At 46.3% G+C, this 57,671-nt stretch carries 51 protein-coding genes and 1 pseudogene; 25 read left to right on the plus strand and 27 right to left on the minus strand.

Annotated features, from left to right (window positions below; translation table 11 throughout):
- Positions 1–15: 15 nt before the first annotated feature.
- The 5 genes from D9A03_RS02980 (at position 16) to D9A03_RS03000 (ending at position 8,392) form a co-directional block, all read left to right on the plus strand.
- Complete coding sequence (locus tag D9A03_RS02980; protein WP_120495762.1) at positions 16–2,952, plus strand: 2-oxoglutarate dehydrogenase E1 component; 2,937 nt, start codon at positions 16–18, stop codon at positions 2,950–2,952.
- 110 nt (positions 2,953–3,062) lie between these two features.
- A complete protein-coding gene (gene odhB / locus D9A03_RS02985) occupies positions 3,063–4,724 on the plus strand; it encodes a 2-oxoglutarate dehydrogenase complex dihydrolipoyllysine-residue succinyltransferase (RefSeq protein ID WP_120495763.1) in 1,662 nt (553 codons plus the stop codon).
- A 155-nt stretch (positions 4,725–4,879) separates the two neighbouring features.
- Positions 4,880–5,233, plus strand: a complete 354-nt coding sequence (locus tag D9A03_RS02990; RefSeq protein WP_162937952.1) for a hypothetical protein — start codon at positions 4,880–4,882, stop codon at positions 5,231–5,233.
- 343 nt (positions 5,234–5,576) lie between these two features.
- The gene (gene lpdA, locus D9A03_RS02995) at positions 5,577–6,977 is read left to right on the plus strand and encodes a dihydrolipoyl dehydrogenase (protein ID WP_120495765.1); all 1,401 of its coding nucleotides are present in this window, start codon (positions 5,577–5,579) and stop codon (positions 6,975–6,977) included.
- A 170-nt stretch (positions 6,978–7,147) separates the two neighbouring features.
- On the plus strand, positions 7,148–8,392 hold the full coding sequence (locus D9A03_RS03000; RefSeq protein ID WP_120495766.1) for an MFS transporter: 1,245 nt from the start codon (positions 7,148–7,150) through the stop codon (positions 8,390–8,392).
- Here the strand turns inward: D9A03_RS03000 and D9A03_RS03005 are convergent.
- Genes D9A03_RS03005 through fsa form a run of 4 tightly spaced genes read right to left on the minus strand, consistent with a single transcriptional unit; the run spans position 8,389 to position 11,148 of the window.
- Positions 8,389–8,706, minus strand: a complete 318-nt coding sequence (locus D9A03_RS03005) for a hypothetical protein (RefSeq protein WP_120495767.1) — start codon at positions 8,704–8,706, stop codon at positions 8,389–8,391. The two genes, D9A03_RS03000 and D9A03_RS03005, sit on opposite strands and share 4 nt — an antisense overlap.
- 41 nt (positions 8,707–8,747) lie before the next feature.
- The gene (locus D9A03_RS03010; RefSeq protein ID WP_120495768.1) at positions 8,748–9,722 is read right to left on the minus strand and encodes a tyrosine recombinase XerC; all 975 of its coding nucleotides are present in this window, start codon (positions 9,720–9,722) and stop codon (positions 8,748–8,750) included.
- Between the two features lie 22 nt (positions 9,723–9,744).
- Positions 9,745–10,470 carry a DUF484 family protein gene (locus D9A03_RS03015; protein WP_120495769.1) on the minus strand — a complete coding sequence of 242 codons (726 nt, stop codon included), beginning with the start codon at positions 10,468–10,470 and terminating at the stop codon, positions 9,745–9,747.
- A 21-nt stretch (positions 10,471–10,491) separates the two neighbouring features.
- Positions 10,492–11,148 carry a fructose-6-phosphate aldolase gene (gene fsa / locus D9A03_RS03020; RefSeq protein ID WP_120495770.1) on the minus strand — a complete coding sequence of 219 codons (657 nt, stop codon included), beginning with the start codon at positions 11,146–11,148 and terminating at the stop codon, positions 10,492–10,494.
- Positions 11,149–11,510: 362 nt separating this feature from the next.
- Here fsa and D9A03_RS03025 point away from each other — a divergent pair, with 362 nt between their 5' ends.
- The 7 genes from D9A03_RS03025 (at position 11,511) to D9A03_RS03055 (ending at position 19,992) form a co-directional block, all read left to right on the plus strand.
- Positions 11,511–13,736, plus strand: coding sequence for a primosomal protein N' (locus D9A03_RS03025; protein ID WP_120495820.1), 2,226 nt, complete (start codon positions 11,511–11,513; stop codon positions 13,734–13,736).
- A gap of 421 nt (positions 13,737–14,157) precedes the next feature.
- Positions 14,158–14,718 carry a F0F1 ATP synthase subunit delta gene (locus D9A03_RS03030; RefSeq protein ID WP_120495821.1) on the plus strand — a complete coding sequence of 187 codons (561 nt, stop codon included), beginning with the start codon at positions 14,158–14,160 and terminating at the stop codon, positions 14,716–14,718.
- Positions 14,718–16,250: a F0F1 ATP synthase subunit alpha gene (gene atpA, locus D9A03_RS03035; protein WP_120495771.1), complete on the plus strand. Its 1,533-nt coding sequence runs from the start codon at positions 14,718–14,720 to the stop codon at positions 16,248–16,250. Before D9A03_RS03030 ends, atpA begins: the two co-directional genes overlap by 1 nt.
- A gap of 46 nt (positions 16,251–16,296) precedes the next feature.
- Positions 16,297–17,181, plus strand: a complete 885-nt coding sequence (locus tag D9A03_RS03040) for a F0F1 ATP synthase subunit gamma (RefSeq protein ID WP_120495772.1) — start codon at positions 16,297–16,299, stop codon at positions 17,179–17,181.
- Between the two features lie 45 nt (positions 17,182–17,226).
- Positions 17,227–18,648, plus strand: a complete 1,422-nt coding sequence (gene atpD, locus D9A03_RS03045) for a F0F1 ATP synthase subunit beta (protein ID WP_120495773.1) — start codon at positions 17,227–17,229, stop codon at positions 18,646–18,648.
- A gap of 47 nt (positions 18,649–18,695) precedes the next feature.
- Positions 18,696–19,100 carry a F0F1 ATP synthase subunit epsilon gene (locus D9A03_RS03050; RefSeq protein WP_046509714.1) on the plus strand — a complete coding sequence of 135 codons (405 nt, stop codon included), beginning with the start codon at positions 18,696–18,698 and terminating at the stop codon, positions 19,098–19,100.
- Positions 19,101–19,254: 154 nt separating this feature from the next.
- Positions 19,255–19,992, plus strand: coding sequence for a TerC family protein (locus D9A03_RS03055; RefSeq protein ID WP_120495774.1), 738 nt, complete (start codon positions 19,255–19,257; stop codon positions 19,990–19,992).
- Positions 19,993–20,075: 83 nt separating this feature from the next.
- Here the strand turns inward: D9A03_RS03055 and D9A03_RS03060 are convergent, their stop codons facing one another.
- Positions 20,076–20,657: an alkylphosphonate utilization protein gene (locus D9A03_RS03060; protein WP_120495775.1), complete on the minus strand. Its 582-nt coding sequence runs from the start codon at positions 20,655–20,657 to the stop codon at positions 20,076–20,078.
- Positions 20,658–20,919: 262 nt separating this feature from the next.
- Between D9A03_RS03060 and D9A03_RS03070 the strand changes: the two genes are divergently transcribed.
- Together D9A03_RS03070 and D9A03_RS03075 are read left to right on the plus strand one after the other, a co-directional pair.
- Positions 20,920–21,423 (plus strand): GNAT family N-acetyltransferase, encoded by a 504-nt coding sequence (locus D9A03_RS03070; RefSeq protein ID WP_120495777.1) that lies wholly within the window; start codon positions 20,920–20,922, stop codon positions 21,421–21,423.
- 91 nt (positions 21,424–21,514) lie between these two features.
- Positions 21,515–21,844, plus strand: a complete 330-nt coding sequence (locus D9A03_RS03075) for a 5-carboxymethyl-2-hydroxymuconate Delta-isomerase (RefSeq protein WP_120495778.1) — start codon at positions 21,515–21,517, stop codon at positions 21,842–21,844.
- Here the strand turns inward: D9A03_RS03075 and D9A03_RS03080 are convergent, their stop codons facing one another.
- From D9A03_RS03080 to rplU, 13 genes and pseudogenes are all read right to left on the minus strand, one after another.
- A complete protein-coding gene (locus tag D9A03_RS03080; protein WP_174233625.1) occupies positions 21,845–22,339 on the minus strand; it encodes an RNA pyrophosphohydrolase in 495 nt (164 codons plus the stop codon).
- A gap of 17 nt (positions 22,340–22,356) precedes the next feature.
- On the minus strand, positions 22,357–23,799 hold the full coding sequence (locus D9A03_RS03085; protein ID WP_120495779.1) for a divergent polysaccharide deacetylase family protein: 1,443 nt from the start codon (positions 23,797–23,799) through the stop codon (positions 22,357–22,359).
- 35 nt (positions 23,800–23,834) lie between these two features.
- Positions 23,835–25,130, minus strand: a complete 1,296-nt coding sequence (locus D9A03_RS03090; protein WP_120495780.1) for a S41 family peptidase — start codon at positions 25,128–25,130, stop codon at positions 23,835–23,837.
- Positions 25,130–26,479: a murein hydrolase activator EnvC gene (locus tag D9A03_RS03095; protein ID WP_162937953.1), complete on the minus strand. Its 1,350-nt coding sequence runs from the start codon at positions 26,477–26,479 to the stop codon at positions 25,130–25,132. The genes D9A03_RS03090 and D9A03_RS03095 overlap by 1 nt, the downstream gene beginning before the upstream one ends.
- A 33-nt stretch (positions 26,480–26,512) precedes the next feature.
- Positions 26,513–28,057, minus strand: coding sequence for a 2,3-bisphosphoglycerate-independent phosphoglycerate mutase (gpmI, locus tag D9A03_RS03100; RefSeq protein ID WP_120495782.1), 1,545 nt, complete (start codon positions 28,055–28,057; stop codon positions 26,513–26,515).
- A gap of 276 nt (positions 28,058–28,333) precedes the next feature.
- On the minus strand, positions 28,334–28,807 hold the full coding sequence (gene rlmH / locus D9A03_RS03105; RefSeq protein WP_120495783.1) for a 23S rRNA (pseudouridine(1915)-N(3))-methyltransferase RlmH: 474 nt from the start codon (positions 28,805–28,807) through the stop codon (positions 28,334–28,336).
- 41 nt (positions 28,808–28,848) lie between these two features.
- Positions 28,849–29,307 carry a ribosome silencing factor gene (rsfS, locus tag D9A03_RS03110; protein ID WP_371682937.1) on the minus strand — a complete coding sequence of 153 codons (459 nt, stop codon included), beginning with the start codon at positions 29,305–29,307 and terminating at the stop codon, positions 28,849–28,851.
- A gap of 180 nt (positions 29,308–29,487) precedes the next feature.
- Entirely contained in the window at positions 29,488–30,153 is a 666-nt protein-coding gene (locus tag D9A03_RS03115) for a nicotinate-nucleotide adenylyltransferase (RefSeq protein WP_120495784.1), read from the minus strand.
- A gap of 24 nt (positions 30,154–30,177) precedes the next feature.
- Entirely contained in the window at positions 30,178–31,437 is a 1,260-nt protein-coding gene (locus tag D9A03_RS03120; RefSeq protein ID WP_120495785.1) for a glutamate-5-semialdehyde dehydrogenase, read from the minus strand.
- 81 nt (positions 31,438–31,518) lie between these two features.
- A complete protein-coding gene (gene proB, locus D9A03_RS03125) occupies positions 31,519–32,667 on the minus strand; it encodes a glutamate 5-kinase (protein WP_120495786.1) in 1,149 nt (382 codons plus the stop codon).
- A gap of 15 nt (positions 32,668–32,682) precedes the next feature.
- Positions 32,683–33,732 (minus strand): GTPase ObgE, encoded by a 1,050-nt coding sequence (gene obgE, locus D9A03_RS03130; protein WP_120495787.1) that lies wholly within the window; start codon positions 33,730–33,732, stop codon positions 32,683–32,685.
- Positions 33,733–33,943: 211 nt separating this feature from the next.
- Positions 33,944–34,201 carry a 50S ribosomal protein L27 gene (gene rpmA / locus D9A03_RS03135; protein WP_046509697.1) on the minus strand — a complete coding sequence of 86 codons (258 nt, stop codon included), beginning with the start codon at positions 34,199–34,201 and terminating at the stop codon, positions 33,944–33,946.
- Between the two features lie 189 nt (positions 34,202–34,390).
- Positions 34,391–34,699, minus strand: a pseudogene (rplU, locus tag D9A03_RS20025) (50S ribosomal protein L21); the annotation flags it as partial.
- Positions 34,700–35,122: 423 nt separating this feature from the next.
- On the opposite strand from rplU, the gene D9A03_RS03145 reads away from it, so the two are divergent.
- Positions 35,123–35,314, plus strand: coding sequence for a hypothetical protein (locus tag D9A03_RS03145; protein ID WP_162937954.1), 192 nt, complete (start codon positions 35,123–35,125; stop codon positions 35,312–35,314).
- A gap of 105 nt (positions 35,315–35,419) precedes the next feature.
- Here D9A03_RS03145 and D9A03_RS03150 read toward each other — a convergent pair whose 3' ends face one another.
- The 5 genes from D9A03_RS03150 to D9A03_RS03170 form a co-directional block, all read right to left on the minus strand.
- Entirely contained in the window at positions 35,420–35,710 is a 291-nt protein-coding gene (locus D9A03_RS03150; protein ID WP_120495790.1) for a DUF1330 domain-containing protein, read from the minus strand.
- 98 nt (positions 35,711–35,808) lie between these two features.
- The gene (locus D9A03_RS03155; RefSeq protein WP_120495791.1) at positions 35,809–36,993 is read right to left on the minus strand and encodes a hypothetical protein; all 1,185 of its coding nucleotides are present in this window, start codon (positions 36,991–36,993) and stop codon (positions 35,809–35,811) included.
- 38 nt (positions 36,994–37,031) lie between these two features.
- Entirely contained in the window at positions 37,032–37,376 is a 345-nt protein-coding gene (locus D9A03_RS03160) for a RidA family protein (RefSeq protein ID WP_120495792.1), read from the minus strand.
- 181 nt (positions 37,377–37,557) lie between these two features.
- Positions 37,558–38,334 (minus strand): IclR family transcriptional regulator, encoded by a 777-nt coding sequence (locus D9A03_RS03165; RefSeq protein WP_120495793.1) that lies wholly within the window; start codon positions 38,332–38,334, stop codon positions 37,558–37,560.
- A gap of 198 nt (positions 38,335–38,532) precedes the next feature.
- Complete coding sequence (locus tag D9A03_RS03170; protein WP_120495794.1) at positions 38,533–39,141, minus strand: carboxymuconolactone decarboxylase family protein; 609 nt, start codon at positions 39,139–39,141, stop codon at positions 38,533–38,535.
- A gap of 117 nt (positions 39,142–39,258) precedes the next feature.
- Here D9A03_RS03170 and D9A03_RS03175 point away from each other — a divergent pair, with 117 nt between their 5' ends.
- On the plus strand, positions 39,259–40,065 hold the full coding sequence (locus D9A03_RS03175) for an IclR family transcriptional regulator (RefSeq protein WP_120495795.1): 807 nt from the start codon (positions 39,259–39,261) through the stop codon (positions 40,063–40,065).
- Positions 40,066–40,071: 6 nt separating this feature from the next.
- On the opposite strand, the gene D9A03_RS03180 is transcribed toward D9A03_RS03175, so the two are convergent.
- Together D9A03_RS03180 and D9A03_RS03185 are read right to left on the minus strand one after the other, a co-directional pair.
- Complete coding sequence (locus D9A03_RS03180) at positions 40,072–41,295, minus strand: response regulator (protein ID WP_120495796.1); 1,224 nt, start codon at positions 41,293–41,295, stop codon at positions 40,072–40,074.
- A gap of 106 nt (positions 41,296–41,401) precedes the next feature.
- Positions 41,402–43,333, minus strand: coding sequence for an ATP-binding protein (locus D9A03_RS03185; RefSeq protein ID WP_162937955.1), 1,932 nt, complete (start codon positions 43,331–43,333; stop codon positions 41,402–41,404).
- Positions 43,334–43,566: 233 nt separating this feature from the next.
- On the opposite strand from D9A03_RS03185, the gene D9A03_RS03190 reads away from it, so the two are divergent.
- The 5 genes from D9A03_RS03190 to D9A03_RS03210 all read left to right on the plus strand — a co-directional run bounded on the left by D9A03_RS03190 (position 43,567) and on the right by D9A03_RS03210 (position 49,199).
- Entirely contained in the window at positions 43,567–44,532 is a 966-nt protein-coding gene (locus D9A03_RS03190) for an NADPH:quinone oxidoreductase family protein (RefSeq protein ID WP_120495798.1), read from the plus strand.
- Between the two features lie 141 nt (positions 44,533–44,673).
- Entirely contained in the window at positions 44,674–45,939 is a 1,266-nt protein-coding gene (gene doeA, locus D9A03_RS03195; protein ID WP_254054962.1) for an ectoine hydrolase DoeA, read from the plus strand.
- Positions 45,936–47,099, plus strand: a complete 1,164-nt coding sequence (gene argE / locus D9A03_RS03200; protein WP_216825367.1) for an acetylornithine deacetylase — start codon at positions 45,936–45,938, stop codon at positions 47,097–47,099. Before doeA ends, argE begins: the two co-directional genes overlap by 4 nt.
- Positions 47,100–47,137: 38 nt before the next feature.
- Positions 47,138–47,644, plus strand: coding sequence for an Lrp/AsnC family transcriptional regulator (locus D9A03_RS03205; RefSeq protein ID WP_120495799.1), 507 nt, complete (start codon positions 47,138–47,140; stop codon positions 47,642–47,644).
- Between the two features lie 172 nt (positions 47,645–47,816).
- Positions 47,817–49,199 (plus strand): aspartate aminotransferase family protein, encoded by a 1,383-nt coding sequence (locus tag D9A03_RS03210; protein WP_120495800.1) that lies wholly within the window; start codon positions 47,817–47,819, stop codon positions 49,197–49,199.
- A 62-nt stretch (positions 49,200–49,261) separates the two neighbouring features.
- Here the strand turns inward: D9A03_RS03210 and D9A03_RS03215 are convergent, their stop codons facing one another.
- Both D9A03_RS03215 and D9A03_RS03220 read right to left on the minus strand, forming a co-directional pair.
- Complete coding sequence (locus D9A03_RS03215; protein WP_120495801.1) at positions 49,262–50,089, minus strand: 3-keto-5-aminohexanoate cleavage protein; 828 nt, start codon at positions 50,087–50,089, stop codon at positions 49,262–49,264.
- Between the two features lie 4 nt (positions 50,090–50,093).
- Positions 50,094–51,428 (minus strand): aspartate aminotransferase family protein, encoded by a 1,335-nt coding sequence (locus tag D9A03_RS03220; RefSeq protein WP_120495802.1) that lies wholly within the window; start codon positions 51,426–51,428, stop codon positions 50,094–50,096.
- Positions 51,429–51,563: 135 nt separating this feature from the next.
- Between D9A03_RS03220 and D9A03_RS03225 the strand changes: the two genes are divergently transcribed.
- The 4 genes from D9A03_RS03225 to D9A03_RS03240 all read left to right on the plus strand — a co-directional run bounded on the left by D9A03_RS03225 (position 51,564) and on the right by D9A03_RS03240 (position 57,426).
- Entirely contained in the window at positions 51,564–52,457 is an 894-nt protein-coding gene (locus tag D9A03_RS03225) for a MurR/RpiR family transcriptional regulator (RefSeq protein ID WP_120495803.1), read from the plus strand.
- Between the two features lie 540 nt (positions 52,458–52,997).
- On the plus strand, positions 52,998–53,963 hold the full coding sequence (locus tag D9A03_RS03230) for a TAXI family TRAP transporter solute-binding subunit (RefSeq protein WP_120495804.1): 966 nt from the start codon (positions 52,998–53,000) through the stop codon (positions 53,961–53,963).
- 209 nt (positions 53,964–54,172) lie between these two features.
- Positions 54,173–56,986 (plus strand): TRAP transporter permease, encoded by a 2,814-nt coding sequence (locus D9A03_RS03235; protein ID WP_120495805.1) that lies wholly within the window; start codon positions 54,173–54,175, stop codon positions 56,984–56,986.
- Positions 56,987–56,997: 11 nt separating this feature from the next.
- Positions 56,998–57,426 carry a universal stress protein gene (locus tag D9A03_RS03240; RefSeq protein ID WP_120495806.1) on the plus strand — a complete coding sequence of 143 codons (429 nt, stop codon included), beginning with the start codon at positions 56,998–57,000 and terminating at the stop codon, positions 57,424–57,426.
- Positions 57,427–57,671: the final 245 nt, after the last annotated feature.

The following is a 57,671-nucleotide window of genomic DNA, read 5'->3' on the forward strand; positions in this document are numbered from 1 at the left end:
GGCTACAGGTTATAGATGGCGAACACTACTGTTGGGCATGAGGCCCGCTATTTTGGCCCAAAAGCAGGCGAACTGGCTGATCTCTATGCTCAGTTCATAAGCCACCCTGATTCAGTTGATGCAGGGTGGCAATCTTTCTTCTCTAATCTGGAAGAAGATGCCAAAGATTTACTTGCCGGGATTCACGGTGTTAGCACCACCCCGGCAGCTCCGGTACAAGTGAGTAGCGTGCCGTTGAGCGATGAGGAAAATCGACGTGCAATCCTTGATTCAATCCGTGCTTTGATGCTGATACGGGCTTACCGGGTCCGTGGTCATCTCGAAGCCAACCTTGATCCTCTTGGATTGAAGCCGATTAATCCTCACCCTGAACTGGATCCGAAAGCCTATGGCTTTAGCGATGCAGATATGGACCATCCGATTTTTATCAACGGGGTTCTGGGGTTGGAGACGGCGACACTGCGTCAAATCGTAGAACGTGTTCGTAAGACCTATTGTGGTAAAGTTGGTGTCGAGTTTATGCACATTCAGGAACCAGAGCAAAAAGCCTGGATCCAGGAGCGTATTGAAGGCATCAATAACCGGACAGATTTCACGGCCAAAGGCAAGCAAGCTATTTTGGAACGCTTGACCGCAGCCGAGATTTTCGAACAATTTCTTGGCAAGAAATATACTGGAACAAAACGCTTTGGCCTTGATGGTGCCGAGACGATGGTGCCGGCGCTTGAGCAAATCCTTAAGCGAGGATCAGCCCTTGGATTAGAAGAAGTGGTTTTGGGTGTCGCGCATCGCGGACGTCTGAATATTCTTGCCAACCTGATGGGGAAACCTTTCCGGGCAATTTTCAGTGAATTTAAAGGTGGAGCAGCTAACCCGGAAGATGTTGGCGGTTCTGGTGATGTTAAGTATCATTTGGGAACATCATCTGACCGTGAATTCGATGGAAATTCGGTTCATCTGTCTCTCACAGCTAATCCCTCTCACCTTGAAGCTGTTGATCCCGTTGTTGTCGGTAAAGTCCGAGCCAAACAGGATCAGAAAAACGATACAGATCGCAGTAAGATCATGGGTATTCTTCTCCATGGAGATGCTGCTTTTGCTGGGCAGGGACTTGTTCCCGAAACGTTGGATCTGTCTGAACTTGATGGTTACACAACGGGTGGAACGATCCACTTTATCGTGAACAATCAGATCGGCTTTACGACTGATCCGGTGCATTCTCGTTCCGGTCCTTACTGTACAGATGTTGCCAAGATCATTCAGGCGCCAATTATCCACGTAAATGGGGATGATCCCGAGGCCGTTGTACACGTTGCACGTATTGCTATTGAATATCGTCAGACCTTTAAGTCGGACGTGGTAATCGACATGTTCTGTTATCGCCGCTTTGGTCACAACGAAGGTGATGAGCCGACTTTTACACAGCCACAGATGTACAAAAAAATCGCACAACAGCGTTCTGTTCGTGAATTGTATGCTGAACAGTTGTCGTCTGAAGGTACGGTTACCAAAAGCGAAGTTGATGCGATCAGTAAAACCTGGTGGGATAAACTGGAAGAAGAATTCCAGATTGCTGAAGGCTATAAGCCAAATAAAGCTGATTGGCTGGAAGGCAAATGGTCTCATATCGGAGCTGTCCGTGGATACGATGCGCGTCGCGGAAACACAGGGGTAGAACTCGATCTTCTCAAAGAGGTCGGTAATGTTCTCTGTAAAGTTCCTGGCGATTTTAACATCCATCGTAAGCTAACGCGTCAACTCAAAGCCAAACAGGCTATGATTGATAATGGTGAAGGGCTTGATTGGGCAACCGCTGAAGCTCTTGCTTATGGTACTTTGCTTGTCGAGGGACATCCGGTTCGCCTTTCGGGGCAGGACTGTAATCGAGGAACATTCTCGCAACGTCATGCCGCCTGGATCGACCAGCAAGATCAGTCTGAATACAAGCCGTTGAATAACGTTCGTTCCAGTCAGGCGCAGGCCGAGATCATTAACAGTCCGCTTAGTGAATTGGCAGTACTTGGTTTTGAGTATGGTTATTCGTTGGCCGAGCCAGATGCTCTGGTTCTGTGGGAGGCGCAGTTTGGCGATTTTGTGAACGGTGCGCAGATCATCATTGATCAGTTTATCGTATCAGGTGAGTCAAAATGGCTGAGAATGTCAGGCTTGGTGATGCTTCTACCTCATGGTTATGAAGGACAGGGGCCTGAGCATTCATCTGGTCGTGTCGAGCGTTTTCTCCAGTCTTGTGCGGAAGATAATATTCAGGTTGTTAACTGTACAACACCTGCAAACTATTTCCATGTTCTCAGGCGTCAGATCCACCGTGGTTTCCGAAAACCATTGATCATCATGACGCCAAAATCGCTTCTGCGTCACAAACGCTGTGTTTCCAATCTGGAAGACATGTTGCCGGATACATCGTTTCACCGGGTCTTGCCATGTAACGTCAAGGTGAACCCGCCGAGTAAGATCAAGCAGGTTATTCTTTGTACGGGTAAGGTTTATTATGACCTGCTGGATGAGCGTGAGAAGCGTGGCATCAACAATGTTCACCTGATCCGTCTTGAACAGCTTTATCCATTCCCGGCCGAAGCTCTGTCTCAGGCGCTTAAAGGATATGAGCATTGTGATCTGGTCTGGTGTCAGGAAGAACACCGGAATATGGGAGCCTGGACTTTTGTTTCAACTTTCATAGAGGAAGTTGCAGAAGAAATGGGCTTTGAAAATTATCGTCCTCGTTATGCCGGTCGTAAGACTGCGGCATCGCCTGCGACGGGATCTGCCAAAAAGCATGTGCTTCAGTTGGAGGCCCTGTTGGATGATGCCTTTACCTTGGGTAAAAAAGCTATGAGCCGTATCCAGACTCGTAAAGCTGAAGAGCTTGAAGCCAGAGATGCGGCTGCGACAAAAGTGGAAAAATTACGCCCGGTTGCGAAAGCCGGTGAATAAATAGAAAGGGTGACCTGTCCCGGGTCACCCTTTTTCTTAACGGATGATCTGATAAAGATATCAGTGAGTTCAAATAACGAACAGTATAATAAACATAATAGAGACAAAAAATGGCCACCGAAATAGTCGTTCCGGCACTAGGGGAATCTGTAACAGAAGCAACAGTTGCGAAATGGCTTAAGCAGCCAGGTGAAGCAGTTGCGATGGATGAAGCTATTGTGGAACTTGAGACAGACAAGGTCACGTTGGAAGTAAATGCGTCAGTTGCAGGTGTCCTCGAAGGGATTGTTGCCAATGAAGGTGATGATGTCGAAGTGGGCGCTTTGCTGGGATCAATTGCTGAAGGAGCCGCGGCTTCTTCTGCATCAGTAACTTCTTCTGCTCCTTTAGAAGAAGTTACTTCAAAAGAAGAGCCAGCTGTTGTTGAGGCAACGGGAGATCCCGTCGAAATTCCTGTCCCCGTTCTGGGTGAATCCGTGACTGAAGCAACCGTCGCACAGTGGATGAAGTCTGTTGGCGATGCTGTTGCACAGGATGAAGCGATTTGTGAGCTTGAAACAGACAAAGTGACACTGGAAGTGAATGCACCAGTCGCGGGTGTGTTGACATCAATTGCTGCTGAAGCTGATTCAGACGTTGGCGTTGGCGCCATTTTGGGAGTTATTACACCTGGATCCGGAGGTGTGGCAGCACCAGCGAAAGCTGCGGCAAGTTCGCCAACTCCGTCGCAGACGGTTCCACAGGCTGCTGTATCAGCCGCGGGTGATAATCTTGATCCGTCACAGATTTCCGGTAGCGGTGCTGGTGGAAAAGTGACAACAGCAGATCTGGTTGCTTTCCTTGAGGGTAATACCTCACCAGCTGCGATGACCTTACCGCCTGCAGTCGCAAAATTGATTTCGGAAAACAATCTTAATCCGCATCAAGTTAAAGGTACCGGTAAAGACGGTGCCTTAACAAAAGGTGATGTTCTCGAGCATCTGAAGAATCCACCTTCAGCGTCTGCGCCAATTATTCCCGTTGGGGCAGCGCCTGTACCAACAACGGCAAGTGTTCCGGCTTCCGTAACTCCAGAACGTGAAACACGCGAGAAGATGTCAAAGATGAGAAAGACAATTTCTCGTCGTTTGAAAGAAGCTCAGAACACCGCAGCGATGCTGACGACATTCAATGAAATTGACATGTTTGCTGTAATGGATGCGCGTAAGCAGTACAAAGAAGCTTTTGAGAAGAAGCATGGCGTTCGTCTTGGCTTTAACAGTTTCTTTGCCAAAGCAGTTGTTCAGGCATTGCAGGACGTTCCATCTGTGAATGCGCGTATTGACGGTGATGATATTGTTTACAACAACTTCTTTGATATCGGCATGGCTGTTTCAACGCCATCCGGATTGATGGTCCCTGTTATTCGGGATTGTGATAAGAAGAGCTTTGCAGAAATCGAGGGCAGCCTCGGCGATCTTGCTAAAAAAGGTCGTGATGGCAAACTCGGCATGGATGATATGACGGGTGGCAGCTTTACCATTACAAATGGTGGCGTTTTTGGCTCATTGCTTTCAACGCCAATTCTGAATATGCCGCAGGCCGCAATCCTTGGATTACACAAAATTGAAGAACGTCCGATCGCTGTGAATGGACAGGTAGTCGTTCGCCCGATGATGTATACGGCCCTGAGCTATGACCACCGTTTGATTGATGGACGTGAAGCCGTGACATTCCTTGTGCGGATCAAGGAATGTATGGAAGATCCCCAACGTCTTCTCTTGAGCATGTAAGCTCATTGCGAAACAGAGAAAAGGGAAGCTTCGGCTTCCCTTTTTTGTTTTGCCACTATCTGTGAATGGTTACTTGGTGCTGTCATGTTTTACGGATATGATACTCCAATGTTTGTAACGTCCATGTCTTGGGGCGTTTGAAAATGGGGGTTGGTATGAATGACGTTACACTGAACCTGGATAATCTTATCGACGGTAGTGGTTATGCCGATTTTGAACTTGATCTCACAGGGTTGGATCTCAGGCATGCACTAGAGTCCATTCGGCAGATGATTGAACGCCAACGCCGCCGAAGAAAGGTAAGGTCAGTATTGATTCGTCTTGACCCGCCTGTGCCCGGACAAGGTGAAACGCTCTTTCGTCCGGTCGGAAAACATCTGGTTGAACTTCTCAAGAAAGAAATGATTTCTCGGGTGAAGCCGTATGCGGACAAGGAGTGTTCGGGGTTTGTTATCCACTTACCGGCAGGCAAAGAAGAAGATGTCAATGATGATGACGTTGAAAGCTGATTTATAAATTCCAAAACATCGAAAATATCTCCCAATGAAAAACTCCTGATGCTTTCGTATCAGAGGTTAATTTATAAACTCATTAATGAGCTGGTGTAGGTTCATCAGACTGGATAATGAACTATTCCCCCGCACCGATCAGGTTTTATTTAGAAAACGTGGTCATGGCTTAAAGAAATTATTGCATCTAGGCTATATCGTTGGAGTTTCCTATGCTATCCAGATAAACGAAATCAAATCTTATAGCCGACTTGATGTAATCGTCTTGCTGACATCCTACAGGGTTGCATCTTACTGGACGGTATAGGGAAAGCACCTGGATACGGAAAGGATCCTTAGAAAAATGAGTGAAGCTCTTTACGACCTGGTCATTATTGGCGGTGGCCCGGGTGGATATGTTGCTGCAATTCGTGCTGCCCAACTCGGCCTTAAAACAGCCTGTGTTGAAGGTCGGGGCACATTGGGTGGAACCTGTCTGAATGTCGGGTGTATGCCTTCAAAAGCGCTTTTGAATTCTTCCGAGAAGTTTGTTGATGCGCAAAAGCACTTTGCCGAGCACGGTATTAAAGGATCTGTTGAACTGGATCTGGAAACAATGCTGGGGCGTAAGGACAAGGTCGTTGAGGATCTGACAAAAGGCGTTGAGTTTCTTTTGAAGAAAAACAAGGTCGATTACATCAAAGGTTGGGGATCTATTCCAAAAGTTGGTGAAGTTCTTGTCAAAGGTGATGACGGTGAACAGACACTCAAAACCAAAGATATTTTGATTGCGACAGGTTCTGAATCAACACCTTTACCGGGCATTGAAACGGATGAAGAGCAGATCGTTACTTCTACTGGTGCGCTTTCCCTGAAAAAAGTGCCTGAGCACATGGTTGTTATCGGTGCTGGTGTTATTGGTCTGGAACTGGGATCAGTCTGGTCACGCCTTGGGGCGCAGGTCACTGTTGTGGAGTTTCTTGACAAGATCCTTCCCGGTATTGACGAAGAAACAGGCAAGCTTGCCAAGCGTGTTTTGGGTAAGCAGGGCCTGAAATTCAAACTCGGCATGAAGGTTGCCGCAGCAGATAAAGTTGATGGCAAAGTCAAGTTGACAATGGAATCTGTGAAAAAGGGTAAAGTTGAAGAACTGGAAGTTGATACTGTTCTGGTTTCTATCGGACGCCGCGCCTATACATCCGGTCTTGGATTGGAAGAGCTGGGTGTTGCCATGGAACGTGGTGTGATTCAGGTCGATGGTAATTTCAAAACATCTGTAGACGGTATCTACGCCATTGGTGATTGTGTGCCGGGGCCGATGCTGGCGCACAAAGCCGAAGAAGACGGTGTTGCCTGTGTGGAAACGCTGGCAGGTCAAAAGGGCCATGTAAATTACGAATTGGTACCTGGTGTTGTTTATACACACCCGGAAATCGCCACCGTTGGTAAAAGCGAAGAGGTTCTCAAAGAAGCTGGTGTTGCCTATAACGTTGGTAAGTTCCCTTTCAGTGCCAACAGCCGTGCACGCGCCATGGGTGAATCAGACGGGCAGGTGAAAATTCTGTCTGATGCAACAAGCGATAAAGTTCTTGGTGTTCACATTATTGGTCCGGCAGCGGGCGAATTATTGTCCGAAGCTGTGGCTGTTATGGAATTTGGCGGTTCTGCTGAAGATATCGCCAGAACCTGTCATTCCCACCCAGGCCTGAGTGAAGCAGTTAAAGAAGCTGCATTGGCAGTAGATAAACGCGCAATTCATATGTAGGCGGCTATCTAACTTAAGAGTTTTCCGCTTTATGCGGTTAAAGGGCAGCTTTGAGCTGCCCTTTTTGATTTTAGGTTGTTCCATGGTTTTCTGAGGTGAGCTGAATTAAGTCTGGACAATTTGTGGACATCGCTGCTTATCATCAGTCGGTATATTTATGAGGCGGGAAGATGCTTGACGGAAGCACACCTAAAAAAGCGACAGTATTGATTGCAGTGATGTGTCTTTCCCAAGTATTGGGAATGCTTGATAATGCAACCTTCTCGGCCCTGATCACTTTTTTCCAGCAGAAATGGCAACTCAATAACACTGAAATTGGTTGGATAAGCGGTATATATTATGGAGGTTATGCTGCTGCAGTGCCTTTACTTGTTGCCTTTACCGACCGTGAAGATGCACGAAGGATCTACTTGTATTCTATGGCATTGGGAGGTCTGGCCGCTCTTGGTTTTGCATTCCTTGCTGGTGGCTTTTGGGGGGCAATGTTCTTTCGGCTTTTTGCCGGGATTAGCTTAGCCGGTACCTACATGGTTGGTCTTAAATTACTGACTGACCTTATTCATGGGAAAAAAGAGCAGAGCAGAGCAGTTGCGTACTATACCGCGCACTTTGCAATCGGAACTGGTGTCTCGGTTTTTGTTGCGGGCGAGGTCTGGCAACTTTTGGGGTGGCAGTGGTCTTTCATTGTTGCGGGCATCGGCAGCTTTTTTGCGTGGTTGGTTGTCCTACTTTTTGTTGCCAGAGGCATAAAGCCTGAACAGCATATTCCCTTTCGTGACGTTGTTAATTTCAAACCCGTTATCGCGAACCGACCAGCCCTTGGTTATATTCTCGCCTATGCGGCACATCTGTGGGAGCTTTTTTCTCTTCGGGCCTGGCTCGTGGCTTTTCTTGTGTTTTCTCTCTCTTTACAGCCAACAGGTAGCTTTGATTGGAGTCCGACGCAAATTGCTTCCTGGGTCTTCCTGCTTGGCTTGCCAGCCAGTGTCATTGGAAATGAGTTCTCGGTTCGTTTCGGGCGTCGAAAGTTATTAACAGTGGTGATGGGTGCATCAGCTTTTATAGGGTTTGTTATCGGGTTCTCGGCAAGCTTGCCCTTTGTTGTGGTTATCGTTGCCTTTACGATCTACGGCATATCAGCGACAGCAGATTCGTCATCCCTGACATCTGGCGTTGTTGCCAATTCTGATCCCAAGAGGAAGGGCGCGACAATGGCTTTGCAGTCCCTTGCGGGGTTCGCGGCGGGATCTCTGTCCCCGATAGTTTTCGGAACTGTCTTGGATTTATTCGGCGGATCAGAGGATACTTTGGCGTGGGCGGCAGCTTTCTCTACAATGGGCATAGGGGTGCTTCTTGGACCCTTAATTATCCATAAGTTTGGTCGTCCAAAGCCACTTTCTAAAGGACGCTTTTAGGGGTGTTTAATATCATCAAGCCACTTGTTACTATTAAAGCTTTCAGGAATATCTTGTTCTCCAGGGTCGTCAAAACCTAATGCTTCCAAGGTATCAAACCAAAGATCACGCTTAGAGTCCGGTAATTTTGTTCCGCACCAAGGGCAGAAGTCGATACTGATTGAGGAGGCTCCTCCGTCGTGAATGATAAGTCCATATTCCTCAAAGCGATCGCTATAACTGATGAGAACATCTGGGCACTCAAATGGATCGTTATGATCTTTACAGGTGAGTGATAGATATTGCGTCATGGCATCGCAGCAGTGCTTCTTCATTTGGTTATCTTCTCTGTTTTATTGCTTATTTTTGTTTTGGTTCATTTCTTTGCGCTGGGATGGGCTTTGTCGTACACCTTTAGCAATTCGTCGGCATCTACATCAGTATAACGCTGGGTTGTAGAGAGAGAATTGTGGCCTAATAATTCCTGAATTGCTCTGAGGTCCCCGCCATTGGAAAGGAGGTGGGTGGCAAAGCTATGACGAAGGGCATGGGGTGTTGCTGATTCTGGTAGGCCAAGGAGACCTCGCAGCTTTTGTGTTTGGAGTTGAATAATTCTTGGCGAAAGTCGTTTCCCTTTCACACCAAAGAAAAGAGGAGCGTTTTGGTCTTTCGCAAAAGGGCAGGAGGCTTGGTAGCTTTCTATGGCATCAATAATTATTGGTAACACCGGAACCAGGCGTTCTTTGTTTCTTTTTCCCTTAACACGCAGAAAGTCCTGGCCTTTGCGCGGAGCATCTTCCTGATTCAAATCCAGAGCTTCAGAGATGCGCAAACCGCAACCATAAAGAAGAAGAAGGACTGCTTGATCGCGGAGGCCAACCCAAGTGTCATCCTGTAGCTCAGAGCTTTGATCCATAACCTGTTGGGCTTCTTCTTTTGTGAGAGCTTTTGGGACGGTGTGAGGCTTTTTAGGTGTACGAAGGATATCAAGCGCATGATTGTTGATCAGCTGTTGCCTGTTCATCCATTTAAACAGGCCGCGGACAGCAGACAGTGCCCGAGCTGTGGAGATTTTGCTTAAGTTTTGCCCGCTCCGGGCGGCAAGCCAAGACCTGAAGTCATGAATTTCAAGTTGGTTAATTGATTTTAAGGTTAGGGTGTGACCGCCGTGCCCAGCAAGGAAATTTAGGAAAGACCGGATATCTTGTGCATAGGCTTCTATGGTTTTGTCTGAAGATCTTTTTTCATTGCGATGCCAACTGAGCCAGCCTTGAAAAGCATCTTGGATATCATCGTTCCAGGGAAGAACGGTAAGATCAATTTTCTGTGTCTTTGTTGGTGTTTTTTTTATGGTTCTTCCCTTTGTGGATGTTTTACTCGGGTAATTTCAACCAGGTTCTGATCGTGTTTTCAACAACAGAGCCAATGAAGCGAATTAATTCCGTGCCTTGACCAGGTTCAAATTGATCATCTCTTTGAGACCCGAATGCCAACATGGCAGGAGGAGTTGTTGATGAGATATGGAGCCTGATCAAAGCATCGGATTGGATAAGTGGTGCCATAGTTCCGTAGAGGCAGACGTCGCCCTGTATGTGACTACGAAGGACAGCGGGTTGTCCACTGCCAATCAATCCATCAACCATATCTGGGAGGAGGCAGGAAATGCCTTCTACCGGGGCCGCGACATCTGCATCCCCGGGCTGTTCAACGCCAATGGCAATGGCATCCATCCCCATGATGATGGGAAGTTCCGTGCTTATAATGTCGATAAGGTGTTCGAAGTTCTTTGCAGAAATCAGGGCTGTTACAGCCCGATGGGTTCTGTCTTGAGTTAGCTTGTTGTGATGGCTTCTTGATATGACGACGTCGCGCTCTCTTGTTACCTGAGAAAGTTGATTGCGCAACTTTTCGATCATGTGCTGTTGAAGATCGGCAAGACCGCGCCCTTCTGTTTTTCCGGGTATCTCAAGGCCGTCAATCACCTGGGGATGTTGCACCAGAAAATCCGCGTGCTGACGAAGATATTTTTCGACATGACGCGCAGTGATGAGAGGTTCTTTGATTTGATCTGTCTCTACATCCTGAGAAGGGCTGCTCATAATCTTGTCCTACACCAACTGCTAGAGAATTGATTGACCGGTTTTTTTCCAGTCAGCCATAAAGGCTTCCAGACCTTTGTCGGTTAATGGATGCTTGAACATTGCACGCAACACAGCCGGTGGAATCGTCGCTGTATCTGCACCCATCTTTGCGGCTTCAACCACATGGAGGGGGCTACGTGTAGAGGCAACGAGAACCTTTGTGCTGATATCCGGGTAGGCGCTGTAGATTTCAACGATGTCAGAAATCAGAGTCAAGCCATCTTGGGCCAAATCATCAAGGCGACCAATAAAAGGTGAAATATACGTCGCACCAGCTTTTGCTGCTAACAGAGCCTGCGCTGAGGAGAAGCAAAGTGTTACATTGGTATCAATGCCTTCATCTGAGAAAGTTTTACAGGCTTTCAGACCGTTGGGAGTAAGAGGAAGCTTGATAACAATGTTATCAGCGATGGCGGCAAGCTTGCGACCTTCGGAGATCATTCCATCATATTCGAGAGATGTGACTTCGGCGCTTACGGGACCCGGTACAACGTCGGCAATTTCTTTGATGACCTCAATAAACTGACGGCCGCTTTTGGCGATCAGGGACGGGTTTGTTGTTACACCGTCAACAAGGCCGGTTGCAGCAAGTTCGCGAATTTCGTCGATATCCGCAGTGTCGATAAAGAATTCCATCAATCAATCCTGTAATAGTATGTCGCGTTCTGATGTTTGCCCAAGAATGTATTCTCAAAGAATATATCTCCCAAGAATATATCCCAAGGTAACAGAACATGTTGTTTGCCCGTAAGATAGCGAGTTACTGCCCTAGGTCCAGAGTTCCTGTATATATAGATCATGAATTTGCGAAGGGAAAGTGAACGATAGAGTCTTTATATTGATGACTTGGGCACATCGTTTGTATTTTAGAAGGGGTTGATGGCTTTTCTTTCTTGTCATTGAAGCGTCTATCGGCAAAGGCTAGGGCGCAATTAATTTAAAGTAGGGGATAGCGATTCGTGCTGGACGGTGGTGAGGGACAAGCTTTGTTTGAAGAGATGAATAAGCAACCTCTTCGCTGTCGGGTACAGGTTATTCTGCCCATCGAAAAGCCTTATGATTACCTATTACCCTATGGTCCCGATGGAGTTCAGATAGATCTGGAGCCAGGGCAAGTTGTAATGGTCCCTGTCGGACGTCGGACCTTGCCGGGTGTTGTCTGGGATGGGTCTGCGGATGAGGATGTTCCTCTTAAAAAGCTGAAAGAGATCGTTGGTGTTTCCGAGGTGCCTCTGCTGCGAGAAGAACTGCGGAAATTTGTTGAATGGGTGGCTAACTATACTCTTTCTCCGCAAGGTTCGGTACTCAAGATGGCTTTGTCCGTCCCCCAGGCACTGGAAAGTCTGGTAGGGCAAAAGCTCTATCGTCTAGCGGGTGAGGCCTTAAATGGGGAAAATGATACGGACAAACCTCGACTGACAAGTGCTCGACAAAAAGTGATCGATGTCATTACAGACAGCGGTGGTTGGGCACTAGCTGATCTGGCGAGAGAGGCAGGTGTTTCCAGCTCTGTGGTTAAGGGACTGGAAAAGCTTGGAATGATTGAGAGTTATTTCGAGTCCCCAGATTTTTTCTTCCCGCGCCCGGCGGAGGAGACAGTAGGGCCTGAGTTATCGCCTGACCAAAAAGCGGCTGCGGATGATCTTGTTTCTAGGGTTCAGGGGCGAACTTTCTCAACAGTTGTTCTGGATGGTGTTACCGGTTCTGGTAAAACCGAAGTCTATTTTGAGGCTGTTGAAGCCGCGATGAAGGAAGGCCGACAGGCATTGGTGCTGTTGCCTGAAATTGCGCTTTCAAGCCAGTGGCTCGATAGATTCAAAAAACGATTCGGTGTTGCGCCCGCAGAATGGCATTCGGATTTAACGCCTACTTTGCGACGGAAAACCTGGCGGGCGGTTGCGGCAGGTAAGGCGCCTGTTGTTGTCGGTGCGCGTTCTGCTCTGATGCTGCCCTATAGTGACCTTGGTCTCATTATTGTAGATGAGGAACACGAAGGTTCTTTTAAGCAGGAAGACGGCGTTTATTACCACGCAAGGGATATGGCTGTGGTCAGGGCAAAGGGATGCCGTTGTCCAATTGTTCTGGCATCTGCGACCCCGGCGCTGGAGACGATGATCAATGTACAGAACGGGCGATACGAGCGTTTGATTCTTCCCGGACGACATGGTGAAGCAGGGATGCCAGATGTCGAGTTAATCGACCTTCGGTTTGATAAGCCGGAACGATTGCAATCTGGTCCCGGTTGGTTGTCGCAGGCACTTCGTGGTGCCATTCGTCAAACGCTTGAGGTTGGCGAACAGGCGATGCTCTTTCTGAATCGCAGGGGTTATGCGCCGCTTACACTTTGTCGAACCTGTGGTCATCGATTGCAGTGTCCACATTGTACGGCGTGGCTGGTTGAGCATAGGCGGTTCCGACGATTGCAATGTCACCATTGTGGATTTTCAGCTGCACTACCTGAAAATTGTCCTTCTTGTGAGGCAGAGGATTCTCTTGTTCCCTGTGGTCCGGGGGTTGAGAGAATTGTGGAGGAAGCAAAGCTGCTTTTCCCTGAAGCCAATGTCGCCCTTATGGCCAGTGATACGATGACATCTCCGGCCGCCACTAAAGAAGTGGTCGACAGGATACAGAATCGAGAGGTTAATCTTCTGGTTGGTACGCAAGTCGTCGCAAAGGGGTATCATTTCCCTTATCTAACGCTTGTTGGTGTCGTTGATGCTGATCTTGGGTTGTTTGGTGGTGATCTGAGGGCTGCGGAGCGAACTTTCCAGCTGTTGCATCAGGTGGCTGGGCGTGCCGGGCGTGCAGAACACAAAGGGCGAGTGTTGTTGCAAACATCTGATCCCAAGCATCCTGTGATGCAGACTCTCAAAGAAGGGGACCGTGACAAGTTTCTGGAAATTGAAGCGGAAACAAGAGCTCGCGGTCATTTGCCTCCCTTTGGACGTTTGGCAGCAGTTATCGTGTCTGGCCCGGATGAAAGTGGGCTGGATAATTTCTGTGCCAGCCTTGCCAAGTCGATTCCTCAGATTGACGGTGCGCAAATTCTTGGACCTGCACCTGCACCACTCGCCTTGTTGCGTGGGAAGTTCAGGCGGCGTTTTCTGATTATGAGTAAACGGTCTGTTGCGCCGCAAGGAATAGCGCGAAGTTGGCTTTCCCGGTTTAAAACTCCATCGCGAATCAAGGTTGTCGTTGATGTTGATCCATACTCTTTTCTTTAACTTCCGACATGGAGATCGGCATTCTTCCCACCTTATATATTAATATAATATGTTGTTTACGGAGATGGTGCGCTCTGGATGTCGTAATTGGCCTCGTGAAGTAGCGGAGATCTGGCAGTAAAAGTTTTTTTTGGAAATTTGAGATAAAAAAAGAGGGTGTCCTGCAGGCATATTTTCAAGGATAAACAGGGGCTTCACTAGGGTTGCAGGGGACTCATTTTGCCGCAGTTGCGAAAAAGTCTGTCATAAAAGGAAGAATCTTTCACCTGACTCGCTTGAAACCCTGTTATGTCTGTGATACCAAACCCGCGCCTGATGATTAGTACACCTTGTACTTTTCTTATCGATTGAATTTCGGCTTCACTGAAATGCGACCTGTTCAGGCAGGGTCAATTTCTGGCTTATCTTGGGGGCAACCAGCTTGGCAGGCGAAAACTCTAGCTTGAATGGCTTGGCAGGGCGCTACGCATTAGCGCTACTGGAAATTGCCGAGGAAAAATCTGCACTTGATGCAGTGGCTGAAGATTTGACAGGTCTGAAACAAATTGTTTCTGACAGTTCCGAACTTCAGGATTTGCTCAGCTCTCCGCTTTACACTCGCGATCAGCAGGTAAAAGCGATTTCCGCGATTCTAGACAAAGCAAGCGTCAATGACGTGACGCGCAACTTTGTACTTGTTGTTGCAGAAAATCGTCGTCTTGCTGTTCTGGCTGACATGGCTGATGCCTACTTGGCAGAATTGGCACGTCGCCGCGGTGAAGTACGGGCAAAAGTAACAGCAGCACATGAATTGACAAAGACACAGCAGAAAGCGATCGCAGATGCGTTAAAAGCTTCTACTGGTGGATCTGTCGAAGTTGACGTAACTGTCGATGAATCTCTAATCGGGGGCATGATCGTGCAGGTTGGTAGCCGCATGGTTGATAGCTCCTTGCGTACAAAACTTCAGAGACTTGAACTGGTGATGAAAGGGGTTGGGTAATGGATATCCGCGCCGCTGAAATCTCTACCATTCTCAAAAATCAGATTGAAAACTTTGGTGCTGATGCCGATGTGGCAGAAGTAGGCCAGGTTCTATCTGTGGGTGATGGTGTGGCTCGCATCTATGGTCTGGACAATGTTCAGGCTGGCGAGATGGTGGAATTTGCTAACGGTATTCGGGGTATGGCCCTTAACCTTGAAGTCGACAACGTAGGTGTCGTGCTTTTCGGTGATGACCGTGGTGTTAAAGAAGGTGATACGGTCAAGCGTACCGGTTCTATCGTTGACGTACCAACAGGCAAAGGCCTGCTCGGTCGCGTTGTTGATGGTCTTGGTAATCCGATTGACGGTAAAGGTCCTCTAAAAGACGTAGAACGTACTCGTGTGGAAGTTAAGGCCCCTGGCATTATCCCGCGTAAGTCTGTTCACGAACCAATGCAGACTGGTCTTAAGTCAATTGACAGTCTTATTCCAATTGGTCGTGGCCAGCGTGAGCTTGTCATTGGTGACCGTCAGACTGGTAAGACTGCGATTGCTTTGGATACAATTCTAAACCAGAAAGCAACAAACGACGCAGCAGCAAGCGAAAGCGAAAAGCTGTTCTGTATCTACGTTGCTGTTGGTCAGAAGCGTTCTACTGTTGCGAAACTGGTTAAGACACTTGAAGACAACGGCGCTATGGAATACTCCATCGTTGTTGCCGCGACTGCTTCTGACCCGGCTCCACTTCAGTTCCTGGCTCCATATACTGGCGCTGCTATGGGTGAGTACTTCCGTGATAACGCAATGCACGCTGTGATCGTTTATGACGATCTTTCCAAGCAGGCTGTTGCTTATCGTCAGATGTCTCTACTACTTCGTCGTCCTCCTGGACGTGAAGCTTACCCTGGTGACGTTTTCTATCTCCACTCCCGTCTTCTCGAGCGCTCTTGTAAGCTGAACGACGAACACGGTGCTGGTTCTTTGACTGCTCTGCCAGTTATTGAAACACAGGGTGGTGACGTTTCTGCCTTTATTCCGACCAACGTGATTTCTATTACTGACGGTCAGATCTTCTTGGAAACAAACCTCTTCAACAAAGGTATCCGTCCGGCTGTTAACGTTGGTCTGTCGGTTTCCCGTGTTGGTTCTTCTGCGCAGATTAAAGCCATGAAGCAGGTTGCTGGTACCATTAAGTTGGAACTTGCCCAGTACCGTGAAATGGAAGCGTTTGCTCAGTTCGCATCTGACCTTGATGCGGCAACTCAGCGTCTGCTGGCTCGTGGTTCTCGTCTTGTAGAACTTCTGAAACAGCCACAGTACAAACCGCTAACTGTTGAAGAACAGGTTGTTGTTATCTTCTCAGGCGTGAAGGGCTACCTTGATGCGATTGACGTGAAAGACGTTGGTCACTTCGAAGAAAAACTTCTGTCTGAAGTTCGTGGCAATGGCCAGGATATTCTGGAAGCTATCCGTACAGAGAAAGCTCTGTCTGCCGACACTGAAGGCAAACTGAAAGCATTCTTGGATAACTTCGCCAAGACCTTTGTATAAGGTTTTGGTCTGCAGAATTTAATGGCTGTGGGAAACGAGTAACGACATGCCAAACTTGAACGACCTTAAACTTAGGATCGCCAGCGTTAAGTCAACGCAGAAGATCACATCAGCCATGAAAATGGTTGCTGCGGCTAAGCTACGTCGTGCACAGGAACAAGCTGAAGCATCCCGTCCATACGCTGAGCGTATGGAACGGATGCTCGGTTCTCTTGCTGCATCGGCTGGTAAACAGCCGGGTGCTTCTCCGCTGCTCGCTGGGACTGGTAAAGATGACGTTCATCTGCTGATCGTGGCTGCGGCTGATCGTGGACTTTGTGGTGGCTTCAACTCTAACATTGTTAGAGAAGCCCGCACCAAAGCGAACGGACTGCTGAAAGCTGGCAAAACGGTTAAAATCTTCTGTGTGGGTAGAAAATCCCGCGACCAACTACGTCGCGATTTTGAAGCCAACATGGTTGGTACAATCGAAGATATTGCCAAGCCTAGCCTTGGTTTTGACAAAGCTGCAACGGTTGCTGACCGTGTGCTGGCGATGTTTAAAGCTGGTGAGTTTGACGTTTGCACGATCTTCTACGCGAAGTTCCAATCTGCAATCGCTCAAATTCCTACTGCTCAGCAGTTGATCCCGTTTGAAGCTGAAGGCGATGCTGACGCATCAACCCTCGCTGACGGTGGTGTATATGATTACGAGCCTTCTGATGAAAAAATTCTGAGCGATCTGTTGCCTCGCAACATTGCTGTTCAGATTTTCAAAGCAATGCTCGAAAATAACGCCAGTGAGCACGGGGCGCGTATGTCCGCGATGGATAATGCGACACGTAACGCCGGTGAAATGATTGATAAACTGTCTATTCAGTACAACAGAACTAGACAGGCGATCATTACAAACGAATTGATTGAAATTATCTCCGCCAAGGAAGCTCTCTGATCATAGAGAACTTTGGCAAGCGCATTGGCTTAGGAGTGACACTAAATGGCTGATAAGAATATCGGTAAGATCACACAGGTTCTTGGACCCGTGGTTGACGTTCAATTTTCAGGTGACCTGCCTGAAATCTTGAGCGCTCTTGAAACACAGAATGATGGCAAACGCCTTGTTCTCGAAGTTGCCCAGCACCTGGGTGAAAACACAGTTCGTTCCATTGCTATGGATGCGACTGAAGGCTTGACCCGCGGTCAGGAAGTTGTTGACACAGGTGACGCGATCAACGTTCCAGTTGGTCCTGAAACACTGGGTCGTATCATGAACGTTGTTGGGGAACCAATTGACGAACGTGGTGACATCGGTAACAAGCGTACCTTCCCAATTCACCGCAATGCTCCTGAATTTGACGAGCAGGCAACCGACGCTGAGATCCTGGTAACAGGTATTAAAGTGATCGACCTTCTCTGCCCATATGCTAAGGGTGGTAAGATTGGTCTGTTCGGTGGTGCCGGTGTTGGTAAGACAGTTACCATTATGGAACTGATCAACAACATTGCGAAAACACACGGTGGTTACTCTGTGTTTGCCGGTGTTGGTGAACGTACTCGTGAAGGTAACGACCTTTACCACGAAATGATCGAATCTGGCGTTATCAAGCTGGAAGGCGACAGTAAGTGTGCCCTAGTTTACGGTCAGATGAACGAACCTCCAGGGGCGCGTGCTCGTGTTGCTCTGACTGGTCTTACTCAGGCGGAATACTTCCGTGATGAAGAAGGTCAAGACGTTCTGTTCTTCGTGGACAACATCTTCCGTTTCACCCAGGCTGGTTCTGAGGTGTCCGCGCTTCTTGGTCGTATTCCTTCTGCGGTTGGTTATCAGCCAACTCTTGGTACTGATATGGGTGCCATGCAGGAGCGTATTACTTCTACGAAGAAGGGTTCCATTACATCTGTTCAGGCTGTTTACGTTCCTGCGGATGACTTGACTGACCCTGCGCCTGCGACAACCTTCTCTCACTTGGATGCGACAACCGTTCTGTCTCGTCAGATTGCTGAGCTTGGAATTTACCCAGCTGTGGATCCATTGGACTCCACCAGCCGTATTCTTGAGCCTTCAGTTATTGGTGAAGAGCACTACGATACTGCCCGTAACATTCAGCGCGTTCTACAGTCTTACAAAGACCTTCAGGACATTATCGCTATTCTGGGTATGGATGAACTATCCGAAGAAGATAAAATGACTGTTGCGCGTGCTCGTAAGATCCAGCGTTTCTTGTCACAGCCATTTGATGTGGCTGAGGTCTTCACTGGTTCTCCTGGTGTTCAGGTTCCATTGGAAGAAACAATTCGCGGCTTTAAAGGCATTCTTGCTGGTGAGTACGATCACCTTCCAGAAGCAGCTTTCTACATGGTTGGTACCATTGATGAAGCTCTTGCCAAAGCTGAGAAAATGGCCGCTGAAGCCGCTTAAGGTTTCTGATTTTTAATTGTCGTTAGACAGGTAGCAGGAAGAGAATGATGGCCAAAGAACAGGTCGAATTCGAACTCGTTTCTCCAGAGAAACTACTCCTTTCCCAAAGCGTCGACATGGTTGTCGTGCCAGGTGAAGATGGTGACTTTGGTGTGCTGCCGCGTCACGCACCGATGATTTCCACGGTTCGCCCCGGCGTAATCGCGATCTACTCTGGTAAAGAGATTAGTGAGCGTATTTTTGTCGCCGGTGGCTTTGCCGAGGTAACCACGGAACGCTGTACCGTTCTCGCTGAAATTGCGCAGCCTGTAGGCGAGATTGACAAAGCAGCAGTCCAGCAACAGCTTCAGGATGCAAAGGAAGATCTTTCCGATGCAAAAGATGATGATGCTCGTGACGCCGCAAGAAAACAGATCGGATTGTCTGAGGCCATGCTTGCAGCTATTGGCTGATTAGACAGTTTACTAAAAGAAAAGCCCGGTGCCTTATGGCCCGGGCTTTTTTTGTGCTTACTAATATGGTTTCAAATCTTATCGTTGATCCACAAGATAATTTGGCTGATGATTGCGGGGAATTGTTTAGTCCTTAATTGCAAAAAACGAGCTTATGGAAAACCTTGTAACTCTGCTAAACGAGCCATCAGCCTGGATGGCTCTCTTTACCCTGATTGTGATGGAAGTAGTTCTGGGAATTGACAATCTTATCTTTGTATCAATTCTGACGAATAAGCTTCCGGAAACACAGAGGCCAAAAGCTCGTGTTATTGGTCTCACTCTTGCGCTTGTTTTCCGACTTGCTCTGCTTGGGACCGTTGCAATCATTGTTCAGCTTGTTGAACCGGTGATCACACTGTTCGATCACAGTTTTTCATGGCGCGATATTATCCTGATCGCCGGTGGTTTGTTCCTGGTCTGGAAAGCAACGAAGGAAATTCACCATAATGTTGATCCGGGGGATAGCGAGGATGATGCAAAAGGAGCTGTGGTAAGCAGTTTCGCAACTGTGATTGGCCAAATTCTTGTTCTAGATCTTGTCTTTTCCATCGACAGTATCATTACGGCTGTCGGGATGACTGATCATGTCTCAATTATGGTAATTGCTGTTGTCACAGCGGTTATAGTGATGTTATTGGCTGCCGGTCCTTTGTCTCGCTTTATTGAAGCTAATCCAACGATAGTGATGTTGGCGCTAGGTTTTCTTTTGATGATTGGTATGACATTGATCGCAGATGGCTTTGGTGTTCATGTGCCAAAGGGATATATCTATGCTGCGATGGCTTTTTCTGCCTTTGTAGAGCTACTCAATATGCTGTCAAGAAAGCGCCGCAAGAAGAGAGCCGGATAGATTTGATAAGGTTTCGAGTTAGAAATTGAGAGCCGCAAAATAAAATCTTGCGGCTCTTTTTCCTGTTTCCTGATGCTTTGATCTTATGATTTTTTAACGTATTTGGTCAGAATTACAATTTGCTGTCCGTTGACACGGCCTTCGATGTGTTCCGGTGTGTCCGGTACCAAAGAGATTCCCCGAACGGCTGTTCCTCTTTTGGCTGTAAAGCCACCGCCTTTGACGTTTAGATCTTTGATCAGGGTGACCGTATCGCCTGCTTCAAGAACAGCACCGTTTGCATCAAGGTGTTTTATTGCACTTTCCTCTTCTGGAGACAGGGAAGTATCTGATTGAGCCCAAGACAGGGTTTCGTCATCAAGATAAAGCATATCCAGAAGGTCTCGTGCCCAGCCTTCACTGCTTAGGCGATTTAACATGCGCCACGCCATGACTTGAACGGCGGGAATGTGACTCCACATACTGTCATTGAGACAACGCCAATGATTAACATTCAGTTCGCTGTTTTGATTAATTTGTGTATGGCAAGTTCCGCAGAGTAAGATTCTTTGATCTAATGTATCATCTGTATCTGGGGGGATGTTGTAAGCATCCAGGTCGGTTGTTGTACTACAGAGTTCGCATTTGGATTCAGCACGATCAAGAAGAGCACTATCCAGGGCCATGTTTAGATCTTTCGTTTGTAAAGTAGGTCTGAAAGGTTTTGAGTCTAATAAACACTCTCCGATTTTGCGGGACGATAACAGGCCCTTAGCTAAACAACAACGCCTTAACAAGAAAGCTGGCCTGCAATATTTGATAGAAACTCTGTTTACGGCAATAACGAAGATACCGTTTTTTCATTCTTTTAGACGATAGTCGTAATTAACAGTGAGCTTTATAGGTCCGACACGATTGTCGCGCTTTATTGATGATTAGGGGGGCTTCATGCCTTTTATGGAAATCGTTTTGCTGGATGACGGTAGAATAATAAGGCCTTGTGGTATTGACGATATTGAAGATGTATCCGAAATGGTGATCTTCGAGGCGAAAAGAAGTATTGCATTGGATTTTGATGCACAGGGATGGAGAGATTTTCAAGACTATGTATCTTTTGATCAGCTTTTGAAAAGGCTGGTTACAGGATCAAAAGCTCTTTTGGTGCAGGAGGAGGATGATCGGATATCCGGCTATCTGGAACTTCATGGAGATCAAATTCTTCTTCTTTTTGTCGCTGACTATGCGCAGAAGCAACAGTTGGCAACACAGCTTTTCAGGCGTGTCGTTACGACATTGTCACCGAGTGAGCTATATGTAAATGCCTCTTCTCAAGGGTATGATTTTTACTGTTCTCATGGTTTTGTTGCACTTGATGAATGGAGCGAAAAAGAGGGGGTAAAATATCGACCAATGAAGTGGGAAAACGAGAATGCTGAAAATGAGAGTTTATGAATGATACATGTCTTTGTTATTGCTTGTTTTTTATCCTGATTCCTTGCTATTTTTTGAAATAATTTTTTGATGTTTTATGGATCTAAATCTAATGCCACACTGTATTGTTGAATATGCAGCACCCCTACAAAATAAAATTGATGTTCCCAACTTGGTGGAAAATCTGTTCGAGGGAATGATCGATAGTGGTTTGTTTGATCGGGCAACAATCAAAGTAAGAGCAACCCCTAGTGATCATTTTATGACGGGATCTGACAAACAACTTTATATGCATACAACTGTGAAGCTGTTGCCAGGACGTAGCCCACAACAAAAAGAGATGCTTGGGGAAAGATTGCTTGAAATAAAGACACAAGTTCTCGCAGGAACAGCGATGTTATCCGTAGAAGTTGTCGATCTGAGTGAAGCCTATTTCAAATGATTAGCCGTACTGGATAAATTCCTCAACAAGCTGTTGATACAGCTTCTTTTTAAAGGGAACAATGAGATCCGGTAAGGATTTCATCTCGACCCACTTCCAGTCAGAAAATTCCGGTATTTCAGTCTCTATATTGATATCAGTGTCCTGCCCTTCTAATCTGAAGACAAACCACTTTTGCTTTTGCCCCCGATAACGGCCTTTCCATATCTTTGGGACAAGCTCTCTGGGCAGATCGTAGGCATACCAGTCTTGACTTTCGGCGATCAAGCTGGCTTTAGCAGTGCCTGTTTCTTCTTCCAGCTCTCTGAGGGCCGCAGTCATTGGATTTTCACCTTCGTCGATACCACCCTGTGGCATCTGCCATGCCTCACCAGGGTTATCGATACGTTGCGCTACAAAGACGTAGTTATCCTGATTAAGAAGCATGATGCCAACGCAGGGACGATAGGGAAGAGCGTCGATCTGGCGATCTGTCAAAGCGGGGGCATCAGACATCTGTTTATGATCTTTTCCTAGTTGGATTCAATTGTGGAACTGTTAGGCGCAGTTGAGCTTGGTATTTCTGGTGATGGTGCCAGTGAGCTTTCATCTATTACAGCGGTAATTGGCACTAGTTGGTAGCCTTCTTGCTCAACTGTACTAACCCATTTGGCAATACGTTCCAGTGTGACTGGGAAGGGGCGTCCTGTAGCGATTGCAAAGCCATTTTTTGCTGCAATACGTTCAACTTGTACAAGTCTTGCGTCAATAGCATCTCTGCTGAGTTGAGCTTGATCAATGGCTCGTTGATTCACGACAACTGGGGTGCCAAGGCTTTTCCCAAGTGAAGAAACAAGGCTGGCATCATTGTTGCCGTTATCAAGAAACAAGAGGCCGTGATCTTTAAAATATTCCATTACGGGCCGCATCTGTCGCTCTGAGGTAACAAAGCGGCTACCCATATAGGCGCTCATGCCCACATAACCGGATCCTCTGTTGGCGATCCAAGCGAGATTGTTGAGATTACCTTCTGGTTGACGACCAGTTAGCAGGGCTTGGGGACCAGGATCATCTGATGGGTAGGTAAGGGGTTCCATTGGCAAATCAAGCATGACTTCGTGATTATGGGAACGTGCTAAGGCAATCCAGCTCTCAAGGTTTCTGGCATAAGGTGTAAAGGACAATGTAATCGCACTGGGAAGCTGACGGATGGCGGCCTCAGTTGCTGCGCGTGATAGGCCTAATCCAGTTAAAACAATGGCAATTCTGGGGCGTCCTTCCGCGGCAGGAACTTTTTGACCATAGAGTTTCCAACTGGGTTCTGTGCTGAACACCGGAGGATTTTTCGGGAAGGGAGACGGATCTATAGCTGCGACTTCGGGTTCTGTAGCTGAAGGTGTACTTTCTACTGGTGATGCTGTTTCTTTTTCTTCTTCTTTTGGAGCCATAGTTTCCGGTTTGTCGCTATGGTCCTGTCCGTCTTGTTCAGAAGATTGGACTGTGGTCGATACGTCTGAGGATTCATTGTCTTGAGGTGCTTCAGTACCTGAATCGTGATTTTCTGTCTCTTTCAATTCTGCCGTTTCTTTTGGGGCAGCACTTTCTGCTTCGTTAGGTTCGTCCTCAGTTTTATTGTCATTATCTTCGGTTGTGCTTTCGTCCTCGTGCGAAGAAGAGGTTACGTCCGTGTCTGTATTTGCCGGGACGTCTTTTGATTCGGATATTTCTTTCTCGACAGAAGGTGTTTCTGGGGTTGTTGAGCTGTGATCTGGACTTTCTTCATTGCTCATACTTTCATTTGTAGAAGAAAGCTCGTCCTTTGAATGTTCATTGCTATCTTTATGAGAATTTTGTTCTTCTACATATTGATAGGGCAAGGGTACATGAGGCCCCAGAATTGTATAGCCAACGGCTGCACCAATCATAGAGATCAGTACAGCCCAACAGGTTATGAGTAAGATTTTTTTCCAGTTCACAGTTGATCCAACGGGTGTTGCCTGCCCAGAAGTTTTTAGTTACTTGCTCCGTTGCTTGTGCTGTAGAGAGCAATTCCCTGAATAAGATCCAAAGCGCGATCAAGTTGGTAATCTTGTGGCTTGGCAGCTTCGGCTGCTTTGTCGTCACCATTGCTATCGCTATCGCCGTTTGTACCACCTTTATTTTCCAGGGCACCTCTTAGATCGGCTTCGCGTCGCTGTCCCTTGGTATCAAGTGTTTCAATCTTGGCTTGTTCAACAATGATATCAGGTGCAATACCTTCGGCCTGAATGGATCTGCCAGATGGCGTATAGTAACGGCTGGTGGTCAGGCGCATCGCACCATTTCCAAGCAACGGCATAATTGTTTGTACTGACCCCTTACCGAATGATTGGGTTCCCATAATGATTGCACGTCGGTGATCCTGTAGAGCACCGGCAACGATTTCTGAAGCAGAAGCAGAGCCACCGTTAATCAAAACAACTAACGGTTTTCCATTGATAAGGTCACCAGATCTGGCATTGAAACGTTGAGCATTACTGTTATCCCGTCCGCGGGTAGATACAATTTCACCCTGTTCGAGGAAGGCATCAGATACCGAGATTGCTTCGGTCAACAAGCCACCTGGGTTCAATCGTAAATCCAGTACAAGGCCGATCATTTTGTCACCGAGTTCATCTTGAATCGCTTTAATGGACTTTTCCAAACCGGGTGTTGTCTGCTCGTTAAAAGAAGAGACCCTGACATAACCAATGTTGTCTTCTACACGGTGGCGGACGGAACGGACTTTGATTACATCGCGTTCCAACGTTACATCGAAAGAATCAACACCTTCGCGACTAATCGTTATTTTTAGCTCGCTGCCGACTTTGCCGCGCATTTTTTCAACGGCTTCTTGAAGGGTCAGACCCAAAACAGCTTCACCGTCAAGGTGCGTGATGTAATCGCCAGCTTCTATACCGGCACGAGCTGCAGGCGTATCATCAATGGGGGAGACAACTTTAACAAAGCCGTTTTCCATTGTGACTTCAATCCCAAGTCCCCCAAATTCGCCCCGTGTCTGTACCCTCATATCTTTGAAAGAGTCAGGTGTAAGGTAACTGGAATGAGGATCAAGGCGGGTTAACATGCCTTGAATAGCTGATTCGATTAGCTCTTCATCAGAGACCTCTTCGACATAATTGGCCTTGATGCGTTCGAAAACATCGCCAAACAATTCAAGCTGTCGATAGGTATCACGCCGGGGATCAACAGCCGAGTCCGCCACCAGACCGGAGGGCAGTGCAATAGCAAAAGCTGTTGTTAAGAGCACTTTTTTGAAACTGAGCATTAACCGTTCACCTTATCGAGATTTGAAATCGTTTTGTTTGTTAGTATCCACGGGGATGGATTGATGGGCTGTCCGCCTTGACGTAATTCAAAGTAAATTTCAGCATGTTCCAGCTTCTTGTCACTCATGCGTGCGACCGGCTCACCTGCTAAAACCCATTGTCCTTCAATTACATCAATTCTTTCAACGCCTGCTAATAGTGTATGATATCGTCCAGAATGTTCAATGATTAAGATGCGTCCATAGCCACGGAATTCACCAGCATAGGCAATTCGGCCATCAAAAGGGGCGATAACCTGTGCTGATGGGCGTGTTGCGATGACCAGACCCTTGTCATAGGACTCATTTGTTCCCCTTTTTTGTCCGTATTTGCTAATCACTCTTCCGCGAGCAGGGTACAAAAGGACACGTTTTTGACGAGAAGGGAATTCTCGGATTTGGCTTGGGTCCGGAACAACAGTTAGCTTTGCTACTTGTTGTTCAGACGGGAACGAGGTTTCCGATGTTGAGGTTTGTTGAGTCTGATTCGGAACCTTTTCAGGTCTGGGCTTTGGTTTTTGTGCTGCCAATGCCAGACGTTTACGCTCTGCCTCTAGTTTCTTAACCAGGTCTTTCATGTTGCGTGCTTGCTGAGCGAGTTTTTTTACTCTGGTTGTAACAGATTTTTGTGATGCCTGTGCCTTGGATTGTAATTTTTGCTTTTTGTTGAGCAGAGCATTCAAGTCTTTGCGTTCGCGTTTTATATGCTGCTGTGATGCAAGGAGTGCTGCGCGCTCATCTTCGATTCGGTTTTTGAGTTCCGCAAGCTCGTCTAAATCGTCACGAAGGCTTTCCACCCGAGTTTCTATTTCGGGGACAGCCACTTTCAAGAGCATGGCGCTACGCACGGTATCTACAGGTGATCCCGGTGCTGCGACTAAAGCTTCGGGCGGTAACAAGGCGATGCGTTGTAGGGCGGATAGCGTGTGTCCAAGCTTCTCACGGTTCTTGGTCAGGCGAATTTTCTTGTGTTCGGCGTTTTCTTCCAGTGAGATCAGCGTCTCTTCAATATCTGTCAGGTCACTTTCGTAGTTCTGCACCTTCTTGGCAGATGCAATCAGCTGTTGTCTGAGGCCACTGACTTCGGCGTTGAGTTTCTTTGTCTGCGCTGAAAGTCTTTTCGCTTCCTGTTTACTTTGAACTGCTTTCTCTTCCAGCGTGAGGAGCTTTTCGGTTGCATCCTGTGCTTTGGCAGAATTTAAAAAAAATGAGGCCCCAAAGACCAAGCCCGCAACAGTCATCAACCCGACACAGCTTCGAAAGAAACTGTGTCGGGTTGATGATTTGTACGAGCGTAAAGCGTTTGGCAACTGTGACCTCAAATAAGTTTATTCTATAACTGTTTAATCATCATCTCGTCTGATAAGTGACTGTCCATCCATATCAGCAGGTTGATCCAGATTCAGTAAGTCTAGAATTGTTGGTGCAATGTCCGCAAGGCGACCATTTGCGATCTTGGTAACATTATCGGGACCATTTACTAATAAAATGGGAACAGGATTCAAAGTATGTGCTGTATGAGGCAGTCCTGTGATTAGATCGAGCATTTCTTCGGCATTACCATGATCCGCTGTGATCAGTAATCGTCCGCCCATTGACAAGGTCGCCTGATAGATATCCTGTAAACAGCTATCAACAGTTTCAGCGGCTTCTATTGCGGCCTGTAAATCACCAGTATGGCCAACCATATCGCAGTTGGCGAAATTGCAGATCAACATCTCATAGTTACCACTTTTAATCGCGTTGCAGAGCTTTTCGTTTACTTCTGGTGCTGACATTGAAGGCTGGAGATCGTAGGTTGCGACTTTGGGTGATGGCACAAGAATGCGGTCTTCACCGGGCAATGGATCTTCCACTCCGCCGTTAAAGAAGTAGGTCACATGTGGGTACTTTTCCGTTTCGGCGATACGGAGTTGGCGTAATCCGGCGTTGGAAACAATTTCGCCCAGCGTTTTGGTTAAATCCCTTGGGGCGAACATAACACCCATCTTTTTCGCCAGTTCATCAGAATAGGAAACCATGCCGAGGTAGGCGCAGCATTTCGGATGAGCCTGACGTTCGAACCCTGAAAAGTCATGATCAATAAAGGCGTGGAGTATTTGTCGTGCACGATCAGCCCTGAAATTGGTCATCAAAAGTGCATCGCCATTTTGCATGCCTTGATAGCCATCTATCACGCAGGGCAGGACAAATTCGTCCCAAACCTTTTGTGCGTAGCTGTTGGCAACGGCTTCATCCGGGGACGAGGCCGTTTCTCCCTGACAGAGAGTGATAGCATCATAAGCTTTTTTAACACGCTCCCATCTGTTATCGCGGTCCATTGCGTAATAACGTCCGAGAACAGTCCCGATTTGAACCTCGGGTGTTGTTGCTCTGAAAGCGGTCAGGAATTCTGCTGCGGATTGTGGTGCTGTATCTCGGCCATCTAAAATCGCGTGAACAATAACCGGTATACCAGCTGTCTTGAGCGTATTGACCAGATAAGACGTTTGATCCTGATGTCCGTGTACACCACCATTTGAAATAACGCCCAGAATATGCGCGGTTCCACCGCTTGCTTTTAGGCTTGCGATTGTTTCTAGCAAAGCGGGGTTCTGGGCAAAGCGTCCGTCCTGAATTGCGGTATCAATACGAGGCAATGATTGCATAACGACACGTCCGGCCCCGATGTTCATATGTCCGACTTCTGAATTGCCCATTTGTCCCGTGGGCAAACCTACATCCAGTCCACAAGTGGCCAAATATCCCAAGGGGACCTCTTTACTTAGCTTGTCAATCAGAGGCGTTTTTGCCAGGTTAATCGCGTTATGATCATCTTCTTTACGAAATCCCCAGCCATCAAGAATACAAAGAACAACAGGCTTGGGTTTATTTTGAACTGATGACATCGAGAGGTAACACCTTCTAACTTATTATGTTTATTCCGGCCTTTAGATGATCCGGAAACGAAAGATGGATGAGTGAGGGAGCCTGTCACAACTGTTTTGCATGTCGTTTTTTATTTAAGTATCAATTTTGAAAGGCAATGTAGCCTTCTTTTAAGACAATTTCACGAGCTTGTTTGGGTTTGGGCAAGAAAAAGTACCGGATTGTAAGAATATTAGAAATCAATGCAGAAATTTTTCCAATAGATTTTCCCAGTAGAAAGAGAATAGGTGGTATTTTTATTCCCGGTGGTAGGGATGGCCGCTTAAAATACACGAGGCGCGATATACTTGTTCAGCAAAAAGACCCCGAACAAGCATGTGCGGCCATGTAAGGCGCCCAAAACAGAGACTTTGTTGTGATCTGGCTTTCACGGCACTTGAAAGGCCATCTGCGCCCCCGATAAGGAAGGCTATATCCTGATCACCGCTGTCTTGCCATTTTCCAAGAAGTTTTGAAAATTGCTGACTGGATAGATCTTTTCCTTTTTCGTCCAGGATCACAATTTTAGCGCCCTTGGGCGCGGCGGCGAGGAGCAGTTCGCCTTCACGTTCTTTTAATTTTACAGCAGGCAGATTCTTCTTTTCTTCTACTTCCTTGAGGTCAAGGCTCCAGTTGAGTCGATTACCCCGCAGGCGATTACAGTAAAGTTCAAAAAGATCCTTCGCCGGACTGACCTTGGCCTTTCCGACTGCAATTAATGTTATCCGCATTGCCTACTTCTAGTTTATGGCTTTTGCCTATGCTAGGTCTGTTAGCCTTCTTGCGATGCAAATGGTTGTGCTGATTCAGGCAATTCCAAACCCCACATTTTTTCCAAGTTATAAAAAGCTCGGACTTCAGGTCTGAAAAGGTGAACAACAACATCACCGGCATCCACCAATACCCAATCACCACGATCCTTTCCTTCAGCAATGATACTTTTCATGCCGGCGTTTTTAAGGCCGCGAAGAAGATGATCGGACATGGCAGAAACTTGGCGGTTTGAATTACCGCTGGCAATAACCATGTAGTCAGCAATGCTAGATTTTCCGGCAAGTTCGATGACGACAATGTCTTCTGCCTTGTCATCCTCAAGAGAGTTACGAACTAGTTCAAGCAGGTCACGGTTATTTTCCGTGGTATCCTGTATATTGGCCTCTGGGGCCGTTGATTCTCGTGGTATGATCGGTCTCCGTAAAAAGAATCTGCTCGTGAGGTCACGACTTCCCACTACAGATAGTTACTAATACGTTCCGTACTTATCGCTATACAGAACAAGGGTCTTACAGTGTCAGTTTAGCACAGTAAAGGTGCACGACTCTATATGTTAATGATCATCGTTACATTAAAGGGATAAAATCGTTGTTTCTTTGTGATTTTTACCCCTTATGAACATTACGCTTTGTACTGATTACTTCTTGTGAATACCATTCCTGATTGCAGTCGATGATATATCCAGCTGTTGGCCATGAATTATTGTCCAGGCAGGTGCAGAGCGTTTCGGCAGACTTCTTGCCAGTTTTTCTGAAACTCGTGTGTTTTTAAAACGTTGCGCTGCTTTTGAATTGCTTGACTGTAGCGAATAACCCGGACGAGCAAAAACGGCTACTTTCACTGTGCTGAAGATATCTTGCCAATCGCGCCACAGGGGAATTTGGCTCAAGTTATCAGCACCCATAAGCCAGGTGAAGTTAACAGAAGGAAATATCTGCCTTAAACGGGAAAGTGTATCGGCGGTATAAACTGATCTGATCTGACTTTCGATTGTGCTAACCCGTATCTTGGGATGCTTTGGAATAGACAAAGCACTTTTGACCCTGTCCGGGAGTGAGGCCATATCTTTTGTGTTTTTCAAAGGGTTTTGCGGTGATACCAACCACCAGACTTCGTCCAAACCCAAGTGAATGATCGCTTCTTTGGATATTTGACAATGCGCCTTGTGTGCAGGATTGAAAGACCCTCCAAGCAGGCCAATTTTACTTCCTTTAGGAGGGAGGCGTCCACCCAGACTGTTTGAGATGCTTTGGGGGCAAAGCACCTTGGAGAAAATCAGGCTGGGTGGTTTTTGTCTTAGCATCTCGTTTTGTAAATTGCTTTGCGACTAAGGTCTGGCATGACCTGTACCACGAACAAGATACTTGTAGCTTGTCAGTTGATCTGCCCCGACGGGCCCGCGGGCATGCAATTTTCCTGTGGAAATGCCAATCTCGGCACCCATGCCAAATTGTCCGCCATCGGCAAACTGTGTCGAGGCATTGTGGATCACGATACCTGCATCGACTTCCTGTTGAAATGTTGCTGCTGCATCCTCATTGGCTGTGATAATGGCCTCTGTATGATGAGAGCCATGGCGGTTGATATGCGCAATCGCGTCTTTTAAATTCGTCACCTTTTTCACGGAAAGAATAGCATCCAGATATTCTGTATCCCAATCCGCAGTAGTGGCTTCTTTTACCCGACTATCCAGTTGCTGGATTTCGGCATCACCCCTGACTTCGCAACCCTTGTCCATAAGGGCACTCAAAATTGGTTTCAGGTTTTTGTCTGAATAGTTTGTATCAACCAGAAGTGTCTCTGTTGCACCACAAATGCCTGTGCGGCGCATCTTTGCGTTCAAGACCACTTCAAGAGCCATTTGAGGATCTGCCGCTTCGTGCAGATATGTATGACAAAGGCCATCAAGGTGAGCGAGAACAGGCACACGACTCTCTGTTTGAATACGTTCAATAAGACCACGTCCACCCCGTGGAATGATCAAGTCAACATACTCGTTCATGGTCAGCAAGTGGCCAACTGCTGCGCGATCTGTTGTGGGGACACGCTGTATTGCTGCAACGGGCAGGCCAGCTTCTTCCAGACCTGTTTGCAAACAGTCCAAAATAGCGCCGGAAGACTGAAAACTTTCCGAACCACCACGCAGAATAGAGGCATTTCCCGCTTTCAGGCACAATGCACCTGCATCTGCTGTCACGTTGGGGCGGCTTTCGTAGATGATGCCGATCACCCCTAAAGGCACAGAAATTTGCTCGAATGTCAGGCCATTAGGTTGATCCCAGCTTTTAAGTGACTTCCCGATTGGGTCGGGAAAAGCGGCGATTGCTTCTAGGCCTGCGGCCATGGTTTCGACACGGTCATTGTCCAAAGCAAGGCGGTCGAGCATTGCGCTGCTGATACCTTTGGCCTCTGCCGCAATCATGTCTTTCTTATTTGCATCAAGAATTATCGGTAATTGAGCGCGAATGGCTTTGGCAGCGGCAAGCAATGCATTGTTTTTTGCATCTGCCGGGGCCAGAGCCAGATCCTGTGCAGCAGCTTTTGCAGCTTGTCCCAGCTGATCCATTTGCGCTTTCAGTTCGCTCATATCCTTACATTCCTGTTTTGGTGCAACTTTCTTTGCTGCCTTGGTTATATCTCAATAGAGATTTGATTATATTGTGTTTTTTTAGTTGAGAACAAGATCGTCTCTGTGAATCAGTTCTTCCCGCCCAAGATATCCTAACCTTGCTTCAATTTCTGATGACTGTAGGCCGATGATTTTCCTGGCATCACCATTGGAATAGGCTATGAGTCCGCGGGCAACTTCGCGTCCATCCGGTGATTTAACCAGAACAGCATCTCCACGTTGAAACTTTCCATCAATAGCCGTAACCCCTGCAGGAAGAAGGGATTTTCCATTTTGCAAAGCTTTGAGAGCACCGGCATCGAGTGTCACGGTGCCCAAAGGTTTCAGGCTACCCGCGATATAGCGCTTACGAGCTGTTTTGGGTTCAACAGAAGCTTCAAAAACGGTGGCTCTGTTGCCCTCTATAATGTTCTGTAGCGGATTAAGCTTATGACCGTTCGCAATAATCATGCTACAGCCCGCACCAACAGATATCTTGGCAGCTGATATCTTGGTGATCATACCGCCTGAACTATAACCGGGAAGCGCTTCACCTGCCATGGCGTCAATTTCAGGTGTGATCTCGCTAACGACAGGCAGAAATTTAGCATGCTCGTCACGCTTTGGGTCTGCAGTATAGAGGCCATCAATATCGGATAAAAGCACCAACAAATCTGCGTTAACCATGGCACCAACCCGTGCGGCGAGGCGATCATTATCCCCAAAGCGAATTTCGCTGGTTGCGACGGTGTCATTTTCGTTGATGATTGGAACTGTACCCAATCGCAACAGAGTGGTCAGGGTGTTTCTGGCATTGAGATGTCGGCGACGTTCCTCTGTATCCCCAAGGGTCAAGAGCACCTGGGAAACGGTTATATCGTGCCTTGCCAGTGCTTCCTGATAGGCATGAGCCAGAAGAATTTGTCCCGTTGCGGCAGAAGCCTGTTTTTCCTCCAGACGCAGGTTTTGTTTGATTAGACCGAGATGGTTTCTGCCAACGGCAATTGCGCCAGAAGAAACCAGCATAACCTCTGCACCGCGTGCACGGAGGTTTGCAACATCATCTGTTAAGGCATTGAGCCAGTTCAGGCGCGGTTTGCCTGTCTTGTCGTCAACCAGCAGTGCAGAGCCGATCTTGATGACAATACGCTTCGCAGATCTCAGGTGTTCAGCGGCAGATAAACCTGTCCCGGATGATATGTTGCTCATAGATCTGTACCACGACTAGATTGGGGAGTAGCCTTGCGGACCCTGTTCGGATTCAAGCTCTTCCTGCTCCTCTTCACGACCATCGAGAATATGATCAAGTAAAGCAGCAAGTACTTCTTTTACGCCGTCCTGACTGATGCCGGAAAGAAGGTGAACTTTCTGGCCAGATAGTGCTTCCAGTTCGGCCTGTCTTTCAGCAGCTTCTTCTTCGACCAAGGCATCAACCTTGTTGAGCGCCAGAACCGAAGGTTTTGTGTCCAGACCTTCACCATAGGCTTCAAGCTCGGCGCGGATGACTTTGTAATCTTCCAGATAGCTGTCAGAGGTTCCGTCCACCAAGTGCAATAGAGCGCCACAACGTTCTACGTGTCCCAGGAAGCGTGTGCCAAGGCCATGCCCCTCACTCGCCCCTTCGATCAACCCCGGAATATCGGCAATGACAAACTCTTCCCCACGGCTATAGACGACACCAAGGTTCGGATGCAGTGTGGTAAAGGGATAGTCAGCAATTTTTGGTTTGGCACGAGACACAACAGACAGGAAGGTTGATTTCCCGGCATTTGGCAAACCGGCAAGGCCAACATCGGCGATCAGTTTCAGACGGAGCCAAACCCACATTTCTTCGCCGGGCCAGCCGGGGTCAGATCGGCGAGGGGCGCGGTTTGTTGATGTTTTGAAGCGCGCGTTTCCAAAACCGCCATCACCACCTTTACAGATGATAAACTCCTGGCCTTCTTCGGTGATGTCACAGATGACCTGTTCTTTGTTTTCGTCCAAAATGACGGTGCCGACAGGTACTTTGATGACCATAGGCTTTGCCGCAGCTCCAAACATATCGCTCCCGCGGCCGTTTTCACCACGCTTTGCTTTAAAGTGTTGTGCATAGCGGAAATCGATCAGAGTATTCAGTCCATGAGCGCCCTGGATGATAACATCGCCACCGCGACCACCATCACCACCATTGGGGCCACCGAATTCGATGTATTTCTCGCGCCGGAAACTGGTACAGCCCCCGCCACCATTGCCGCTTTTTACAAAAATTTTGGCTTCGTCAAGAAACTTCATCGTGGTGCCTGTTCTCTATCATTGCAAAATCACGTCACCTTGTCGGAACGGGTGTTGCAACGATAGGTGTTCAGAGTTATCTATTGCCGCAGGTAAGGTTGCGATATAGCCGGAATATAAGTGGAAAACTTAAATACGAAAAGGGGGGAATGGATTGCCATTCCCCCCTAAACCATTTCAACCCAGACGCAAGGACTGGTTGGCGGGGCCGTTAGGCCGCCGGCTGTACAGAAATGTATGTGCGTCCACCAGCTTTCTGGCGGAATACAACTTCGCCTTCAACTGTGGCAAAGATTGTGTGATCTTTACCCATGCCGACGTTGTCACCGGGGTGGAACTTGGTTCCGCGCTGACGAACCAGGATGTTGCCTGATACGACGTGCTCACCACCAAATTTTTTAACACCTAGGCGGCGACCAGCTGAGTCGCGACCGTTGCGGGACGAACCGCCTGCTTTCTTATGTGCCATGAGGTCTTATTCCTCTGCTGCTTTTTTCTTAGGAGCTGCTTTTTTCTTAGGAGCAGCTTTAGCCTTTGGTTCAGCCTTAGCTTTAGGAGCCGCTTTTTTCTTCGGAGCTGCTTTTTTCTCCGTAGTGTCTGCGTCTGCTGCTTTGGCTTTAGGAGCTGCTGCTTTTTTAGCAGGCTTCTTAGCGCCATCGGCGAGAATGTCAGTGATCTTGATGACAGTGAGATCCTGGCGATGGCCGTTTTTACGGCGATGGTTCTTACGACGCTTCTTTTTGAAGATGACGACTTTGTCGCCACGTGTCTGTTCAACCACATCAGCCTTGACCATGGCGCCGTCCACTACAGGCGCGCCAATGGTTGCCTTCTCATCGTCACCGATCATTAGAACTGAATCGAAATCAACAGAAGCACCTGCTTCCAGGTTGATTTTTTCGACGACCAGAACGTCGTCCTTACGGACTTTGTACTGTTTACCGCCGGTTTTGATTACTGCGAACATATTTATCGGTCACTTAGCTGTTAAATTAGGCATTCTATTCATGCATACATGGCCGCACGGAATCCGGGCAGCCAGTGATGCTGGAATATAGCCGTGCTTGCGCGAGAGTCAAACGCTTTGTGAAGTTTAGGTGATTCTTTCAAGAGCTTTGTTGATATCAAGGCTTAAATTACATCGAAAACGGCCATCTATAAAGGCTGAACTCTTCGCTATCTTCAAAAGCCCTTATATATTGAAAAGGTGGTATTCCTGCTGTAGAGAGGCAAAAACATCGCTGGATATATAGGATAAAATGGCGCACATTCGTTGGCTGGGTGCTGGCCTTTCTTTAGTGCCGAGTATTCGGCGTCTGATCGTACGGGGACACGGTGTAGTGGTATGGAATCGTACTGTTGAATCCTATCCAAATCGTGCTCTATGCCTATGGGTGATACCCACACAGCCATGGGCCGTTTGATTTCAAGGCCTGTCAGCGATGCTGCCGAAGCTGTGTTGAAAGGCGAAATTGTTTCCGGGGTTTTTGCCAAACCGAGTGATGTGAAGGTTGCCAAACAATGGCTAGAAAATCTTCGGGCTATTGGCGAGAAAATGATGATCGTTGATTATCTTGTCTGATTAAATTTTATTACTTGAACTTTAAAAATTAAGGGCTGTGGAATGATATAATCCCGCAGCCCTTCTTATTCTTTGGTACTCTTCTCGCCGTTATTGACGTTTTGATTATATACCATCGACGAGCAGGAAGGTACATTCGGCATTGGCACGCCTAATCTTTTTAATGGGGGCGTATTCTTCACTGTTGACGAAATTTCGAGCGGTTTGCATGTCAGGAAATTCGACAATAACAATCCGCGTTGGCGTCCAGAGATCTGATTCGAAGGTATCCATCTCGCCGCCTCTGGCACGATAGATGCCGCCAAATTTTTCGACGATCGGTCTGGCTTGGGCTTTGTAGGTTTCATACTCTTCTGGATTGCTGATTTTCGTATCAACGATGAGATAGGCTGCCATTGGAATATTCGTCCTTTTGGATGGAAACTAAGTTAATTTATTGGCCTATTTATGTATTGTTTCTTCTAATTCAACAGCTTGATGAAAAAAAGATATTGTTAATCACAACCTTCAATACATGATTTTATCCAACCAAGGCGCGCTTGTGGTACAAGGCCGTAATTATAGTAATTTACGCCATCTGCCCCGGCTTTGACGGCGGTCTCAATTCGTCCAGATAGCTGTTCTGCTGTCGGTGTGTGGTCATAAAACAGACTGACTCCCAAACCGAGATATTTATCTGATCCCAAGAGATCTCGTATCTTGGTAATGATATTTGAAATTTCTCTTGCTGTTGCCGTGTAGGCGCAAAGGATAATACCGTCACATTTTTGAGAAATGGCTTTGATATCAACGCCATCACGCCAGGCATTTTCCCCTTCGATAACCAGAATTTTACTGTCGGGATGGGTAGCTTCTTTTATGCTTTGAACAATTTTTGTTGGGGCCTGGGTACGCCACTGAAGAAACGTATAGAGCGCCGTGTAATCTTTGAAGCATTCAAGTCTTTGTTCGGGGAAGTGAGGAAATTGTGCCTCGGGGGTTTCCCGGTTACAGGCCTGTATAATCAGATTTTGAACGTCTTTTTTTGCAGAGAGAGCATCTACGCCAGCATCCTGTGCGGCTTTAATGCAGTGATCGCAAAAACAAATAGAAAGAAGAAAGTCATCTTCGGCATTAAGGCCAAGACCATCTTTTTCATGGTGGTAGCCATGATCAAAGCCCATAAAACCGATGGTTTCCAGCTCGACTATATCCGGTCTGTAGCTGTGAGTCAGGTTTGCAACAAGGGTCGTTGCATAGTCTCGCACGGCATCGCTGTTAGGGCAGAGGCTATAATAACTAGGGTCGCCAAAGGCGTTGCGTGCAACATGTTCAGGATGTTTGAACCCCAATCGACTGTTGTGCAGACAGACTGTCCAGCAGGAAACACTTAACCCATGTTGTTTTCTATCGTTTATAAGGGGAGAAAGCATGTCGTCTGATTCATGGAGGTTCCGTGCTACAAGAGGCTGGATTTCCTTGTCAGCCCAGAGCTTTTCATCAGGGATGAAGTAAATTGTTCCGTCTTCGGGATAGTAACTTTTTCGCTTGAGGCTTCTGGGCTGGAGAAAACGCCCCGCGTGGTAGGAGACAGCCAGACTGATACCATTTACACCCGCCAGTTCATTATAGTCATGATAGGTTGTATCCAGTCCGAGATCTTGTAGATCCCATGGATAGGCCCACATCGAATGACGCATATCTGTCTCCCCCTTTTATCGCAACTTTATCGTACAGCTTATACGGCGGCGACAGCGGTCATTTCAACAAGGATCATTGGGTCAGCAAGGCGTGCTTCGACACAGGCACGAGCTGGGGGATTTTGAGGATCAATCCAGGCATCATAGACAGAATTTATTTTGTCGAAATCTGCAATCGCGGGCAGGAAGACATCAATCGCAAGTATTTTGGATTTATCGGTTCCGGCTTCTGCCAAGAGATCTTCAATTTTTTGTAAAACAGAACGTGTTTGAGTTTCTAAGTCAGCGGATCTGTCTTCAGCAACCTGCCCCGCGATATAGACAAATCCGTTATAGGAAACGGCCTGACTCATACGGCTGCCAACCTGAAAGCGTTTAATCATTGTTTCTCTCTTTTGAAAGTATATTGAAAAGTTTTTGTCCAAAATAAAGGACATTAATTTGTTTTTTTGGAATTCAGATAATACGGCATTATTTTGTGGGTGCAAGTGCGGCACAGATCCGGGACGAAAATATAGCGTTTTGTTTATGGTATGGTCGGGGGAAGAATAGGGTAGGCAGGAATCAAAAATCAGTGTTCAACTGTGCTTCCAGTTCAGCAGCGGCAGCTTTGAGATTTTTGAGGTAAGCTTCCTTGTTACGGTGGCCGTCTTCTCTGGGTGTGACGAGGCAGAGTGTGGCAATACAGATGGATTGCGCATTTTTTACCGGAACTGCAAAACAATGGGTAAAGGTGTCAACGATACTGTCAAAGGTATAGTGCCCATCGCGAGTTGCCTGACGAACTTCTGCTATAAACTTGTCGGAAGATATGGTTTCTCCGTTGGGTAAAATAAAATCATCCTTATCCAGAAAATCGATAATTTCCTGATCAGAGAAATGTCCCAAGAGGAGACGACCAGAGGCTGTGCTGGGAACGGGAACCAACTCACCGAGGTTGGCTGAAATTCGGAACGGTCGACTGCCTTCTTTCATTAAAGAGACTGTGTATTTGTTGCCTTCCAGTTTGCAGAACTGAGCAGTTTCGCTTGTTTGTTCGACTATGTTGTTCAGGGTATTTTCTATGCGTTGGTACAGATCAACTTTGTCATTATAGGCACGCCCTAAAAAATAAAGACGACTGCCCAGAAAAACCTGCCCATCACGACCATTGTTTTCCAGTACATTCATGTCCAGCAACAGGTGAACAAGCTCATAGACTGAGGATCGCGGTGCGCCCATCAACTTGGCTATTTCATTGGGGCGCATGGCACGGTTTTCGTGCCGAATGAGGTCGAGAATATCAAAGGCACGTTCCAGTCCGCGTGCTCGTTGATTTGTTGGCTTCTCTTTGGTCCCCATCCACACTTCCCATAGATTCAATGAAATTTATTAGCTTGGTGTTATATACTGGACGTGTTCGGATAAGCCAATTTTATATTATTATTGTAGATGCCTATGGCGTTCATGCTCTTGTATTGTATCTAAGGTATTTGTGCCAGCTATTGAGCCTCAGCCCTTTACCTATCTTCTATGAGTAAAGGGCCGGAGAGTATGAATTCAGGTGTGAGACCAATCGTCTGGATCATCGGAATTATTGGGGGATAAACCGATAATATCTCCCTCTGTTGAGCAGCCAAGTCCCAAGACAGTACGGTTTGCATAATTGAAATAGGATGAAACTTGATTGACTTCCAGAATTTCTCCGTCGCTATATCCTGCCTCTCGCATTGCTTTGACCATTTCTTCGGTTGTACTTGCGGGTGATTTGGTTAGTGCTTCAGCATAAATCATTGCGAGCTTTTGTTTGGCATCCAGTGGTGCAATGTCAATGTTACGATTATCGATAGCTTTTCTGATACCAGCAGCTTTTTCATCGTCCTGCAACAGACGGCAAAGTCCACCGAAGTGGTGGTCGACACAGTAACCGCAATCATTCAGTGAACTAACCCATACACCTAGCGTTTCCAGGAACCATTTCGGTATGGTGTTGCCGGTATGGTGCAGGACATATTTATAAATCGCCATATGCCCCTCCATACTGTGGGGACGTAGCGAATGCATCATCATGATATTATCGACGTTATTGTCCGGACCCTTTACCCGATCATAGAGGCGACGAAGTTTTCCTTCTGATTCTTCATAGGGAACCGTTTCTATCCAGGGCATGTCAAAAGTGTCCTTCTTGTCTTGTTTAGAATATTTTTAAAGCTTTGCAGCAGACATAGTATTAATGTATTGTCCCAAAATGTGAGATATTATTTTATATAGTGGGATTTGTTCTCTGTGAATGTCAAGCAACAATCTAAACCTGTTCAGACCTCTTCCTTGACTCCGAATCAGGTCGGTGTTGGTTTGTTGCATAAAGCTTTCGAGCTATTGAATCTCTTTCAGATGGACAGGGTTGATTGGTCCCAGAGCGAGATAATCGAAGCGACAGGGGTGAGTCGCTCTACTGTAAGCAGACTTGTACGTTATTTGGTGGAAACCGGTTATCTAGCCGAGATTCCAAAAACCGGGCGCTACAGTTTGGGAATGGCAGCAATTAACCTGGGTCAAAGGGCTCAGGCCGGGTTTGATATTCGTGCAATCTGTCAACCTGTACTGGAGAGGTTGGCAAAGATAACACCGGAGACCATTATTCTAACTGTATTTGACAAGGTTTCTAATAGTGTGGTCTGCGTTGATCAGATTGAAAGTCGACGAGGTGGGCTTCGGGTATTCGAAGAAATTGGCGGTAACTTTCCCCTACATGCCGGGGCTGCCCCAAGAGCAATACTGGCTTGTTTGTCGGATCAGTTTGTTGATTTCTATCTCAAGGGGAAACTTCAGTCTTTTACGAAGCAAACGATGATTGACAAAACGAGGTTAAAAGAGGAAATCGAACACATTCGTGTTCAAGGATATGCTTTTTCATCCGAAGAAACCTACGAAGGTGCTGCGGGTATTTCCGCAGCTTTTCTTGATTCTGCGGGGCAACCTCTTGGCAGTTTGGCAATTGCTTTTCCCGTTAATCGATTAGATGAACAGGAGCAAATCACGATGGGAAGGCAATTAAGAAAATTTGCAGATGAAACATCACAGCTATTTTAGGATGATTCATTGGGTTTGATGATTTGTTGCTGTTGAAATCGGAAACCTCAAGCTGATTGTTGTGCCCGCACCGAGTTCACTTTGCAGTGTTAATTCCCCGCCTTGCAGTTCTGTATAGGATTTGGCGAGAAAAAGTCCCAAGCCAACGCCTTCATGTGCTATTTCGGCATTTTCCCGTGCCTGTCCAAAAGGTTCTAGAACTTTACCCATGTCTTCTTTGGCTATACCTCTACCGGTATCTGTAACATAAATGGTTATGGAATTTGTGCCTTGTTTGGCCTTGATTGTTATTTCTCCATCGGCAGGTGTGTATTTCACACTGTTTGATATTAAATTGAGAATAGTTTGTTTTAGCAGGGTTTTATCAGCAACAAGACATGTATTTTCCTGAACAAGATCGATATCAATCGTAATTCTTTGTTCTTCGGCACGATGTTTGATCATAGAGATGCAAGTAGAAATAATTTCGCCAAGATTTACATTTGAAAGATCACAATTGTAATTACCACTTTCGATACGGGAAATATCAAGAACATTCGCAATGACATCCTTTAGATGCAGCCCGGCTTTTTTGATGTCACTTGTATATTCCAGATACTGATCATTACCCAAATTACCAAATAGCTGAGCTTCCATGATCTCTGAGAAGCCAATAATACCGTTAAGTGGCGTTCTGAGTTCATGACTCATATTGGCCAGAAAGGCCGTTTTGGCTTTATTTGCTGCTTCGGCGGCGTCTCTTGAATGTATGAGTTCTTGCGTTCTTTTTTGTACACGACGTTCCAGCTGTGCGTTTTGTTCTTTGATCTGTTTGTGAAGCATGCGAACCGTAAGCATGTTCCGTATCCTGTGTAGAACTTCTTTTTTATCAAAAGGTTTTACAATGCAGTCTTTTGCGCCTAGCTCGTATGCTCTATATCTGGTTGCGTCTTCTTGCTGCGCTGTAAGAACCGCAACAGGTAGATAATCATTTTTGATTTGCATGGAAAGTTGTTCAATAACTTGAAAGCCATCCATATGGGGCATTCTTATATCAAGTAGTATCAGGTCAAAACCATGCGCCTGATGTAAATCGGCTACTAAGCGTGAATCAGTTAGGTATGTTATGTCGGTATAACCTGCTTTTTTGAGAATCATTTCCAGAAGTTGAACGTTTGCAATTTGATCGTCAACGATCAGAATTTTTGCGGCAAAACTATTGCCATTCATTGTTTCCGGTGTTGAATTCATTTGAATATCCGTACGTCAATTCTCCATGCGATAGATATTGTATCCTTAAAAATTGATAATTATAATGAAAATCTAATCTTAGGTTGTTGATGTGGCTTTTAGTTTGCTATTTTTTATAGAAACCTGGGAACTGAACCCAAAATGTGGAGCTTTGCTCTGAATCATTTCTATAGCCAATTGTTCCCCCCATTTCTTGTGCCAGTTTTTTGGATATTGCCAAACCAATTCCTGTTCCTTCTACTTCTGATCCCTTGTGGTGTAATCTTTCGAAGGGGGTGAACAGTTTTGCAGTCATGTGCTTTGGTATACCCGGCCCCGTATCTGAGACATAAATATAAATTTTGTCATCGGGTAGATTCTGGCACCCAAATATTATTTTGCTTCCTTCGGGTGCATACTTAATCGCATTGGAAATGAAATTAATGATAATTTGCTTGAAACGAAAGCGATCCAGATAAACACTTTTGTCTGATTCCTGAATGTCTTTCATTGTAATCAAGCGCTTGCCGGCCTGTTCTCTAAACATTTCAAAGCATTCCCTAAACACCTCTTTGGGATAAAAATACTCAAGGTTAAAGGTGGCATAACCTGCTTCAATTTTTGACAGATCGAGAATTTGATTTATAAGCTCCAGCAGATATCTCCCTGCTTTTGTAATATTAGTTATACAGAGCTTTTGTTCATCGTTTAAAGGAGTATGATCATCTTCTTCCAGTAATTGGCTAAAGCCAATGATAGAGTTTAACGGCGTTCTTAATTCATGACTCATTGACGAGAGGAACTCGGATTTTGCTTTACTCGCCTTTTCTGTGAGTTGGGCCGTTTTTTGACGTTCTGTTATGTCTAAACCGGTTCCTTGGTAACCTAAGAAATTTCCTTCATCGTCAAATGTTGCTTCACCGTTTATAGAAAGCCACACGGTCTCCCCGTCAGGTTTTGTTCTTGTGTGGATGAATTCTCGAAATGATTCATGATTTGCCAAACAAGCCAGGTGCTTTTCCCATTGATCCTCAGTAATACCGGGAACGCCGGTCTCTTCCCGGGTTTTCCCGATAAGCTGCTCGGGATTAACGCCAGTTACCTTGCTGAAACGATTTGAGAAAAATGAAAACCTCAAATCAGTATCCATTTCCCAATACCAGTCTGCTGAACTTTGCGCGAACATTTTAAAACGAGATTCTGATTGTTGGGTTGTCTGGATTTGTTGATGTAACTCTTGATTAACCTTCTCAAGCTCTGATGTCCGTTTCGCGATTTGTTCTTCAAGCAAATTTTGGACGTGCTGTGATGCTTTGGCGGCTTGCTGCATGTCCAAAGTCATTGATTTAAAAGCGCGAAACAGATCACCCATTTCGTCCTGGCGCTGAAGTTGTTTTGCGTCAAGATTGCCGGGGAGTCCAAGCCCATAAGGATCGACACACAGGTTTTGTAGGCTTAAAATAGGTCGAAGGATATATAACCAAAGAACGGACACCGTAACAATTGTTACAAAAAATGAGATGAGCAAGACCAAACCGGAAACCCTCAGAACATAAGCTTCCAGTTGATTGGTAATTGAACCGGTATCCATACGGATATAGATGTTTTGTTGATGATCATGGTTGTCAACAGAAAGGCCCCAACCTACATCGTAAGAAGAAGTGTTTTCTGATATTTTTCGATAAACTTCGTTTGGAAGTAATTGCAACGATGAAGTTGTGGGAATTTGTCCAACAGAAATAACTTCTTTGCCATTGTTCTGTATTATCACGCCGATAATCTCGTGCATCCCGAAAATACTTCTGGGATTTGTTATATCTTCTACGCCCATTAAGTGGTGCTCACTCGAAAATGCCGAGGTAATAGCCACATATCCGGTGTGTTCCAGATCTGCAAAGAGTTTTTCTTTTTGGCTAGCGTAGGAGAAACACAGAATGATAATTTCGATGATAATGATCGAGAGGAAAATCATAAAACTGATTTTCCTGCACAAAGGAGAATGAAGTGCTGAGAAAAACCCAACAGGCCCTTGAGAGGCAGGGCTTTCTGAAGAACTCACTGCCATAATTTCCTAACTGTTATTATGTTTATGATTGAAGATAATTCAATATAGATAATTGAAGGTTAATACCGGAAAGCAGAGTGGTAAATAACAGGAAAGAGCTTGCTTCATCTAATTCTTGATAGGGGGGGAGGCAATTATTGTTTTCCCCTGTGATCTATGCACTATTCGGTTCGTTTTTTTTATGTCAATCTTTCGCTATAAACATTGTTATCAGAAAGTGTTGAAAAATGCGTGGGTGGGTATCTTCGGATGTGCAAGGGATAGATGGGCTAGAGTTTGTTGATCTGGATTTAAAGTTATCAGACAGACAGCAGCTTGTTATTGATGTGAAAGCGGCGGCTCTTAATTTTTCTGACCTCCTGATGTCGGAAGATAAGTATCAAGTTCGCCCCCCTAGGCCCTTTATACCGGGACAGGAAGTTGCCGGGACGATTGTTTCTGCGCCAGAGAATAGCCAATGGAAATCAGGTGATCGTGTTGCCAGTAAAATTTCCTGGGGTGGCTTTGCTGAACAGGCGCTGGTTCCTTGTGATGCTGCATTTTCTATTCCTGGTAATATTTCCTTTGAATTGGCTGCTGCGTTACCTGTTATCTACACGACTTCTATGATTGCCTTCTTTGACAGTACACAACTGCAGCCTGACCAAACTGTCTTGGTACATGCCGCGGCGGGTGGTGTTGGCCTTGCGGCTGTGGAAATTGCCAAGGCTATTGGCGCTCGGGTGATAGCGACAGCAAGCAATGAACAGAAACTGGATCTGGCCAGGGAGCATGGGGCGGATGTCTGTATCAACTATAGTGATCAAAACTGGGTAGAGTTGGTCAAGGATGCCACAAATGGAGGGGGTGCCGATGTTATTTATGATCCGGTTGGGGGCGAAATCGGGTTACAGAGTATACGATGTCTTGCCCGTAACGGCGTTATTCTGATCGTGGGATTTGCGTCGGGAACTATAACCGAGCTTCCGGCCAATCGGCTAATGCTTAAAAGAGCATCAGCCAAAGGGGTTTATTGGCATCATGATCAGGATGCCGCGCTGATAAAAGATATGATGGATAAGATGTTCGGGATGCTGGAAAAAGATCTTCTCAATCCGGTTGTCGATACACGATTTACGCTCGCACAGTTGCCTGATGCCATGCGGGCCTTGCAAAATAGAGAAACCGTGGGGAAGGTGGTTTTAGCTGTTTGAATCCTAGATGTTAGAAACTGGTTTTCCTGCTGTTCAGGCGAAGATTTTTCTCTTTTTGCACTTCTCTTTAGGTGAATTATCTGGGTGAGATGTGCGACTATGTTCCAGAAAAAAACAGGAAAATCCTCAGGAAGCCATCTTGTGAAAGTTTTACAGGGCGGTTTTGATGAGTTCGTTTCAGTTGCTATCCTCTTTATTATGACAGGTGTTGAGATGGTGATTTTGCCAGATACAGTTGAATTGAGTTTTGCCCGTACAGAATACGCAGAACGTCTGTTAAAAACGCGTCAGGCAATGCAAAATGCTGGTCTTGATAGTTTGCTGATCACGGACCCGGCGAATATGGCCTGGTTGACCGGGTATGATGGTTGGTCTTTTTATGTCCACCAATGTGTTATTGTCACGCTTGAGGGAGAACCGATCTGGTTTGGCAGGGGGATTGATGCGAACGGAGCCAAGCGCACAACTTACCTATCCCATGAGAATATCATTGAATATCCGGATCATTATGTTCAGTCAGATGAACGCCATCCTATGGATTACCTGTGCCAAATCCTGGAGAGTAAGGGACTTGGACGTCATTCTATCGGCGTTGAAATGGATAACTATTATTTCACGGCAGCGGCCTATGCGTCTTTAGTGCGGAATCTCCCGAATGCCAATTTTAAAGACTGTAAAAATCTTGTTCACTGGCAACGATCTGTGAAATCGGACCAAGAACTGTCCTATATGCGTAAGGCTGGGAAAATTGTGGAAGGGATGCATCAGCGTATCAGGGAAACAATTTGCCCGGGATTGCGAAAACATGAACTGGTCGCGGAAATTTACGATGCGGGATTGCGCGGTATTCCCGAATACGGTGGGGATTACCCCGCGATTGTACCACTTTTGCCTTCCGGGGCCGATGCATCTGCATCGCATTTGACGTGGAATGACAAGCCCATGCAGTCGGGCGAGGGAACTTTCTTTGAAATCGCCGGCGTGTATAAGCGTTATCATTGCCCATTGTCGCGGACAGTTTTTTTAGGAAAGCCGGATCAAAAGTTTCTTGATAGCGAGAAGGCTGTTCTTGAAGGCATGGAAGCTGGCTTGGAAAAAGCCAAAGCAGGTAATCTTTGCGAAGACATTGCGATTGCCTTTTTTGACGTTTTAGAAAAACATGGAATTATCAAAGACAGCCGCACAGGCTATTCCATAGGGCTTGCATATCCGCCTGATTGGGGAGAGCATACAATGAGCCTTCGCAAAGGAGATAAAACCGTAATGAAAGAGGGAATGACATTCCATTTCATGACCGGGCTCTGGTTGGATGACTGGGGGCTTGAGATTACCGAAAGCCTTGCGATTGGCGCGAACGGACCGGAACTGTTGTCCTCTGTTCCCCGGGAATTGGTCGTAATCTCATGATGGATCTGCTCTCTTCAACCAAAGAGATCTTGGGGAAACTGGTTTCCTTTCAAAGTCTGTCAGGACAATCCAATCTTGATATAATTTCCTATATTGAAGAGTACCTGAAAAGACATGGGATCTCATCGTCACTTTCCTATGACGAGACAAAAAAGAAAGCCAATCTCTATGCCACGATAGGTCCGGTTGTTGAAGGGGGCGTTGCTCTGAACGGTCACACCGATGTTGTACCGGTGAAAGGGCAGTCATGGGCAACAGATCCCTTTGTTCTTACAGAGCGAAATAATCGATTGTACGGGCGTGGCGCTGTTGATATGAAAGGGTTTTTGGCCTGTTCATTAGCGATGATTCCAGAGTTTCAACGTTCAGGGCTTAAGCGGCCAATTCATGTTTCTTTCTGTTATGACGAAGAAATTGGTGGTTTTGGTGCGCCTGTTTTGGCGGATGATATCGTTTCCAAGAATTTTAAACCTGATGTGATGATTGTTGGTGAGCCCACAAACATGGGGCTTGTCACAGGTCATAAGGCTGGAATGGAAATTACAACTCGCTTTACCGGGTTTGAAGTGCATTCTTCTCAGCCGAATAAAGGGGTGAATGCGATCGAATTTGCGTCTCGTTTTATTGGAAAGGTTTTGGAAGTTGGCGCCCGTTTGGCAGCGGAACCAAAGATTAACTCTCCTTATGATCCGCCTTATACGACGTGTAATGTCGGTCGAATTGACGGTGGTGCGGCAAGCAATATTACGGCAGGCAGTTGTGAGATAGTTTGGGAAATAAGACCAATTCCGGGTGATAACGGACAGGCTATTTTTCAAGAAATCCTCGATTTTTCAGATAATGAGTTGTTGCCAGAAATGCAGCGTGCATCGCCCGAAGCCAATATCGTGACAGTTCTGGATGCGAACATGCCAAGCCTGGATGCGAGTGATGATTCCCCGGCGGTTACATTGATCCGGAAGTTGACGGGGAGTAATACGCGCGGTGTTGTTTCCTTTGGGACAGACGCTGGTTATTTTGAACGCGTGGGATTGTCCACGGTTGTTTTTGGTCCGGGATCAATTGATCAAGCACACAAGCCTGATGAATTTATTGAAATTTCAGAGCTTGAGCGCTGTCTCTCTTTCTTGCATGATTTGGCGAAACACCAATCTCAATAAGAGAAGCCAATTTACAAAAAGAAAGTGAGGGTTACTGAATGTTCGCTGCTGGTCTTCGCCTTGATGATCGCGATATTGCTATTCTGAAAATATTGCAAACCGAAGGACGCATAACAAAGGCAGCGCTTGCTGAACGTGTAAATTTATCTCCTACACCTTGCTGGGCGCGGCTTCAGCGACTGGAAAAAGCCGGTGTTATTGAAGCCTACGAAGCACGGCTGTCGGTCAAAGTTTTTGCGCCGCTGTCGTTTGTATTTATGGAAGCTGAACTTGGCAGCCATCAGGCAGAAGATTTTGAACAGTTCGAACGAGCTGTTCAAGATTATCCAGAAATACAGGAATGTTGGGCCGTCGGTGGAGGCCTTGATTATATTCTCAAGATCGTGGTCAGGGATGTTGATGGATATCAGCGTTTTGTCGACCATCTGCTTGCGGCCAAGGTTGGCTTGAAGCGCTACTTTACCTATGTGGTTACAAAACCTGTAAAACAGACAAATGCTTTGCCCATTGATGTTTTGGTTCAAGAGGAAACGCCAAGCGTATAGACGAAATATCTGATTTTGACGATATAGACGAAAACTCTTCTGCTTTTTTCCTTGTCTTTAGACGCATTTTTCCTTTGAGACCCGATATTATGAGCTGCTGAATTAACTGCAGCCAAACGAATGATCTTCATCGATTGAAGCCAAATGGCAAGAAAACTTCAAGGAAAATAACATGCTTAGAAATGATCAACTGGCCGAGTGGGATCGGGATAATTTTTTTCATCCTTCAACACATTTGGCCCAGTTCGCCCGTGGAGATCTGCAAAACCGGATAATTTCCGGTGGGGAAGGTCTTTATATTGAAGATCGCGATGGTAACAAAACTCTGGATGCTTTTGCCGGGCTTTACTGTGTAAACATCGGTTATGGACGGCAGGAAGTTGCCGATGCAATTGCAGCACAGGCCAAAGAACTTGCTTATTATCATTCGTATGTCGGGCATGGAACTGAAGCGTCTATTACGCTGGCAAAAATGATTCTGGATCGGGCGCCCGCGAATATGTCCAAAGTGTATTTCGGCTTGTCCGGGTCTGACGCGAATGAGACCAATATCAAGTTGGTCTGGTACTATAATAATGTGTTGGACCGCCCTAAGAAAAAGAAGATCATTTCAAGATGGCGAGGGTATCACGGTTCTGGTCTGATGACTGGCTCTCTAACGGGGCTTGAGCTGTTCCATAACAAGTTTGATCTGCCATTATCGCAAGTCGTACATACTGATGCGCCCTATTATTACCGACGTGAAAAACTGGATCAGACAGAAGCTGAGTTTGTGCAGCAATGTGTCGATAGTCTGGAAGAACTGATTGCGCAGGAAGGGGCAGACACAATAGCGGCTTTTATTGGTGAGCCTGTTCTTGGGACGGGTGGCATTGTGCCGCCGCCTGCGGGGTACTGGAAGGCTATTCAGGCCGTTCTGAAAAAACACGATATTCTATTGATCGCTGATGAGGTTGTAACTGGCTTTGGTCGTTTGGGATCAATGTTCGGATCTGACCACTATGATATAGAGCCAGATATCATCACGATCGCCAAAGGTTTAACATCAGCCTATGCACCTCTTTCCGGATCAGTTGTATCGGAAAAGGTTTGGAAAGTTCTAGAGGAAGGAACGGACAAGCTGGGGCCTATTGGTCATGGTTGGACCTATTCAGCACATCCGATTGGGGCGGCGGCAGGTGTTGCAAACTTAAAGCTGATTGATGAAATGAATCTGGTCTGTAACGCACGTGAAATGGGGACTTATTTCAACAATGGTTTAAAAAACGCTCTGTCTGATATTTCGATTGTTGGTGATGTCAGAGGGGAAGGTATTCTCTCGGCTATTGAATTTGTCAAAGATCGTGATGACCGTATCTTCTTTGATGCGGCAGATAAGATTGGGCCGCAAATCGCCACTGTTTTGCTGGAACGAAGCAAGGTTATTGGTCGTGCGATGCCACAAGGTGATATTCTCGGGTTTGCCCCGCCGCTTTGTATGACGAAAGAAGAGGCGGATATTATTATTGAAGCCGCCAGAGATGCGATTTCCTATGTTGCTGAAAAAGTTATCTAAAGCTTGAAAGATACGCCAACTGTGCGGATATAATTTTGCTCTGAATAGTTGGCGTATTTTGTTTAGGAAATGCCGAGTAGGTTTCGAGCTTCCTGTGCTGTGGCGATTGTTTTGCCCATTGCCAATACATAGTTGTATGTCTGTGCGATTATTTCGGCAGTCGAGTTCGCCTCTTTGCCGGATTTGAGATAGGCGTTATTTTCAAACCCAACCCGGGCGTGTCCGCCCTGTGTGATTGCTTCAGAAGCACATAGAGCTTCGCTATGGCCAAAGGCGCAGACGAACCAAGGGCCAAAATCAATTACCTCTGAATCCCGTTTTATTTTTAGAAAAGGTGTGAGTTCTTCAACTTTGCCCAGATTATCTGAGGCATAACGGCCCAGAACAAAAAGAAGGGATGGCTGTGCTTTGGGTATTAAGCCTTTTTGAGCAAGATGTAGAAAGCGTTTAAAATCTCTCGCATCATAAAGAATGTGCTGAACATGAACCGAAGCCTCTTCGGCCCAGTGATAGAATTCAGATCCATGGGCCTCTTCGCCGTTGGGCATCATCTCCCTCAAAGCAACGCTGACGGCTTCGGGTTTGACGCTCTTGACGCAACTGGCCTGTTCTTGTGGACTAAATCGTCCAACGGCCTCTGTTGTTATCTGAACCAAGAGGTCGTTGCCGATTGCCTCTTTAATGCCGTTTAGAACTTCTGTGTAAAGGCCAGAATCAAGAACATGTTGCTGATCCTGATTTCTGACATGAAGGTGGGCCATTGCTGCACCTGCTTTTTGGCAAGCAATAGCTTCTTCTATGATTTGGGGAACCGTCACTGGCAGGTTCTGGTGATCTAATCTGGTTTTCCGGGCACCGTTCGGGGCTGCCATAAGGATGGTTGGCGACATTACTTTAACTTCCTAGTGCATCAAAGACAGATGAGAAACTGGTGGACAGCTTCTCGACAATTTCTTCGATATGGTCATCTTCAATAATAAAAGGCGGTGCCAGTAGAACATGATCACCGTTTTTACCATCGATGGTTCCGGGCATTGGATAGCAGATCAAGCCGTTTTCAAAGGCTGCCTTTTTGATTTTTGCGTGAAGCGCGAGGCTTGGATCGAAAGGTGTTTTTGTTTCTCTGTCCTTTACCAATTCCAGCGCGATGAACAGGCCGCGCCCCCTGATATCACCAACAAAGGGGTGTTGCCCGAATTCATCTGTAAGGGCTTGTATCAATTGTTCCGAGCAGTTATTAACGTTGTCCAGAAGGTTGCGTTCCAACATCGTTGAGACAACAGCATATCCGGCGGCGCAAGCGGTCGGATGCGCTTGGTAGGTATGGCCGTGTTGGAAAAATCCGGACCCGTTTTCTATGGCACTATAGACATTCCCGGTACATAGCATAGCACCAATGGGTTGATAGCCTGCGCCAAGTCCCTTTGCGATACAGAGGATATCCGGGGTGATGCCGTCGTGCTCGCAGGCGAACAGAGTGCCGGTGCGCCCCATGCCACACATAACTTCGTCAAGAATAAGCAAAACACCGTATTGATCACAAATTTCGCGAATGCGTTTCAAGTATCCAGGTGCTGCGGCAACTGCCCCCATTGTTGCGCCGACAACGGGTTCACAGATAAAGGCTGAAACTTTCTTGGGGCCGACTTTAAGAATCTCTGTTTCCAATCGATTTGCAGCACGTAATCCATAAGCGTCATCACTCTCGCCCTCTTGCTGGTCGCGATAGGGGTAACAGGGATCAATGTGCGACATGGGAACAAGCATCGGCATGAAGGGTTCGCGTCGCCACTTGTTACCACCAGCTGAGAGTGCTCCAATTGTATTGCCGTGGTAGCTTTGCCAGCGGGCGATAACGTGGGATCTGTCATTATCCCCGTGTTCCAGATGGTACTGACGGGCCAGCTTTAATGCAGCTTCGACAGCTTCCGAGCCACCAGAAACATAATAAACGCGATCTATACCTTCTGGTGCGTTTGCAACAAGCAGATCGGCCAGCTTTTCAGCAGGTTCGGTTGTAAAAAAACCGGAATGAGCAAAAGCCAGCTGATCTGTTTGTTTTTTTATGGCTTCCTGTACGACTTGATCAGAGTGGCCAAGGCACGATACCGCAGCGCCACCAGATCCATCAAAATAACGCTTGCCGTTTTGATCAATAACGTAACAGCCTTCACCTGCAACAGCTGTTGGCAGATTGGTTTTTGTGTGACGTGGAAATACATGACCCATGTTTGCTCTCCGGGACAAAGCGAAACCTTTGCCAAATGCATAATATGACAAACAGAGTTCGCTAAAATATCGTTTGTGTCAATAAGTGAGATATAATAACATTTGTTATATTTTGGTGTGTTGAGAGAGGATAAAATGAGCCTGGTTGATAAAGCCCGTATTGTTGAGCGTTTGACGAAAGAGCTGAACGCATATCCTCGCAGTTTACGTCGTGTTGCAATGTTTATCATCGATAATCCTGCTGAGTTTGGGATGAAATCAATTCGGGATTGTGCCGAAGCCACAAGCGTCAGCACCAATACTCTGGTGCGCCTGGCACAAAAGCTGGGGTTTGAGAGTTATAACCAGTTAAGAGAGCCGTTCAGGGCCGCCTTGACAGCCAGCGCGTCTAATTCAAATACAACCCAGTGGGTGAATGAGCTTTATGATCGTGGTGGTATTGAACGGGTACGAGCAGATACGGTTACCAGTGTTATTGGTAATGTTACTGAAGCTTTACGTCACAATGAAGCCGAGGATGTTGAACAGGCTGCTGAAATGATTCTGAATGCTCGGGATGTGTACTTAATGGGGACACGTGCGCCTTATACCTTAATCCATTATCTCTACTATGTTGGCAGAATGGCCCTGCCAAATTTAATTGTGACGCCGGGACCTGCCAATTCTCCCGTTGATGAGATTTTGACGGTTGAGGCTGAAGATGTGGTGCTTGCTGTTTCGATCTCCCCCTTTTCAAGGGAAACGATTGAAGCTTGCAAGATTGCCAAATCAAGAGGGGCTAAACTAATCCTGATGTCTGACAGCACGGCCAATTCTTTGCCCCTTAAACCAGATGTGACCTTGATCTCGCCAATTACGACGCCTCGGAATTATAAAGACTTTGTCGGGTTTGACAGTTTTGTCGGATTTTTTGCATTGGCAGAATGGCTTATGACAACTCTGGTTGAAAAAGGAGCGCCGGATACAAAGCAAAGAATCCAGAGCTTTAATGAATATCGTAAAGAGACAAATGTCTTCTGGAAGTCTTGAGGGACTTCATTCCCAAAGGTGTGTGTAAACTAAGGCTTTTTGAGGTTTTCAAATGTATAATTCAGAAAAAGAACAAATGTTATCTGTTGACTGTAAATATTACATACGCAACCATGTAGGAGATAAGAACTCGCATAGTAGTTCATCAGACAGGGAAAATATGAATTGGCTATTTCTTTAGTGGTTGTTTTGACGTAAGTTAAACACATGAAACGAAAGTAGATTCGAAAAGGTAACAACGGATCCAATATACTTTTCGTAGTTTTTGAACAGGCTTTGTTCAGAGACTATTGCCAATAACAAATAATCTACCTGTCAGGACAAAAGAATTCTACGGTGCTTTTGCATCGGGATTACCTTTGAAACTTCGTTGTTGAAGATTTTCAATGGTTTATAAGATTTAATCCTTGTGTGTGAGGGTTAATAGTATTCGTTTGTGGTTCGGCACATGAATATGATTGTGGGATAAAGCAGCTGAAAAAGTTGATATCCTACAAGATACTTAGAGTTATTAAAAAAGCATGAAACCAAGGAGTAGGCATGTTTGTAAAAAGAATGGCAATGACAGCAATAGCAAGTGTAGCATTGATGGCATCTTCTGCTTATGCTGACACAAATCACGTTGTTATCGGTACAGGTGGTCAAACAGGCGTATATTATCAAGTTGGTGGCGCGATCTGCCGTTTGGTTAACAAAGGTACAAAAGATCACGAAATTAACTGTACTCATAAAACAGGCGGTTCCGTTGATAACATCAATGGTATGCGCGCTGGTGATATCGACATGGGTGTTGCTCAGTCTGATTGGCAGTATCACGGTTATAACGGTACTGCGCCAGAGAAGTTCCCTGACGGTGCTTACAAAGAACTCCGTGCCGTATTCTCTGTTCACCCAGAGCCGTTCACGGTTGTTGCACGTGCTGACTCCGGCATCAAAACCTTTGATGACCTGAAAGGTAAAAAAGTAAACGTCAGTAACCCTGGTTCTGGTGCCCGTGCGACAATGGAAGTTGTCATGGATAAAATGGGTTGGCAGATGAGCGATTTTGCACTTGCTTCAGAGCTTAAATCTGCTGAACAAGCTGCCGCACTTTGTGATAACAAAGTTGATGCGATCGTGTTCACTGTTGGTCACCCGTCAGGTACAATCACAGAAGCAACGACTTCTTGTGACTCAAAGCTGATCACTGTTGATAATGATGTTATTCAGAAGCTTGCTTCAGATAATGATTACTATGCAATGACATCTATTAAAGGTGGTACTTACAACGGTAACCCAGAAGATGTAACAACATTTGGTGTTGGTGCTACTTTTGTGAGCTCCACAGCTGTTGATGACGAAGTTGTTTATCAAATGGTGAAAGCTGTTTTTGATAACTTCAAACGTTTCAAAAAAATGCACCCTGCATTTGCACATCTTAAAGAAGAAGACATGATTACAAAAAATCTGTCTGCTCCACTTCATGATGGTGCTGTTCGTTACTACAAAGAACGTGGCTGGATGTAATCTGGTTATCTAATGCTAGGGCGGAAGAACTATGGTGCTTCCGCCCTATCTCTATTTATGGTCAGTTTATTGTTTGGGCCTGTGATATTTTTAGTTTTGTATATCAGAAATTATGAACTCCATTTAATCTGATTGTTAACACATGAAGCACTGGCAAAAATGGTTCTCAGAAGTCACAAAGCCGGGCATAGCTAACAGGGATATAGGGGATGTCTTCAGAAAATTCGAATACTGCTCTGAGTGATGAGGAGCTTCAAGACCTCGTCGCATCGACAGATACGGGGGGGCGAATACCCTCTAATAAAACAATTATTCTCGTCATGTCGGCTACGGCACTGATTTGGTCGATTTTCCAGGTCTGGATTGCGTCTCCGATACCGTATGAACTGGGGTGGGGAGTGTTTTCGACACGTGAATCCCGTCCAATTCATCTTGGTTTTGCTGTGTTTTTAGCCTTCTTGGCTTATCCGGCTTTCAAAAATTCACCACGTCGCCGTATTCCTATGGCGGATTGGGTTTTGTCCATTGTTGGAACCTTTTGTGTTCTCTATCCATTTTTAGCCGATACGTCTCTCGCTGAAGCTATTTCCGGGTTGCGGTTATCGAACCGCCCAAGTAACCCGACAGGGTTTGATATCGTTGTTGCTGTGATCGGAATGGTTCTTCTGCTTGAAGCAACCAGACGTGCTCTTGGGCCACCTTTGATGGTCGTGGCAATTGTATTCCTAAGTTACACTTTCTTTGGTCCGTATGCGCCTGACCTGATTGCTTGGAAAGGGTCATCTTTTGGGGGGACAACCTATCATCAGTTCCTCGGCGACGAGGGTGTTTTTGGTATTGCTTTGGGTGTTTCTACCGATCTGGTTTTCCTCTTTGTGCTGTTTGGTGCCCTGTTGGATCGTGCCGGTGCCGGTAACTACTTTATCAAGGTAGCTTTTGCGCTCATGGGACACTTTAGTGGCGGACCTGCAAAGGCTGCTGTGGTTGCTTCGGGGATGACGGGCCTTATTTCCGGTTCTTCCATTGCAAACGTTGTTACCACGGGAACATTTACCATTCCTATGATGAAACGGGTTGGTTTTAACTCTGAAAAATCAGGTGCGGTCGAGGTTGCATCCTCTGTGAATGGCCAGATCATGCCACCAGTTATGGGGGCCGCTGCGTTCCTTATGGTGGAGTACGTAGGCATTTCTTATTTCGAAGTTGTGAAACACGCCTTCCTCCCGGCGGTAATTTCCTACATTGCTTTGGTGTATATTGTACATCTGGAAGCCAAAAAGTTGAACATGCAGGGGCTGTCTCGCCATGGCGAAACAAAACCAACATCATGGGTACTCATGTCTTGGGGAATTACACTTTCCATGATTATCGCTTTGGCTGGCGGACTGTACTACCTGTCCGTAGTTTATCAATTACTTGAAACATCAACGGCACGGTTGGCAGGAATTGTCGGTGTTCTTGCTATTATGTACGGCATTGCTGGCTTTCTTAAAAAATCTGCGGATGAATCTACTGTTGCCAAGACGATTTCCACTGGTGCGATGGTTTTGGGAACGACTGTCATTGGTGCTTTTGGGTTGTTCTTTGTCATCGATTTGATCAAGGCAACTTTTGGGGACGAGACGCAATGGGTCATTATGGCTCTGATTTTTGTTGCGTATCTCTTACTGGCTCGAATTAGTTCTTCTTACCCGGATCTCGAGATGGATGATCCCAACAGCGCGGTCGTTGAGCTGCCGAAAACAGGCCCGACTGTGAAGTCTGGATTACATTTCCTGTTACCTGTTGTGGTTCTAATCTGGTGTTTGATGGTTGAGAGGAAGTCACCGGGAACGTCGGCTTTTTATGCTGCTGCCTTGATGATTTTTATCCTGTTTACACAGCGTTACCTTTTTGCGTTCTATCGCGGCGAAGGAACGGCGGGTACAATCCGGAGAGGCCTTGACGAATTGGTCGAAGGCATGATTGCCGGGGCGAGAAACATGATTGGTATCGGTATTGCCACTGCAGCAGCTGGTATTATTGTGGGAGCTGTTTCTCAAACTGGTGTCGGGTTGAAACTCGCTGCTTTGGTTGAGTTCTTGTCCCTTGGTCATATCATGTTGATTTTGTTCTGGACTGCGGTCCTTAGCTTGATTCTGGGTATGGGGTTGCCGACAACAGCAAACTATATTGTTGTTTCATCCTTGCTGGCTCCAGTTATTCAATCTCTTGGTCAGCAAAACGGACTGGATGTGCCACTGATCGCGATACACATGTTTGTCTTCTACTTTGGCATCATGGCAGATGTGACACCGCCAGTTGGATTGGCATCTTTTGCTGCGGCTGCTGTATCAGGGGGCGATCCAATTAGAACAGGCTTTGTTGCTTTCTTCTATTCTCTCCGGACGGCTTTACTTCCTTTCCTCTTCATCTTTAATACGGCCTTGTTGTTAATTGGAGTGGATTTCTTTGAAGGAGTATTGATCTTCATTATTGCTACTGCGGCCATGTTGATATTTACGGCAGGTACCCAAGGGTACTTCTTGGCTAAATCAAAGCTTTGGGAATCCTGTGCACTGGTCCTAATTGCCTTTACTTTTTTCCGTCCTGGTTTCTGGATGGATTTGGCAATTGAACCTTATGAAGAGCGTGGTGGAAGTGGGCTTGTTCAGGCCATGGCTGATGTGAACCCAGATGAAAAAATTCGTTTGATCATTTCTACTGAAGACGATGTAGGGGACCCTATTGCCCTTACATTGATGATGAAGGTTGGTGATGAAGCATCAGGTCCTGAGCGTCTTGAAGGCTATGGTCTGGAACTTCTAGAAGACGAAGGAAAGGTTATTGTTGATGGAGTTACCTTTAACTCTGCAGCTGAAAAAGCCGGGTTCGATTTTGATCAGGTCATCACATCGGTTGGTGTGCCTGTTGAGCGTCCTGCTAAGCAATGGTTCTATATTCCTGCACTCTTGTTGCTTGGGTTTATTGTACTATTGCAACGTCGCCGTCGTAATCCACTTGCTGAAACAGCAGCCGTTTAAGGAGATTTTGAATGTTTAAACATATCCTGTTGGCCGTTGATCTCGACCAGAAAGAAAGCTGGGGCAAGGCGCTTCCTACCAGTGTTGAATATGCCAAGGCTTTTGGATCAACACTTCATATCATGACGGTTGTTCCCAACTTTGGCAGCAGCATTGTGAGCTCTTTTTTCCCAAAGGATCATGAAGAGCAGATGATGGAAGGGGCAAACAAGGCGCTGCACAAGTTTGTCGATGATAATATCCCTGATGATATCAAGGTTCAGCACATTATTGGGCACGGGAATGCTTATGAAGAAATCCTGCGTATTTCTGAAGAGATAAGTGCCGATGTTATTATCATGGGGGCGCATCGTCCGCGGATGGAAAATTATCTCTTGGGGCCAAATGCTGCGCGGGTGGTCCGTCACGCCAAGTGCTCTGTTTTGGTTGTTCGTGATTAACGACGTGTAAGCTTTTCTCGCAATTGAACAACAGGCTCGGTTATGAAAATGATCGGGCCTGTTTTTGTGTTTATTGGATAGGGAATATACGGAACTTCTTGAAATGATGGATCTTCTTTTTTTGTTGTGTCATCATATTTGAAAGCCTTTTCGTACTGGTTGCAAAAGACCTAAAGGAAAGGCGAGACAATACAACTGATAAGTAGAGCGCTTTTTTGTCTTTGATAGAAAATGCACTGACAGCG

Origin of the sequence: Kiloniella sp. EL199 (assembly GCF_900313065.1) — a bacterium.
Lineage (GTDB): Bacteria > Pseudomonadota > Alphaproteobacteria > Kiloniellales > Kiloniellaceae > Kiloniella.

Coding starts and splice junctions, on each gene's coding strand:
- D9A03_RS02980 (WP_120495762.1), top strand. CDS start 16: ATGGCGAACACTACTGTTGGGCATGAGGCCCGCTATTTTGGCCCAAAA.
- odhB (WP_120495763.1), top strand. CDS start 3,063: ATGGCCACCGAAATAGTCGTTCCGGCACTAGGGGAATCTGTAACAGAA.
- D9A03_RS02990 (WP_162937952.1), top strand. CDS start 4,880: ATGAATGACGTTACACTGAACCTGGATAATCTTATCGACGGTAGTGGT.
- lpdA (WP_120495765.1), top strand. CDS start 5,577: ATGAGTGAAGCTCTTTACGACCTGGTCATTATTGGCGGTGGCCCGGGT.
- D9A03_RS03000 (WP_120495766.1), top strand. CDS start 7,148: ATGCTTGACGGAAGCACACCTAAAAAAGCGACAGTATTGATTGCAGTG.
- D9A03_RS03005 (WP_120495767.1), bottom strand. CDS start 8,706: ATGAAGAAGCACTGCTGCGATGCCATGACGCAATATCTATCACTCACC.
- D9A03_RS03015 (WP_120495769.1), bottom strand. CDS start 10,470: ATGAGCAGCCCTTCTCAGGATGTAGAGACAGATCAAATCAAAGAACCT.
- fsa (WP_120495770.1), bottom strand. CDS start 11,148: ATGGAATTCTTTATCGACACTGCGGATATCGACGAAATTCGCGAACTT.
- D9A03_RS03025 (WP_120495820.1), top strand. CDS start 11,511: ATGAATAAGCAACCTCTTCGCTGTCGGGTACAGGTTATTCTGCCCATC.
- atpA (WP_120495771.1), top strand. CDS start 14,718: ATGGATATCCGCGCCGCTGAAATCTCTACCATTCTCAAAAATCAGATT.
- D9A03_RS03040 (WP_120495772.1), top strand. CDS start 16,297: ATGCCAAACTTGAACGACCTTAAACTTAGGATCGCCAGCGTTAAGTCA.
- atpD (WP_120495773.1), top strand. CDS start 17,227: ATGGCTGATAAGAATATCGGTAAGATCACACAGGTTCTTGGACCCGTG.
- D9A03_RS03050 (WP_046509714.1), top strand. CDS start 18,696: ATGGCCAAAGAACAGGTCGAATTCGAACTCGTTTCTCCAGAGAAACTA.
- D9A03_RS03055 (WP_120495774.1), top strand. CDS start 19,255: ATGGAAAACCTTGTAACTCTGCTAAACGAGCCATCAGCCTGGATGGCT.
- D9A03_RS03060 (WP_120495775.1), bottom strand. CDS start 20,657: ATGGCCCTGGATAGTGCTCTTCTTGATCGTGCTGAATCCAAATGCGAA.
- D9A03_RS03070 (WP_120495777.1), top strand. CDS start 20,920: ATGCCTTTTATGGAAATCGTTTTGCTGGATGACGGTAGAATAATAAGG.
- D9A03_RS03075 (WP_120495778.1), top strand. CDS start 21,515: ATGCCACACTGTATTGTTGAATATGCAGCACCCCTACAAAATAAAATT.
- D9A03_RS03080 (WP_174233625.1), bottom strand. CDS start 22,339: ATGTCTGATGCCCCCGCTTTGACAGATCGCCAGATCGACGCTCTTCCC.
- D9A03_RS03090 (WP_120495780.1), bottom strand. CDS start 25,130: ATGCTCAGTTTCAAAAAAGTGCTCTTAACAACAGCTTTTGCTATTGCA.
- gpmI (WP_120495782.1), bottom strand. CDS start 28,057: ATGTCATCAGTTCAAAATAAACCCAAGCCTGTTGTTCTTTGTATTCTT.
- rlmH (WP_120495783.1), bottom strand. CDS start 28,807: ATGCGGATAACATTAATTGCAGTCGGAAAGGCCAAGGTCAGTCCGGCG.
- D9A03_RS03115 (WP_120495784.1), bottom strand. CDS start 30,153: ATGCTAAGACAAAAACCACCCAGCCTGATTTTCTCCAAGGTGCTTTGC.
- D9A03_RS03120 (WP_120495785.1), bottom strand. CDS start 31,437: ATGAGCGAACTGAAAGCGCAAATGGATCAGCTGGGACAAGCTGCAAAA.
- proB (WP_120495786.1), bottom strand. CDS start 32,667: ATGAGCAACATATCATCCGGGACAGGTTTATCTGCCGCTGAACACCTG.
- obgE (WP_120495787.1), bottom strand. CDS start 33,732: ATGAAGTTTCTTGACGAAGCCAAAATTTTTGTAAAAAGCGGCAATGGT.
- rpmA (WP_046509697.1), bottom strand. CDS start 34,201: ATGGCACATAAGAAAGCAGGCGGTTCGTCCCGCAACGGTCGCGACTCA.
- D9A03_RS03145 (WP_162937954.1), top strand. CDS start 35,123: ATGGGTGATACCCACACAGCCATGGGCCGTTTGATTTCAAGGCCTGTC.
- D9A03_RS03150 (WP_120495790.1), bottom strand. CDS start 35,710: ATGGCAGCCTATCTCATCGTTGATACGAAAATCAGCAATCCAGAAGAG.
- D9A03_RS03155 (WP_120495791.1), bottom strand. CDS start 36,993: ATGCGTCATTCGATGTGGGCCTATCCATGGGATCTACAAGATCTCGGA.
- D9A03_RS03160 (WP_120495792.1), bottom strand. CDS start 37,376: ATGATTAAACGCTTTCAGGTTGGCAGCCGTATGAGTCAGGCCGTTTCC.
- D9A03_RS03165 (WP_120495793.1), bottom strand. CDS start 38,334: ATGGGGACCAAAGAGAAGCCAACAAATCAACGAGCACGCGGACTGGAA.
- D9A03_RS03170 (WP_120495794.1), bottom strand. CDS start 39,141: ATGCCCTGGATAGAAACGGTTCCCTATGAAGAATCAGAAGGAAAACTT.
- D9A03_RS03180 (WP_120495796.1), bottom strand. CDS start 41,295: ATGAATTCAACACCGGAAACAATGAATGGCAATAGTTTTGCCGCAAAA.
- D9A03_RS03190 (WP_120495798.1), top strand. CDS start 43,567: ATGCGTGGGTGGGTATCTTCGGATGTGCAAGGGATAGATGGGCTAGAG.
- argE (WP_216825367.1), top strand. CDS start 45,936: ATGATGGATCTGCTCTCTTCAACCAAAGAGATCTTGGGGAAACTGGTT.
- D9A03_RS03205 (WP_120495799.1), top strand. CDS start 47,138: ATGTTCGCTGCTGGTCTTCGCCTTGATGATCGCGATATTGCTATTCTG.
- D9A03_RS03210 (WP_120495800.1), top strand. CDS start 47,817: ATGCTTAGAAATGATCAACTGGCCGAGTGGGATCGGGATAATTTTTTT.
- D9A03_RS03215 (WP_120495801.1), bottom strand. CDS start 50,089: ATGTCGCCAACCATCCTTATGGCAGCCCCGAACGGTGCCCGGAAAACC.
- D9A03_RS03220 (WP_120495802.1), bottom strand. CDS start 51,428: ATGGGTCATGTATTTCCACGTCACACAAAAACCAATCTGCCAACAGCT.
- D9A03_RS03225 (WP_120495803.1), top strand. CDS start 51,564: ATGAGCCTGGTTGATAAAGCCCGTATTGTTGAGCGTTTGACGAAAGAG.
- D9A03_RS03230 (WP_120495804.1), top strand. CDS start 52,998: ATGTTTGTAAAAAGAATGGCAATGACAGCAATAGCAAGTGTAGCATTG.
- D9A03_RS03235 (WP_120495805.1), top strand. CDS start 54,173: ATGTCTTCAGAAAATTCGAATACTGCTCTGAGTGATGAGGAGCTTCAA.
- D9A03_RS03240 (WP_120495806.1), top strand. CDS start 56,998: ATGTTTAAACATATCCTGTTGGCCGTTGATCTCGACCAGAAAGAAAGC.